The 57,671-nt window shown below is 70.8% G+C and carries 46 protein-coding genes and 1 pseudogene (2 of these 47 running past the window's edge); 17 read left to right on the top strand and 30 right to left on the bottom strand.

Going from position 1 to position 57,671, the window contains the following annotated elements; all coding sequences use genetic code 11:
- From OG199_RS40245 to OG199_RS40230, 4 genes are all read right to left on the bottom strand, one after another.
- On the bottom strand, window positions 1–1,018 hold the start of the coding sequence (locus OG199_RS40245; protein ID WP_405833832.1) for a LuxR C-terminal-related transcriptional regulator. It extends 1,202 nt beyond the left edge of the window; the window shows 1,018 of its 2,220 coding nt (coding positions 1–1,018); it begins with the start codon at window positions 1,016–1,018; the stop codon falls past the left edge of the window.
- A 163-nt stretch (window positions 1,019–1,181) separates the two neighbouring features.
- The gene (locus OG199_RS40240) at window positions 1,182–1,652 is read right to left on the bottom strand and encodes a flavin reductase family protein (RefSeq protein WP_356800392.1); all 471 of its coding nucleotides are present in this window, start codon (window positions 1,650–1,652) and stop codon (window positions 1,182–1,184) included.
- A 339-nt stretch (window positions 1,653–1,991) separates the two neighbouring features.
- Entirely contained in the window at window positions 1,992–2,861 is an 870-nt protein-coding gene (locus OG199_RS40235) for a dioxygenase (RefSeq protein WP_356800391.1), read from the bottom strand.
- On the bottom strand, window positions 2,854–3,987 hold the full coding sequence (locus tag OG199_RS40230) for a maleylacetate reductase (protein ID WP_405833830.1): 1,134 nt from the start codon (window positions 3,985–3,987) through the stop codon (window positions 2,854–2,856). Before OG199_RS40230 ends, OG199_RS40235 begins: the two co-directional genes overlap by 8 nt.
- 917 nt (window positions 3,988–4,904) lie before the next feature.
- On the opposite strand from OG199_RS40230, the gene OG199_RS40225 reads away from it, so the two are divergent.
- The 4 genes from OG199_RS40225 to OG199_RS40210 all read left to right on the top strand — a co-directional run bounded on the left by OG199_RS40225 (window position 4,905) and on the right by OG199_RS40210 (window position 9,804).
- The gene (locus tag OG199_RS40225) at window positions 4,905–7,139 is read left to right on the top strand and encodes a SpoIIE family protein phosphatase (RefSeq protein WP_401803450.1); all 2,235 of its coding nucleotides are present in this window, start codon (window positions 4,905–4,907) and stop codon (window positions 7,137–7,139) included.
- A 217-nt stretch (window positions 7,140–7,356) separates the two neighbouring features.
- On the top strand, window positions 7,357–7,977 hold the full coding sequence (locus tag OG199_RS40220; protein ID WP_405833827.1) for a TetR/AcrR family transcriptional regulator: 621 nt from the start codon (window positions 7,357–7,359) through the stop codon (window positions 7,975–7,977).
- A complete protein-coding gene (locus OG199_RS40215) occupies window positions 7,974–8,738 on the top strand; it encodes an SDR family oxidoreductase (protein WP_356800387.1) in 765 nt (254 codons plus the stop codon). Before OG199_RS40220 ends, OG199_RS40215 begins: the two co-directional genes overlap by 4 nt.
- Window positions 8,739–8,925: 187 nt before the next feature.
- Window positions 8,926–9,804: an ABC transporter substrate-binding protein gene (locus tag OG199_RS40210; RefSeq protein ID WP_401803456.1), complete on the top strand. Its 879-nt coding sequence runs from the start codon at window positions 8,926–8,928 to the stop codon at window positions 9,802–9,804.
- Between the two features lie 287 nt (window positions 9,805–10,091).
- On the opposite strand, the gene OG199_RS40205 is transcribed toward OG199_RS40210, so the two are convergent.
- From OG199_RS40205 to OG199_RS40180, 6 genes are all read right to left on the bottom strand, one after another.
- Window positions 10,092–17,102, bottom strand: coding sequence for a glycoside hydrolase domain-containing protein (locus OG199_RS40205; protein ID WP_405833825.1), 7,011 nt, complete (start codon window positions 17,100–17,102; stop codon window positions 10,092–10,094).
- 570 nt (window positions 17,103–17,672) lie between these two features.
- Window positions 17,673–18,371: a hypothetical protein gene (locus OG199_RS40200; RefSeq protein ID WP_405833823.1), complete on the bottom strand. Its 699-nt coding sequence runs from the start codon at window positions 18,369–18,371 to the stop codon at window positions 17,673–17,675.
- Between the two features lie 614 nt (window positions 18,372–18,985).
- Window positions 18,986–19,879, bottom strand: a complete 894-nt coding sequence (locus OG199_RS40195; protein ID WP_405833821.1) for an NAD-dependent protein deacetylase — start codon at window positions 19,877–19,879, stop codon at window positions 18,986–18,988.
- 143 nt (window positions 19,880–20,022) lie between these two features.
- Window positions 20,023–21,723 carry an alpha-amylase family protein gene (locus OG199_RS40190; protein WP_405833819.1) on the bottom strand — a complete coding sequence of 567 codons (1,701 nt, stop codon included), beginning with the start codon at window positions 21,721–21,723 and terminating at the stop codon, window positions 20,023–20,025.
- Window positions 21,714–22,718, bottom strand: a complete 1,005-nt coding sequence (locus OG199_RS40185) for a TIGR03885 family FMN-dependent LLM class oxidoreductase (protein ID WP_405833817.1) — start codon at window positions 22,716–22,718, stop codon at window positions 21,714–21,716. Before OG199_RS40185 ends, OG199_RS40190 begins: the two co-directional genes overlap by 10 nt.
- A gap of 243 nt (window positions 22,719–22,961) precedes the next feature.
- Complete coding sequence (locus OG199_RS40180; RefSeq protein ID WP_405833815.1) at window positions 22,962–23,465, bottom strand: MarR family winged helix-turn-helix transcriptional regulator; 504 nt, start codon at window positions 23,463–23,465, stop codon at window positions 22,962–22,964.
- Between the two features lie 140 nt (window positions 23,466–23,605).
- On the opposite strand from OG199_RS40180, the gene OG199_RS40175 reads away from it, so the two are divergent.
- Window positions 23,606–24,358, top strand: a complete 753-nt coding sequence (locus OG199_RS40175) for an SDR family NAD(P)-dependent oxidoreductase (RefSeq protein ID WP_405833813.1) — start codon at window positions 23,606–23,608, stop codon at window positions 24,356–24,358.
- A 395-nt stretch (window positions 24,359–24,753) separates the two neighbouring features.
- Here OG199_RS40175 and OG199_RS40170 read toward each other — a convergent pair whose 3' ends face one another.
- The 3 genes from OG199_RS40170 to OG199_RS40160 all read right to left on the bottom strand — a co-directional run bounded on the left by OG199_RS40170 (window position 24,754) and on the right by OG199_RS40160 (window position 26,947).
- Complete coding sequence (locus OG199_RS40170; protein ID WP_356800377.1) at window positions 24,754–25,185, bottom strand: universal stress protein; 432 nt, start codon at window positions 25,183–25,185, stop codon at window positions 24,754–24,756.
- A gap of 366 nt (window positions 25,186–25,551) precedes the next feature.
- Window positions 25,552–26,526, bottom strand: coding sequence for an alpha/beta hydrolase (locus OG199_RS40165; RefSeq protein WP_356800376.1), 975 nt, complete (start codon window positions 26,524–26,526; stop codon window positions 25,552–25,554).
- 103 nt (window positions 26,527–26,629) lie between these two features.
- A complete protein-coding gene (locus tag OG199_RS40160; protein ID WP_356800375.1) occupies window positions 26,630–26,947 on the bottom strand; it encodes an antibiotic biosynthesis monooxygenase in 318 nt (105 codons plus the stop codon).
- Window positions 26,948–27,138: 191 nt separating this feature from the next.
- Here OG199_RS40160 and OG199_RS40155 point away from each other — a divergent pair, with 191 nt between their 5' ends.
- Window positions 27,139–28,044, top strand: a complete 906-nt coding sequence (locus tag OG199_RS40155; RefSeq protein ID WP_401803482.1) for an AraC family transcriptional regulator N-terminal domain-containing protein — start codon at window positions 27,139–27,141, stop codon at window positions 28,042–28,044.
- A 91-nt stretch (window positions 28,045–28,135) separates the two neighbouring features.
- The gene (locus OG199_RS40150; RefSeq protein ID WP_405833809.1) at window positions 28,136–28,564 is read left to right on the top strand and encodes a DUF6086 family protein; all 429 of its coding nucleotides are present in this window, start codon (window positions 28,136–28,138) and stop codon (window positions 28,562–28,564) included.
- A 138-nt stretch (window positions 28,565–28,702) separates the two neighbouring features.
- Here OG199_RS40150 and OG199_RS40145 read toward each other — a convergent pair whose 3' ends face one another.
- The gene (locus OG199_RS40145) at window positions 28,703–29,290 is read right to left on the bottom strand and encodes a TetR/AcrR family transcriptional regulator (RefSeq protein WP_405833808.1); all 588 of its coding nucleotides are present in this window, start codon (window positions 29,288–29,290) and stop codon (window positions 28,703–28,705) included.
- Window positions 29,291–29,479: 189 nt separating this feature from the next.
- On the opposite strand from OG199_RS40145, the pseudogene OG199_RS40140 reads away from it, so the two are divergent.
- Window positions 29,480–30,378, top strand: a pseudogene (locus OG199_RS40140) (NAD(P)-dependent oxidoreductase).
- A gap of 91 nt (window positions 30,379–30,469) precedes the next feature.
- Here the strand turns inward: OG199_RS40140 and OG199_RS40135 are convergent.
- The 6 genes from OG199_RS40135 to OG199_RS40110 all read right to left on the bottom strand — a co-directional run bounded on the left by OG199_RS40135 (window position 30,470) and on the right by OG199_RS40110 (window position 36,206).
- On the bottom strand, window positions 30,470–31,714 hold the full coding sequence (locus OG199_RS40135) for a cytochrome P450 (RefSeq protein ID WP_405833806.1): 1,245 nt from the start codon (window positions 31,712–31,714) through the stop codon (window positions 30,470–30,472).
- Window positions 31,711–32,490, bottom strand: a complete 780-nt coding sequence (locus OG199_RS40130) for a ferredoxin (RefSeq protein ID WP_405833804.1) — start codon at window positions 32,488–32,490, stop codon at window positions 31,711–31,713. The genes OG199_RS40135 and OG199_RS40130 overlap by 4 nt, the downstream gene beginning before the upstream one ends.
- A 62-nt stretch (window positions 32,491–32,552) precedes the next feature.
- Entirely contained in the window at window positions 32,553–33,548 is a 996-nt protein-coding gene (locus tag OG199_RS40125) for a 3-oxoacyl-ACP synthase III family protein (RefSeq protein ID WP_405833802.1), read from the bottom strand.
- A gap of 41 nt (window positions 33,549–33,589) precedes the next feature.
- Window positions 33,590–34,822, bottom strand: a complete 1,233-nt coding sequence (locus OG199_RS40120; RefSeq protein WP_405833800.1) for a beta-ketoacyl-[acyl-carrier-protein] synthase family protein — start codon at window positions 34,820–34,822, stop codon at window positions 33,590–33,592.
- The gene (locus OG199_RS40115) at window positions 34,819–35,067 is read right to left on the bottom strand and encodes a phosphopantetheine-binding protein (protein WP_356800368.1); all 249 of its coding nucleotides are present in this window, start codon (window positions 35,065–35,067) and stop codon (window positions 34,819–34,821) included. The genes OG199_RS40120 and OG199_RS40115 overlap by 4 nt, the downstream gene beginning before the upstream one ends.
- Window positions 35,068–35,153: 86 nt before the next feature.
- Entirely contained in the window at window positions 35,154–36,206 is a 1,053-nt protein-coding gene (locus OG199_RS40110) for a beta-ketoacyl-ACP synthase 3 (RefSeq protein WP_405833798.1), read from the bottom strand.
- A 738-nt stretch (window positions 36,207–36,944) separates the two neighbouring features.
- Here OG199_RS40110 and OG199_RS40105 point away from each other — a divergent pair.
- The 5 genes from OG199_RS40105 to OG199_RS40085 all read left to right on the top strand — a co-directional run bounded on the left by OG199_RS40105 (window position 36,945) and on the right by OG199_RS40085 (window position 42,978).
- Complete coding sequence (locus tag OG199_RS40105; protein ID WP_356800366.1) at window positions 36,945–38,327, top strand: lectin; 1,383 nt, start codon at window positions 36,945–36,947, stop codon at window positions 38,325–38,327.
- 100 nt (window positions 38,328–38,427) lie between these two features.
- A complete protein-coding gene (locus OG199_RS40100) occupies window positions 38,428–40,578 on the top strand; it encodes an RICIN domain-containing protein (protein WP_405834823.1) in 2,151 nt (716 codons plus the stop codon).
- A gap of 26 nt (window positions 40,579–40,604) precedes the next feature.
- On the top strand, window positions 40,605–41,897 hold the full coding sequence (locus OG199_RS40095; RefSeq protein ID WP_405833796.1) for an RICIN domain-containing protein: 1,293 nt from the start codon (window positions 40,605–40,607) through the stop codon (window positions 41,895–41,897).
- A gap of 343 nt (window positions 41,898–42,240) precedes the next feature.
- Window positions 42,241–42,417, top strand: coding sequence for a CsbD family protein (locus OG199_RS40090; RefSeq protein ID WP_401803789.1), 177 nt, complete (start codon window positions 42,241–42,243; stop codon window positions 42,415–42,417).
- A gap of 192 nt (window positions 42,418–42,609) precedes the next feature.
- Window positions 42,610–42,978, top strand: a complete 369-nt coding sequence (locus tag OG199_RS40085) for a low affinity iron permease family protein (protein WP_401803791.1) — start codon at window positions 42,610–42,612, stop codon at window positions 42,976–42,978.
- Window positions 42,979–43,073: 95 nt separating this feature from the next.
- On the opposite strand, the gene OG199_RS40080 is transcribed toward OG199_RS40085, so the two are convergent.
- The 3 genes from OG199_RS40080 to OG199_RS40070 form a co-directional block, all read right to left on the bottom strand.
- Window positions 43,074–43,229: a DUF6131 family protein gene (locus OG199_RS40080; RefSeq protein WP_266696366.1), complete on the bottom strand. Its 156-nt coding sequence runs from the start codon at window positions 43,227–43,229 to the stop codon at window positions 43,074–43,076.
- 112 nt (window positions 43,230–43,341) lie between these two features.
- Complete coding sequence (locus OG199_RS40075) at window positions 43,342–44,448, bottom strand: histidine kinase (RefSeq protein WP_356804749.1); 1,107 nt, start codon at window positions 44,446–44,448, stop codon at window positions 43,342–43,344.
- Window positions 44,445–45,110: a response regulator transcription factor gene (locus OG199_RS40070; RefSeq protein ID WP_356804747.1), complete on the bottom strand. Its 666-nt coding sequence runs from the start codon at window positions 45,108–45,110 to the stop codon at window positions 44,445–44,447. The genes OG199_RS40075 and OG199_RS40070 overlap by 4 nt, the downstream gene beginning before the upstream one ends.
- A gap of 605 nt (window positions 45,111–45,715) precedes the next feature.
- Between OG199_RS40070 and OG199_RS40065 the strand changes: the two genes are divergently transcribed.
- On the top strand, window positions 45,716–46,582 hold the full coding sequence (locus OG199_RS40065) for a histidine phosphatase family protein (RefSeq protein ID WP_405833793.1): 867 nt from the start codon (window positions 45,716–45,718) through the stop codon (window positions 46,580–46,582).
- A gap of 19 nt (window positions 46,583–46,601) precedes the next feature.
- Here OG199_RS40065 and OG199_RS40060 read toward each other — a convergent pair whose 3' ends face one another.
- Complete coding sequence (locus tag OG199_RS40060; protein ID WP_356804743.1) at window positions 46,602–47,258, bottom strand: hypothetical protein; 657 nt, start codon at window positions 47,256–47,258, stop codon at window positions 46,602–46,604.
- A 301-nt stretch (window positions 47,259–47,559) separates the two neighbouring features.
- The gene (locus OG199_RS40055; RefSeq protein ID WP_356804741.1) at window positions 47,560–47,889 is read right to left on the bottom strand and encodes a hypothetical protein; all 330 of its coding nucleotides are present in this window, start codon (window positions 47,887–47,889) and stop codon (window positions 47,560–47,562) included.
- Window positions 47,890–48,247: 358 nt separating this feature from the next.
- Here OG199_RS40055 and OG199_RS40050 point away from each other — a divergent pair, with 358 nt between their 5' ends.
- The 3 genes from OG199_RS40050 to OG199_RS40040 all read left to right on the top strand — a co-directional run bounded on the left by OG199_RS40050 (window position 48,248) and on the right by OG199_RS40040 (window position 51,343).
- A complete protein-coding gene (locus tag OG199_RS40050) occupies window positions 48,248–48,916 on the top strand; it encodes a hypothetical protein (RefSeq protein ID WP_405833791.1) in 669 nt (222 codons plus the stop codon).
- 388 nt (window positions 48,917–49,304) lie between these two features.
- Complete coding sequence (locus tag OG199_RS40045) at window positions 49,305–49,739, top strand: DUF485 domain-containing protein (RefSeq protein WP_405833789.1); 435 nt, start codon at window positions 49,305–49,307, stop codon at window positions 49,737–49,739.
- Entirely contained in the window at window positions 49,736–51,343 is a 1,608-nt protein-coding gene (locus OG199_RS40040) for a cation acetate symporter (protein WP_405833787.1), read from the top strand. The genes OG199_RS40045 and OG199_RS40040 overlap by 4 nt, the downstream gene beginning before the upstream one ends.
- A gap of 73 nt (window positions 51,344–51,416) precedes the next feature.
- Here the strand turns inward: OG199_RS40040 and OG199_RS40035 are convergent, their stop codons facing one another.
- From OG199_RS40035 to OG199_RS40015, 5 genes are all read right to left on the bottom strand, one after another.
- Window positions 51,417–52,973 (bottom strand): hypothetical protein, encoded by a 1,557-nt coding sequence (locus OG199_RS40035; protein ID WP_405833785.1) that lies wholly within the window; start codon window positions 52,971–52,973, stop codon window positions 51,417–51,419.
- Window positions 52,974–53,118: 145 nt separating this feature from the next.
- Window positions 53,119–54,105, bottom strand: a complete 987-nt coding sequence (locus OG199_RS40030) for an alpha/beta fold hydrolase (RefSeq protein WP_405833783.1) — start codon at window positions 54,103–54,105, stop codon at window positions 53,119–53,121.
- Window positions 54,106–54,365: 260 nt separating this feature from the next.
- A complete protein-coding gene (locus OG199_RS40025; RefSeq protein WP_401803521.1) occupies window positions 54,366–54,911 on the bottom strand; it encodes a TetR family transcriptional regulator in 546 nt (181 codons plus the stop codon).
- Window positions 54,912–55,032: 121 nt separating this feature from the next.
- Window positions 55,033–57,006, bottom strand: coding sequence for a CASTOR/POLLUX-related putative ion channel (locus OG199_RS40020; RefSeq protein WP_405834820.1), 1,974 nt, complete (start codon window positions 57,004–57,006; stop codon window positions 55,033–55,035).
- Window positions 57,007–57,283: 277 nt separating this feature from the next.
- Window positions 57,284–57,671, bottom strand: the 3' portion of a protein-coding gene (locus tag OG199_RS40015; RefSeq protein ID WP_405833781.1) for a hypothetical protein. Its footprint extends 251 nt past the window's final position; only the last 388 of its 639 coding nucleotides appear in the window; the start codon falls outside the window, past its right edge — the gene reads right to left on this strand; it ends in the stop codon at window positions 57,284–57,286.

Genomic DNA, 57,671 nt, shown 5'->3' with positions numbered 1-57,671 from the left:
GGGCGTCGGACGCCTCGGATCCGAGGACGTCGGACAGCAGCGAGGACAGGGCTCGGTGATGCCGGTACGCCGACGGTCCGGCGGCGACCGGCACAAGCAGTTGCACGGTCCGCGCGAGCTCGCGCAGCAGTACGCCCGCCCGGTCCCCGGCGAGGGCCCGGCACGGTCCGGTGCTCAACTCGTCGAGCACACTGGTGCGCAGCAGGAACCGGCGCTCTTCGGCGGTGAGCCGATCGAGCACCTCGGTGGCCAGATATTCGGTGACGGCCTGGCCGCCGCGGACCAGATTCCCTTCCGTGTCGGCCTCGTTCGCCGAGCGGGCGAGGGTGCGCCCCATGATGCACAGTCCAGCCGCCCACCCCTCGGTGGCTCGATACAGCGCGCGCGAAGCGTCCTCGGTGGGGGCGGACCCGAGCAGACCGGTGAGCACGGCCTGTGCTTCCTCGGGGGTGAAGGCCAGGTCGTGCAGGGCGAGTTCGGCGATCAGCCCCCTGGCGCGCAGGGTCGGCAGGGGGCTTCCGGGCATGTGCCGGGTCGACAGAACCACGCGGAAGCCGGGGGGAAGCCTCGTCAGGAAGTCCGCCAGGCTGCGCACCGCGTCGGCGTCCGTGATGGATTCGAGTCCGTCGAGGATCAGGGTGAGCGGTGCCTCCCCGCCCAGTCCGGTCACCAGGCCCGGCAGGATCTCCTCGAGCCACGCGTCGAGCGTCCACCCGTCGCCGTCGAGGCGGCCGGGCAGGTTCGGGCGTGCGTGGTGCACCGCTCGCAGGATGCAGGACCACAGCCGGCCCGGGGCGTTGTCGTACGCGTCCAGGCTGAGCCAGGCGCACTCTCCCCGGGCCGCCAGGCCCTGCGCCCATTCGGTCAGGAGCACCGTTTTCCCCGCACCGGCCGGCGCGGAGAGCACCACGACGGGCTCGGTCGCCGCGTCAAGTCGGCGCAGCAGGCGCGGGCGTGTCAGCAGATGCGGGGGCTGGGCCGGGGGCTGCAGCTTGAATGTCGCGACGGAGCTGGTCATGGCACTTTCCGTGGAGTCGTCGGGACGGGCGAGCCCCCGATGTCCATGGCTCGCCTCGCAGGAGCCGGACGTCGGGGGCGGTGGTACCGGCGGGCCGGTCATGGGCCCGGCAGCGGCCCCCTTCGAACCGCTGCCGGCACTAGTGCGCGGCAGGCGGGACGCCTTAACGCGGAGCCCCGAGCGTGCCGAAGCCGCCTGCGAAGTGGAGCAGCGGTCGGCAGTCCACCTTGTGCACCCCATGGCGGACGTTGCCCACGAAGATGGTGTGGTCGCCGCCGGGGAGCGCCTCGGCGACGTCGCACACGACAGCCGCGATGGCGTCCTTCAACACCGGGACGCCGTGGTCGTCGAAGGTCTCGACGCCCGCGAACTTGTCCGCTTTGGAAGCGGCGAAGTTCCGTGCCAGGTGCTCGCTGTCCTCGCCGAGCACATTGACGGCGAAGCGGCCGTGCGCCGCGATCGCGGTCCGCGTGTACAGGTGGTTACCAATGCATACGAGCAGTTGGAGCGGGTCCAGGGAGAGGGCGGACACGGCGCTGGCCGTCATACCGATGGGCGTGCTTCCGGAGCATGTGGTGATCACGCTGACACCCGTGGCGAGCCGGCTCATCGTGGCTCGGAATTCGACTGTCATGTCGAGGGTTTCGGACATCGGAGGACCTCCGTGAAAGTCGGGGAGAGCGTCGGCCTGCTGCACAGGTCGGTGGGTGAACTCGCCACCCCACCGGGTGGGTTGGCGGGCATGTCGGAAGGGCGGAGCAGGAACGTGGGCGACTGCCCCGCGGCGTGCGCGGGATCGTCGCGCGCGGGGTGGACGGATCGCGCTTCGCCGATCTCCGGGCGGAGTCGCGGGCCGGGCCGGCAGGTGCCGGGGCCCGCGGTCCACCGGCTCATCGGCGCAGCCGGTCCGCCAGGCGTCGGAAGCCGGCGGGCGGCGGGCGGCGGGCGGCGGCACTCCGAGCTTGCTCGGTCCTCAGCGCGCGGCGCGGGGTTCGAGGACGAAGGTGTGGCGCAGCAGGGTGTAGGGCACGTCGGTCAGTCCGCGGCACGGGCCCGCGTCGGCCGCGTACGTGTCGTAGGACTCGAGCAGTGACTCCTTGACCCCGAACACCGGATCGGTGTCGAGGTACGGGTCGTCCGTGGGGAACAGCATGCTGGTCACGCGCTGGAATCCCGGAGCGTCGATCAGCAGGTGCACGTGGGCGGGACGCATGGGCGACCTGCTGGTCGCGCGCAGGAGTTCGCCGACCGGGCCGTCGGCGGGGATCGGGTAGCTGGACGGGCGGATGGAACGGAAGCCGAAGTGCCCCCGCTCGTCGGTCCGGAACAGCGCGCGCATGGCCGTGTCGACCTGCCCGGGCACATCCACGTCGTAGTGGCCGTCGGAGTCGCTGTGCCAGACATCCACCGCGGCGCCGGTGACCGGCGCTCCCTCCCGGTTCACGACCCGTCCCTCGAAGAACAGCGGGGTGCCCGGCAGGCCCGCGGAGATGTCGGCGGCGTCGGCGAGCTGCGGCCTGTCTTCCCTGAAGAAGGGGCCCAGGACGCTGTTCTGGGTGGCCTCGGCGGGGCGTCGGTTGCTCAGGGCGTCGACCAGCATGGTGACGCCCAACACGTCGGACAGCAGGATGAATTCCTGGCGCGTCGGTGTGCACATCTGCCCGGTGCGCGTCAGGAAGTCGACTCCCCGGGCCCACTCCTCCTCCGTCGGCTCGACGTCCCGGACGAAGTCGTGGAGGTGCCGTACCAGTGATTCCAGGATCTCCGCGAGACGGCTGTCCTTGGTGTCCCGCATGGTCGCGATGACCGCATCGGTGATGGTGTCGCTGGTCAGATCACGCATGGCGCGCTCCCGTGGTGATGGAGGGTTCGATGACGGAGTCGGGCCGGGGATGTTCGTCGCCCGCTGGAGTCGATGGCCTCTCCCCGGCCCAGGCGCGGGTCAGGAGGGCGCGGACGGCCGTCCGGTCCACCGGGCGCGGATTCCAGTAGCCGTCCCGCACGATGAGTTCGGTCGCCTGCTCGATCCCTGGTTCGGGCATGCCGAGGTCTCGCAGCGCCCTGGGGGCGCCGAGCCTTCCGGCGAAGTCGAAGAGGCCGCTCGCGGCGTCCTCCGCCGGGAGTGTCCGCGTGATGCGTGCCATGGCTTCGGGGGCCATGGGCCCGTTGTAGGCGACCACATGGGGCAGGACGACCGTGTGGGTTTCGGCGTGCGGGAGACCGAAGGCGCCGCCCAGCACATGGCACACCTTGTGGTGCAGGGCCATGCCCACCGGGCCGAGGCATGTGCCCGCAAGCCACGCCCCGTACAGCGCATCCGCCCGTGCCTCACGGTCGTCAGGACGGCGCGCGATGACCGGAAGGGATCGGCTGAGGGAGTCGAGCGCTTCACCGGCCATCAGGAAGGCGACCGGGTCCCGGTCCTGGGCGTAGAGGGCCTCCACCGCGTGCGCCATCGCGTTGACGCCGCTCACCACCGACGTCGCCGCCGGAAGGGTGAGCGTCACGTCGACGTCGTAGACGACCGTCTTCGGCAGCGCTTCCGCCAGCCGCCGCGTCGTCTTCCTGCGACCTTCGGTCTCTCCGACGATCGGCGACATCTCCGAGCCGGCGTAGGTGGTGGGCAGCGCCAGCTGCGGAAGGCCGGTCCGGACGGCGATCGCCTTGCCGAGGCCGATGGTCGATCCACCACCGATGGAAAGGACGCAGTCCGCTTCCACGGATCCGGCGTGAGCGACCGCCTTCCGCGTGACCTCGACAGGGGTGTGCGGGGCCGCTTCGGTGAAGGTTCCCACGGCTGCCGTACCCAGCAGGTCACGCATCTCCGCCGCCTGGTCCACTCGACCAGGTGTGCACAGGATGAGCACCCGACGGCATTCGAGCGCCTCGGCCTCTTCGGGGATACGGCTGCGCGTACCGCTGCCGAAGACCACCTTGGTGATCTGCCCCCGATGCACGAACGTCTTCATGTGAATTTCCTCGGTCCCGACGGTCCCGTCTTCATGGGGAAAGCGTCGGCAGTCGCATGATGCGCGTCAACGGAATCCGTGAGTGATAGCGGGAATCGGTGGGGGAATACCTTGTTCGCGCAACGTTCACCGGCCGGGCGGCCCGGGGATCACGGGCGATATCACTCATCTGCGGGATGCCGGCGGAGGCGAGGGCGCTGGACCTCGGGCGGGTGTGCCGGTCAGGTGAGATGCGACGGAGACGGACATGTACACGACGGATCCGATCCGCCGCTCCCGCGATGTCCGCGGGGCCCTCGGAAACTATTACAGATCCCGACCGAATTCCTGACATTGCGCGGAGACAGCGTCCGATGGCTCGACCTGGGCGGGGGCGGACGAGAAAGAATGGGGAATGCAGGGTTCGCCACGGCCTCGGAGCCGGTGTCGGACGTGCCGGAGGGTGCGTCGTCGGCGATGGACGGGTTCGGGGTGAACGGTGTGCCGAGCGGCGTGATCCAGCTGCTGCACGAGCAGCGGGTGTTGGGGCCGGCGACCGTCGCCGACCCGTGCGGGCGATGGAGTCGGGTCGGGCCTCGCTGCGCTGCCTGCCGGGGAGTTGGAGGCGGGGCTCACCCCGAGGGCACGCCCGCCGACTGGCGGCGGCACGCACGCCTCGTGAACTCCTCGCCCGTACACACCTGTTGGACCCATCGCGGATCTATGCCGCATGCCCTTGCAACGGCATGCGCAGGGGGCGTCAGCCGGATCGCGGGTGAGCAGGGGAAAGCCACGCCGAAGCCGGGACCGCCCCCCCCTGGTGCGGGGCGGGGCGGGGCGGAGCCGGTGAAAGGGATCACGAGCCCGGCGGCGGCCTCCCGGGCCACGCGGCCGCGTCTCCCGCGCGGGGCCGGCCGGTGCGGACGTAGGGTTCTGGTATGTGCGCCATACGGGAGGACGGCGCCGCGCACCCCTACGGGTCCCGCCCCCCTTCGCTCACCGAGTCGGAGCGCCGGTCGGAGCTGGACCGGCTGCTGGAACTCGCCATGCGCGACACGGGCGTGCACGCGGGAGCGGTCTTCCTGCTGACCTCCGACCGGCGGGCGCTGCGCCTGGAGGCGATCGCGGGCATCCCGGCGGAGTACCTCGCCCCCTGGTTCGGGATGGCGCTGTCCAGTCCCGTACCGGCGGCCGACGCGGTGCGCGAACGGAGGTTGGTCTGGCTCGGCGACCCCCAGGAGATCGCCCGTCGGTACCCGCGCGCGGCGATCGCCCTGCCGTACCACCATGCGGTGGCTGCGGCGCCGATCCTCACCGGGACCACGGCCTGGGGCGCGCTGCTGCTGTTCTGGCCCGGGTCGGACACCGACGGGCCCGCCGGTCCGAGCCACGAACGGGTCCGTGCCACCCGTCCGAGCCCCGAACGGGTCCGTGCCACCGGTCCGAGCCCCGAACGGGTACGGGCCGCCGCTCGGAGCCTGGGGCGGTTCCTGCGTGACGCCGCCGACACGGGCCACGCCGTCCTTCCCGGACCGGCGCCACGCACTCTGCCGCCGCCGCCCGCCCGCAGACGGGGGCCGGGCGAGGCGCTGGCCGCGGTGGACTTCGTCGAACGGCTGCCGGAGGGCAGCTGCTCCCTCGACCTCGAGGGCAGGTTCACCTATGTCAGCGCCACCGCCGCCGCCCTGCTCGGCAGCAGCGTCCCCGATCTGATCGGCAGGCGCCCCTGGCAGTCGTTGGCCTGGTGCGCCGACCCGGTCTTCGAGGACCACTACCGCGCCGCCGTGATCAGCCGGGAGCCCGGCTACTACACCGCCATGGCCCCACCGGACCGGTGGCTCGCGTTCGAGCTCTATCCCGACGGATCCGGGGTGAGCGTCCGCATCTCGCCGGCGGATCCGGACGGGGCCTCGCAGGGTGCGCCCGCCAGGACGGAGACGCCCCAGGGCGAGCCGATCCGGCTGGGCGAGGTCTACCGGGTACTGCACCTGGCCGCCGCCCTCTCCGAAGCCGTGGGCGTGTGCGACGTGGTCGATCTGATCACCGAAGAGATGCTGCCGGCCTTCGGGGCCCGGACCGTGGCCCTGCTCGCGGCCGAGGACGGCCGCATGCGGGTCATCGGCTGCCGCGGATACCAGACCCGGCTCCTCAAACAGTTCGACGGAGTGCCGCTGACCTTCCCGGCGCCCGCCGTCCGGGTCCTCGCCACCGGCGTGCCCAGTTTCTTCCCGACCTTCGAGGAGCTGTCCCGCGCCTACCCGGCCTTCCTCCCCCAGGACGGTCTGCACGCCTGGGCCTTCCTGCCGCTGATCGCCTCCGGGCGCCCGGTGGGTTCGTGCGTGTTCGCCTTCGACAGTCCCCGCTCGTTCCCCGCCCGGCAGCGGGTCGTGTTCACCGCACTCGCCGGTCTGATCGCGCAGGCGCTGGAAAGGGCCCGCCTGTACGACACCAGCATGGAGCTCGCGCAGACCCTGCAGGCGGCCCTGCTTCCCGACTCCCTGCCCGACCTGCCCGGACTGGACGCGGCCGCCCGCTATCTGCCCAGCGTCCGCGGCATGGACATAGGCGGCGACTTCTACGACCTGGTCCGGGTGGACGACACCACCGCGGCCGCGGTCATCGGTGACGTCCAGGGCCACAACGCCACGGCCGCCGCACTCGTGGGCCGCGTCCGCCCCGCCATCCGTTCCCAGGCCCTCGCCGGGGCCACCCCGGCCCATGCCCTCACGCAGGCCAACCGCCTGCTGGTCGACATGGACCCGGGCCGGTTCGTCAGCTGCCTGTACGCCCATCTCGACCTCGCACGCCACCGGGCCGTCCTGGCCACCGCCGGGCATCCCCCGCCGGTGGTGCGGCACCCGGACGGACACGCCGAGGTCCTCGACCTGCCGCCCGGACTGCTGCTCGGCATCGACCCCGACGCGGACTTTCCCTCCACCGAGATCCCGCTGCCGCCCGGCACCGTCCTCGCGCTGTACACCGACGGACTCGTCGAGACCGCCGGAGTCGACCTGGACGACGCCATGAGCGGGCTCGCCGCTCAACTCGCCCAGGCCGCACGGCCCCAGCCCATGGACCGACTCGCCACGGCCCTGATCGACCAGGCGCGACAGACCGCCACCCGGACGGACGACATCGCCCTGCTGCTCATCGGGCTCGCCACCGCCGCATAGGACTCCCGCGGGTCCGGCAGGCCCGCCGGCGATGTACGGAGGCCGGCACGTGCGGAGGGCACGCATCCCCGCCGCCCGCGTCCTTCTCCTCCGCCGTGGCCACGCGGGGCCGCAGATCCGGCATGCCTTGACACCGCAAGAACATGAAGCCAGCATGGAAACTATGGAAACTGAATCAGTTTCGCAATTCTCCAACGAACGTGGACAGCGTGCTGATGTGATCGTGGACGCGGCCGGCCGGCTGTTCCTCGCAGCGGGTTTCGCCGGGGTGAGCATGGACGATCTCGCCCGCGAACTGGGAATGAGCAAGAAGACGATCTACCGTCACTTCCCGGACAAACGCAGCCTGCTGACCGCGGTGCTGGACCGGCAGTTCGCGGCGGTGGAGGCCACGCTGGTGGCGGCTGCCGAGGAGGCGCGAGGCCAGCCGTTCGGTGTGCGGGTACAGCGCTTCCTGATCGCGGCGGGCAGTGAGCTCGGACGCATCGGCGCGGCCCAACTCGCCTCAGGACGAGGCGATGTGATGCTCCGTCAGTACGTGGAGCAGCGTGTGGACGCGGTGGTCTACGGGCGACTCGACGAACTGTTCCGGGAAGGGCACCGGCAAGGACTGCTGCCCGCGCCGCCCGAGTTGCTCAGCGAGATCACCCGCGGCGCGGTGGAGCGGCTGCTCGGCTCGGAGTTGCCGCGTGAACTCGACTGGACCGCGGCCGATCTGCTGCGGGCGACGGTCGACACCGTGCTCCACGGGGCGATACGCCCGGCACACCCCGACGACGAACGACGCGAGGCGGTCATTCCGACGGTCCGCGATGACGAGCAGGAGGTGAGCTCATGACCGGGGCGACCGGCAGGGTGGCATTGGTGACAGGAGCCGGCAGCGGAATCGGCGCGGCCACCGCGAGCCTTCTGGCCGCGCGAGGGATGCGCGTGGTGGTCAACTACCTCCGCAACACCGCGGCGGCCGAGGAGGTCGTGGCCGGTATCGAGGCCGCAGGCGGCCAGGCCATGGCCGTGCGGGCCGACGTGCGCGAGGCGGCGGCGATCGAGAGCATGGTCGAGCAGGTCCGGGCGGCATGGGGCGGCGTCGACGTGCTCGTGCACAACGCGCTGATCCCGTATGCGGTCAAGTCGTTCCAGGAGATGACGTGGGACGAACTGGGTGACAAGCTCGACGGGGAGATGCGGGCGGCGTTCGCGGTCACGAAAGCGGTCCTGCCCGCCATGGCCGAACAGAGCTGGGGACGCATCGTCTACATCAGTACCGGCCTCAGTCGTCGGCCGCGCGAGAACATGATCGCCCTGGGCACGGCCAAGGCCGCCCTGGAGCAGTTCGCCCGGTACCTCGCCCAGGAACTGGGCCCGCAGGGCATCACGGTCAACATCGTCGCGGCAGGCCCGGTGGAGGACACCCGCATGGCCCGTATGACCGATGTGTTCGACGACGCGCACAAGCAGCGGCAGATCGCGGCCACTCCCCTGGGCCGCCTGGCCCACCCGGACGACGTCGCCCAGGCGATCGCCTTCTACGCCACCGAGGACAACTCCTTCATGACCGGCACCACGGCCGCGGTCAACGGCGGGATGGCCATGTACTGACGGCCGGCCGTCCTGCGCGCACGGGACCATACCGTCCCCGTCCTTCGCGCACGAGGCCGTACGTCCGGATCCGTCATCCGGCCGCACCGCTTCCAGCACACCGTCACTCCAGCGCCATGGGCCACAGGGCCCTCCGCCTGCGGCACGCGCGGGCACAGGGCGGCTACACGATCAAGGAAAGGCGTTCATGCACACGATCGATCTCGCCTACGTCGGGCGGGGCCTGCACGAGGAACTGGCCGCCTACATCGCCGACCAGCAGGACTTCTACGCCGACGAGGGCGTCCACGTCGCACTGCGCGACGGCTGCACCTGGGACGACGAGCGGCTGCGCCGCGGCGCCACCATCGGGCTCGGCCGGGCCCTGCTGTCCCGCCTGACCGACGGCACCCCCTGGGTCGCGCTCAACGTCAACACCACCCGCCCGCTGTTCTGGTTCCTCGCCCGCCCCGGCCTGACCTCCCTGGCCGACCTGGCCGGCCGCAGACTGGCGGTCCACGCCCCGCACACCGCGCCCGGCTGCTTCACCCGGATCGTGCTGCGCCGGGCCGGTCTCGACCCGGACCGCGACATCCACACGGTCGTCCGGTCACCCGGGGACTACGGCATGGACCTGCGCCTGCTGCACGAGGGAAAGATCGACGCCGCCCTGGTCGGCAGCACCATGGCACCGGAGGCCGTGGCCGCCGAACACGGCTGGAACGTACTGGCGTGGGTCGGCGACCACTTCCGGATCCCCACCGTGGGCCTGGCCGTCGACCCCACCTACACGGACCCGGACGACCCCGCGGTCCAAGCCGTCCTACGGGCCCATCGGCGCGCCCTGCAAGTGATCCAGAAGGATCCCGACACCACGGTCCGGCACATGCAGACGTTCCTCGGCGGACACTCCGCGGACGAAGTCCGGGCCCACTACGACACGTTCATCGCCCCGCATTTCACCACCGACGGGCAGGCCGACCTCACCGTCGGCGACGCCGCGATCACCGCGGTCGCGGCCGAACTCGGCGTCCCCGCCTCCGTCACCGCGGCCGAGTTCTACCGCACGGCGGCCACCACACCCTAGAGGTTGTCCAGGTGGGAGCGGGCTCGGCCGGCACCGGATCCGGGGCCACACGGGCATCCCGAACCAGCGGATGCCGACATCGGCCCCTCCTCCTGTTCCCAGCCCGCGACCGACGACCGAACCCTCCGGGACCGGCGATCCGGGCGTGAACGGTGGTGTGGTCGACGACAACGGCCCCTCCGGACGAACCTCTGTGGTTCATCCGGAGGGGCCGGCCGCTGACGGCTGTGGCTCCCAAGGCCCGGCAGGAATCCGCCGAGGCCCGCGACTCACGGCTCGTCAGGCGGTCACGTCGTGCCCTTCGCCCCACGGATGTCCATGGGCCGCGCCCACTCCGCTGCCGGCGACCAGAGTCCGGTGCCGCCGATCAAGCCTGACCCGATGCCTCCCTGGTCCGACAGTCGGGAGAGGGACCACAGGCTCGGCCCTCCGGCGTCGCGGTACCCGCCGGTGCCACCGGCCGCGACCGGCCGGTCGTCACGGTCCGTGGGCTGGAACCCGACCGTGTAGGTCCGGGTGAACGAACCGTTGGCCGAGGTCACCTTGATGGTGCGGGTGGTGAACCGGTGGTCGGTCGACGAGAGGACCGTACTGCCGTCGGTGACCTTCACCCGTGCGCCGGACTGGGCCGGTACGGCGGAGACGGCCGGGATCCTCTTGCCCTTCGGCCAGTCGACGACGTACGTCGACCCGTTCGGATCGAACCCGTCGACCGCGACACCTCCGACGGTGATCGCCTTGGCGTCGGCGACACTGGCCTTGGTGGCGTCCGAGAAGTTCTTCACCGTGACCGAGCCGTCGGCGTTGACGACCACGTGCGCCGCCATCGCCGCCGCCAGGTTGATCCGCTCCCAGCTCGCGCCGCCGTCCGCGGTGAGGTCGAGCGGGTAGCCGGAGTCCGTCGCGGTCTGCTCCAGGATCTGCGTGCGCTGCTCGGTGGTGAGGTCCGGGAAGGCCGTGATGAGCAGGGCTGCCGCGTCGGACGGCGTCCTGAGAGCCTGCCCGGCCTTGCCCACCTGGGAGAACCCGTAGGTCAGGCGCCGCGTGTACAGGTCGACGTGCTGCGACGTGCTCAGCCCGCCGTAGGAGTCGCCCCCGCAGGCCGCGAGCGTGTCGCCGTACCCCTCCTTCTCGCACTGCGCGAGCAGCACGTTCTCCATCTCGGTGTGCGCCTGCATCAGCAGCTTCTCGAAGTCGGGGTCCGCCCACCGGTGCGCGACGGTGGCCTGTCCTGTGATGCGGCCGCCCATGACGTCGATCGGGTAGTGGAACCCGAGGACGATGCGGTTGTTCCCGTACTCCGAGGTGCGCGCGAGGATCGACGGTGCCAGCTCCGGCAGGAGCGTGGCGAGGACGGTCCCGGCCTCGTAGCCGCCGTAGGTGTGACCGCTCGGGTACGAGCCGCTGGTGGTGAGGCTGCCGTAGGAGCCGTCCTGCGACTCGTAGATGTCGCCGCCGTCACCGACGAACCCGAGCCGCACGTACGGGCGCAGGTAGCCGTAGTGGTTCTTCGCCGCGTCGACCTCGTCGAGGCCCTTCGTGACGCGGGAGAACAGGGCGCTGGTCTTCGGCAGTTGGCCGCCGTTCAGGGCGTCGGTGTAGATCCGGCCGAGCCGCGACCCGAGGCCGTCCGCCATCGTGACCGTGGCGCTGTTCGTCGCGTCGACCTCGGCCCGGTCCACCTCCTTCTGCGTCGCGGCGTTGTTGATGCTCACGGCGATCTTGTCGTTCTGAGCGGTGAGCGGGGTGCCGTTGGGCACCTTGGTGTTGGCTCCGAGGATGTCGGAGTGGAGGTCGTGGACACCGTCGAGCAGGTCCTCGAAGTAGTCGGTCCCGTCGCCGGTGCCGGGCCACTTGTCCGACGCGTAGGTCGCGTTCAGCGTGTCGTCCGGGAAGGGCGACGGCACGTACGTCGGATCGGAGGCGTCCGCCGCGGCGGACGCCGAGGTGGTCGCGGAGGAGTCGTCCGAGGTTCCGGCCAGGGTGACCGCGGTCACGGTGGCCGTGTGCGCCTTCGCCCTGCTCGCGGTCGTGAGCAGCGTCGTGCCCGTGGTGGCGGGAACGTGCGCGGTGGTTCCGTCGTCGAGGGCCACGGTGTAGCCGATGATCGGGAACCCGCCGTCGCCGGCCGCCCGCCAGGTCACGCGGACCTGCTTGCCGTCGGTGATCACTCCCGTCACGCCCGGCGTCTGCGGCTTGCCGCCGCCGGTCACCACGGGTGCTGTGGCGGCGCTCGGGTGCGAGGCGCCGAACGTGTTCACCGCCTGGACGCGCGCCGTGTACGACCTTCCGGCCCGCAGCCAGGTGAACGTCGTGCTCCGGCTGTTCTGATCGTCGATCTCGACCTGGTGGCCGTCGCTGAGGGTGACCTTGTAACCGGTGACCGGTGAGCCGCCGGTGTCCTTGGGGGCGGACCAGGCGACGGTCACGCTCGTGCCGGACGAGGTCGCCGACACGGCGTCAGGAGCGGCCGGCGCCGTCCTGGGCTTCGTGGTGAGCGCGGACTGCGCATGGCGAAGGGCGTCGTAGCGGGAGGTGAGGGACGCGTCCGACGACGTGTCGCTCGCGAGCGCGGTCCTCGCCGCCGCGAGTGCGTCGGTGAACGCCTTCCACGACGCGTCCGTGTAGCGGGTGTTGTCGAGGGCCGAGGCGGTCGCGACCAGGTCCTCCAGCCTCAGTCTCGGGAGCGGGATCAGCTGGCCCGCGGCGAGGGTGAGACTGCGGGTCTGGGTGTCGACCTCGAGCTGGGTCGCGCCGTCGGCGTCGACGAGGGTGCGTGCGGAGGCGAGTTCACGCCGGTACACACCGAAGTCGATCGTGTCGTAGCGTGCCGCGTCGGCGGAGAGCCCCTCGTACTGCTCGATCGCCTTCCGCAGGGCGGACTTGTCGGTGACGGCCGGCGTGTCGACGTGGGTGAAGGTGATCCGGCCCAGGTTCGCCACGTACGGGTGCGAGGAGTCCGGGTTCGTCGTCAGCCGCAGGTGGACGGTGTGCGTGCCGGTGATCGCCTTGGGCAGCGTCAGGCTCGTCGTGCCTCCGGACGACCACGCGGCTCCGGTGACCGGGAGCGGCACCGTCGCGTACGGCGTGCCGGGGTTGGCCGCGTCGAAGGAGTCCAGGTAGAGCTGGGCGGCGGAACCGGTGCCACAGCGAGCGGAGTTGTTGACGTAGGTGATCGTGACGGTGCTCTTGGACGAGCTGCCGAAGTCGATGTCCCCGTAGTCGAGCCAGGCTCCGTTGTAGGTGCCGCCGAGGTCGGTGGCGGAACCCGCGCCGGTCCAGCCGACCGGCTCGCTCTTGAGCCCGCCGCCGCTGTTCGAGCGGAACGCGGTGGCGTCGAAGCCGACGGGGGCGTCGGTGTCCTGCGTCAGGGTCAGCGAGTACACGTTGCCCACGTAGGGCTGGGACGCGGACTGCGTGCTGGAGACGAAGTCGGCGTACACGTCCTGGACGCCGGTGAAGACGCTCGGGTCGAGGTGCACGCTCGTGGTGGCGATGGTTCCCCAGCCCGATCCGCTGTAGTCGAGGGGGATGTCCACGGTCTTCGGGCCGTCCGTCGAACCGAGGTGCAGTTCGATGTGCGAGTCCGAGGCGGCCCGCGACTGGGGCTTGTCATAGCGGACGGTGACGGTGTCGGCGCCGTCGCGGAGGTTCGTGTCCTTCCATTCGGCCCACGCGCCGTTCGTCACGTTCTCGAAGATGCCGTTCGAGACGTTGAGCGGGGCCGAGCCGCCGCCGGTCGTGGTGCTGTTCACCGCGGTCAGCGTGGCGAGCGTGGTCGAGGGGGACGAGGACACCTCGTACGGCGAGAACTGGTACCGGTCGAAGTTCGACACCCACTGCTGGCCGGACGGGGCGTGGAACACGAACGTCGCGCTCTTCGCGCCCAGCAGGGCGTCCGGGTCGGTGACGGCCGCCTGCACCGTGTTGTAGTACTGCCAGCCGCCGGTTCCGGGAAGCGGGACGGTGGCGACGACCGGGCCGTCCGCGGCGCCGGCGTGGATGTCGACACTGCTCGGCTTCGCGTTCGTCGCCTGCGAGTTGGCGTAGCGGACCGAGATGCTCCGCGGGGCGACCCCGCCGAAGTCCAGCTTGGCGTACCGCTCCCACGCACCCTCGGTGACGCCGCCGAGGTCGCCGTCCGAGTAGTACGCCTCCTTCACGAGGCTGGGACCCTCCATCTGGTCGGGGGCCTCGGCCTGCAGGACGGCGTAGCCGCCCTCGTCGATGGTGAGCGCGTCGACGGCGGTCTGCAGCGCGTCCTGCGCGGCCATGATCGTGCCCGTCGCCGAGGTGGCGTCCGCGAGGACGGTCCGCGCGCGTTCGAGCGCCGACCGGAACAGACTCCAGGAGCCTTCGGAGTAGTTGCCGGTGCGCACCAGGGACGCCTGGTCGACGAGTGCGCCGAGGGCCTTGCGATGCACCGCCGCGGCCGAGATGACGAGCGGGTCGGTCGCGGATATCCCGGTGCCGCTCACGGTCGAGGCCCGCACGCCGTGGGCGAAGGCCGCGTCACGGAACGTGATGCCGAAGCGTGCGTCGACCTTCGTGGTGCCGGTGAGCGACAGCGTCGCCGTGCGCGAGCCGCTGACGCGGAGGTCCGCCGTGACACCGCCCGGCAGGCCGGTCACGCTCGCCGCCCCCGTCTTGGTGAGGCTGGTTCCCTTGCGGGCGGCGAAGGACGCCGGTCCGGACAGGGTGAGCTTCACACTGTCGTCGACGGTGCCGTCCGCGGTGGTGTTCACGGTGCCCGGCTGGGCGGAGACGACGGTGTCGCCCTTGCCCGTTCCCGGGCCGCCGTCACCCCCGCTGCCCTTGTCGGTGTTCAGCGAGTACGCGGGCTTCGTGTGGGCGCCCCACTGGGAGGGCTTGGAACCCATGGTGAAGTCCAGGGTGCCGCCGGAGATGATCTGCGAGTAGTCGAGCCATGTGTTGTCGAAACGCTTGCCGTCGAGGGTCGCGCTCTGCACGTAGTAGTTGCTCGGCGAGACGCCGTCGGCCTTCACCGTGAACCGGGAGCCGTTGGCGTAGCTGATCGTCGTGGAGTCGAAGAACGGGCTGCCGATCTGGAACTGGCTGGAGCCGGCGGTCACCGGGAACAGGCCCAGGGCGGCACCGACGAACATGGTCGACATGGTGCCGGCGTCGTTGTCCATGGTCGGCAGGAAGCCGTTCGGCGACAGCTTGTAGACCTGGGTCTTCACCGGCGGGGTGAACTGGCCGCCCGAGCTGGGGGCTTCGTTGGTGGAGCCCGTCGCGATGTAGCGGTTCCAGGTCGTGCCGGTGTAGATGGCGCGCACCCACTTCTGCGTCAGGCTCGGCTCACCGACGTAGTTGAAGAGGTACGGGGCCTGAAGGTCGATCTCGTTCGCGTTGGAGTGCAGCATGGTCGAGCCGTCGTCGACGCTGGAGTCCTCGCCGAACATGTGCTTGACCGCGGCCTCGCCGGCCTTGTCTCCGCCCATGGCCTTGATGAGGCCGCCCATGTCGTAGGCGTCGTACCAGTGGTACTGCCAGAGGGTGCCCTGGTAGAGGCCGGCCGCCTCGAACTTCTCGTAGTCCGCGCTCTGCCAGTCGCCGCCGGACGCGCGCGGGGTGAGCAGACCGACCTTGGTGCCGTCGGAGGCGGTCCAGGCGTCGGACTTCACGAGGTTGTCGATCGCCATGGTCGACTGGGTACGCAGCTTCTTCGCGTCCGCGTCCTTGCCGAGCGCGTCGGCGATGATGGACAGCGCCCACTGGTCGTAGCCGCGCTGGACGGTCGTACCGGGATCCCCGGTGACGTAGCCCTGTCGCAGCTGCGCCCCCGTGTAGTACCCGGAGTACGACAGCAGCGCCGGGTAGGCCTCGTCGAGCCGGTCGAAGTTCTTGAAGCCCTTCGACAGCGCGTCGGCGACCAGCACGGCCGAACGCTCCCAGCGCACGGTCGGAACCGAGTGGGTGAGGCTGCTGAGGCTCTTGCCCGAGGCGCGCGCGTCGGCGAAGAGTTCGATGAGCGACTGCACCATGTCCCGGTAGGTCGCCGGGTCGATGTACGCCTCGACGGAGTACTTGCGGAAGTCGTCCCAGGTGGACCAACCATCGTAGTACGTGAAGCCGTTCGTCTTGTGCACCGCTCCGTCGACACCGCGGTACGTTCCGCTGGTGCTGGTGGCGTTCACCGGCAGCGCGTACATGCGGTACAGGTGCGTGTAGAACTCCTTGGTCAGCGTCGACCCGGGGTCGGACTTCGCGGAGGCGCGCACGTCGACGGCCCCGAGCGCGTGGTTCCAGTCCGCCTTCGCCTGTGCGCGCGCCTGGTCGAAGGTGAGGTGGCCCACCTCGTTGCGCTGGTCGGTCGCGGCCTGTTCGGCGCTGATCGGCGACAGCGTGACGCGCAGTTCGATGTCCTGACCTGCGGACTTGTCGAACCCGAGGACGGCGCCGGTGTCGGCGCCGTCCTGCGAGTTCGCGTCGCTCAGCTTGCCGTCGCTGCCCCAGCTCTTCAGGGAGGTCACGGGTACGTTCGTGGTGGCGTCGTAATACAGCTGGTACGAGGCGCCGTTGAACGACCCCGCGATGAGCCCCGTGATCGAGGTGGTCCCGTCCGGGAGCGTCGTCGCCTTCATGGTCGAGCGGGTGCGGCTCGTGTAGTTGTTCGCCAGGTCGAGGACCAGCTCGGGATCCGACCCGGAGGGGAAGCTGTACCGTTCGAGCGCCGTGCGCGTCGTCGCGGTCATCTCGGCCTTGATGCTGCCGGAGTCCTGCGTCACCGACCCCGCGGTGCCGGAGACGGACCCGAGCCCCACCTGGTAGTAGCCGGGCGTCGCGGTCTCGTCGTCGTGGCTGTACGTGTGTGCGTACGTGCTCGGGGCGGGGCGCTTGTCGTACCGCACGGACGTCGGGACGACCAGCAGGTCGCCGCCGCCTCCCGAGCCGCCGACGCCGTCGAGGTTCGTCGCGGTGAACCCGGCGATCTGGTCCTCGTTGTAGTCGTACCCGGTGTGATTGCGGTTCGGCGTGGTCATCGGGTTGACCTTGGCCAGGCTGTGGGGCGCCTGGGCGCCGGGCAGGTCGTTGCCGTCGTCGCCGGCGGTCGACACGAAGGGGTCGACGAGTTTCGTGTAGTCCGTGCCGCCGGAACTCCCCGCGGACGGGGTCGCGGCGGGCAGTGCCGCGGCCGCGCCGCCACCCGCCAGCGCGGCGACGCCGAGCGCCCCGGTGAGCAGCGCGGCGACCGCCGCGCGCAGTGGCCGGCGATGCCGGCCGGGTCTCGGAAGGACGGTGCGGGGCAAGGGTGGTTGGGATCTGATGGGCACGTAACCTCTCCAGCGTCGTCATACGCACGCACGGCTCGGGCCCACTCGAAGACAACGTTGTCAGCCCGGGACACCGGGCGCGCAACCCAGGGTGAGACGGAAGTGGACACATAGGATCGCACCCTCACACCGGATTGCGCCCCACCGCGTTCACGACCGTCCGCCATGACACACGGAGAAGGCGTACAGCGGGCGAACAATATTCGTACAGCATGCGCGTACCGGACGCCGTGCTGACGACGCGCAGGGGGCGCGGCCACAGAACGGCAAGGATGAAGCACCGTCAGCGGGCGCTTCTCCTGCGCGTCGTACGTCCGGGTACCTCGGCACAGGACAGGTCCGGCGTCGGGAACCGGCCGACCTGGTGGGACTGCACACGGCCGCAGGATCGACCGGCAACTCGGCCCGCACTCCGGCTTCCTCCGACAGTCCCCGGTCAGGGTAGGGATCACTCCGCCCAGCAGCGCTTCGCCAGAGTGAGCCGAGGAACGAGACCACTGCACTCGACATCAGGTCTCTGACAGGAGGAGCGAGCGCCGCCGGCGTCCAGAGAACTGACGGCCATCTTGGTCAGTTGGGGTGCTGAGCAACTGTCCGGAGGAATTCGAGGAGGAAGGGGTCGTCGAGACGTGCGTCGGTGACGCGGTCGCGTACATCACTGAGAAGCCAGCCCAGCAGCTCGGCGGTGGCACGGTACTCACCGTAGAAGCCCATGCGCAGGTCGGTGATCTCGAACTCGAACATCACGTCGTCGACCAGGTCCGCCAGGTGCGTGTCGGCGGCCGGGGTACGAGTCGTGGTCCATCCGTCCAGCCAAGGACGGAGGCTGTTGGTGGCGACGGCGATGAAGCTGAGGGCTTCCCTGACGGGCACGGGGCTGGGGTAAGTGTGCAGGGTGCACTGCCACCAGGCGGACCAGACGTCGCGAAGAGCCTCGCTCAGAGATGCGTCCCAGGTGGTCCAGCACGCCTGAACCAGGCGCGAGGCGATGAGTTCCTCGTCGACGTGAAGCCGACCGGTGACGAGGGGGCGGACGATGCGCGGGACGAGACGACGATAGAGACGCGGGAAGTCGTCCCAATGATCGGGTACTTTAGCGGCGACCGAGAACACCAGATCCTCGGGTATGAGGTGCAGTGGCCCGGAGAGCTCGGCGAGGTCCTGCTCGCCGTAGCAGTACGTGCACCCCGTGACGAGAAAGGGCTCTTCTGAGGCGAAAGCCCGGTCCAGGGCGTCGAGAACTGTCATGAGCTGCTCGGAACAAGACATGACGACCTGTCGAGGGACTCCGTCCGGGCCACCGGCGAAGAGCGCAGGCTATCAGGCCACGCCCTCTCGCACGTCGAGGTCCTGATGGTCCGAGCCGAGCACCCGAGCGGCCGGTTCAGTGCTCAGCCTCAGACAGTTGACCGGGGCGACGGCATGGAGGGAGCGCTGGACCTGACGGCCGGCCACCAACCATGCACGGCAGGTGATTTGATGGGCGCGTGAAAGAGGCGCGGTCCTCAGGTGCGGGATTGCTCACCTTCAGCACACGGGGTCACTGTCCAGGATGTCCTCGACAGCCAGCGCGCCTTCGGTGGTTGCGTTCAGCCACTGTGCCAAGTTGATGCCCTGGGGCCAGCGTCGGCCATCATGCGTGCACCACATCGGGCCGGCGGAGTCCCGGCCTCTGCCTCCCCGACCGCCTCCGGTGTCGCCGGCGCAGACAGACCGGCCGGTCCAGCGCCAGCGCGGACAGCCTCGGCGATCGCTCCAATCGTCACGTCGGCAGCCTCGCAGGCCCGGCCGTGGCCGGTAGCTCCGGGGCGTTGAAACGGTGTGCCGGTCAGACGCTAGGGTGGCGAATCCGGCGTACCACGCACTGCGCACACCGGCAGCGTCTAAGAGACAGGCCCCAGAGGGATGTCCAGTCGGCCGGCCACGGTCGTGAGGGCTGTTCCCAGGGGGACCGCGACCCGGGTGAGGGCGTGCTGGTCGCCCCGGGTCGGGTCCCGGTTGACGATCAGCACCGGCTTCCCGGCCTGAGCCGCCTCGCGGACGAATCGGAACCCGGACATCACCGTCAGCGACGAGCCCAGTACCAGAAGTGAAGTCGCCTCGCGGACGAGCTGGCGACAGTGCTCGACCCGCGTTGGCGGAACGGTCTCACCGAAGAACACCACGTCCGGCTTGAGGATGCCGCCGCACACCGTGCAGGGCACCACCTGGAAGTCTCCGACCTGTGCGTCGGCGAGGTCGGCGTCACCGTCCGGGTTGATCGCGGCGGCCACCGGCTCGAAGCCCGGATTGGCGCTCTCCAGCCGCAGGGCGAGTTCACGGCGCGAGCTCGAGTCGCGGCAGGAGAGGCAGACCACCCGGTCCAGGCTTCCGTGGAGCTCCACGACGCCGTCGCTGCCGGCGAACTGGTGCAGTCCGTCGACGTTCTGTGTGATCACTCCCGTGAGCAGGCCGTGCCTCCCGAACGCGGCGACGGCTCGGTGCCCGTCGTTGGGGCGGGCACGGCCGAAGGTCCGCCAACCGAGGTGACTGCGTGCCCAGTACCGCCGCCGCGCCTGGGCACTGGCGGTGAAGTCCTGGTAGGTCATCGGGGTGTGCCGACTCAGGCTGCCGTTCTCGCCCCGGTAGTCGGGGATGCCCGACTCCGTGGAGATGCCGGCCCCGCTGAGCACCAGCACACCCCCCGTGGACAGCATGTCCGTGATCGGCTCCAGATCCGTGGTGCCGGGTGGCAGGTCCTCCGTAGGGGTCCAGCTCAGAGTGGGGCGCATGCGCATGCTGCAAGGGTACGGGTCCGAGGAAACGGTGCACGGGCCGGCACGATCGTCTCCCCCGTTGGGGCTCCTCGCGGGTGCCGGCCCGTCATTGCGTGCCGCCGGGTCCTAGATCACTCCGCAGGCTTCTCCCGGCGGGCACCGTGTCAGTCGGACGCGACCCTGTCGGGGTCGTCGGCCGGGGTACCGACCCGCAGCCACCGGTACCCGTAGGCGGGCAGTTCGACGCGGAGCAGGCCGTCGTCGGGCACCGTGAGCCCGGCATGTCCTTCGTCGAGCAGATCCGTCAGCCTTCCGCCGGGTCCGGCCTCGGGCAGTCGCAGCCGTGCGGTGACCGGCCGGTCCGCGAAGTTGTGGACGGCCAGGATCTTCCCGTCGGCGGTGCAGCCGATGTGTGCCAGCACGGCACGCTCCCCCGCCTCGACCACGCGGTACTCGCCCCAGGCCAGCTCCGGAGCCTCTCGGTAGCGCTCGACGAACAACCGGACGCGGCTCAGCAGCGAGCCGGGGTCGCGGCTCTGCTCGTACACGTTGACCTTCTGGGGTGCGAACGCACCGTCCACCAGCGGGTTGGGGAAGGTTTCCGGTTCGGCGGTGGAGAAGCCGGCCCCCGCCTCCGGCGTCCACTGCATGGGGGTGCGTACGGCCTGACGGCCCTCGGCGGCCAGGTTCTCTCCCATGCCGATCTCCTCACCGTAGAAGAGGACGGGGGTGCCGGGCAGGGTGAAGAGGAGGCTGTAGGCGAGTTCGACGCGGCGTCGGTCTCCGTCGACCATGGGGGGCAGCCTGCGGCGCAGCCCTCGGTCGTACAGCTGCATGTCCTTGTCCGGGCCGAAGGCCGCGAAGACCTCGGCGCGTTCGTCGTCGCTCAGTTTGTCGAGGGTGAGCTCGTCGTGGTTGCGTACGAACGTCGCCCAGTGGGCGTCGCGCGGGGCGGCCGGTCGGTCCCTCAGCGCGGCGGCCAGCGGCCCCGCGTCCTCGCGCGCCATCGACAGGTACATCTGCTGCATGCCGATGAAGTCGAAGCACATGGTGAGTTCGTCGCCGCGGTCCGAGTCGGGGTCTCCGAAGAACCGGGCGAGGCCGTCGTAGGGCAGGTTGACCTCGCCGAGCAGCATCGACTCGCCGTTGCGGCGGCCGAGGAAGGCACGCAGGTCGGCAAGGTACTCGTGCGGGTCCGGCAGTGCGCCGGCGTCGTCCTGCCCGGCCGTCTCCAGCAGGAAGGGCACGGCGTCGACCCGGAAACCGGACAGCCCGAGCTGCGTCCAGAAGCCCATGACGCGGGCTATCTCGTCCCGTACTTCGGGGTTGGCGACGTTGAGGTCGGGCTGCTGCTTGTAGAAGCGGTGCAGGTAGTACTGGCCACTGCCCTCGTCGTACTCCCACAGACTGTCCTCCGCGTCGGGGAAGACCACTCCCTCGGGGCCGTCCTCGGGGGGTTCGTCCTGCCAGACGTACCAGTCGCGGTGGGCGGAGTCCCGGCCGGAGCGGGCGTCCTGGAACCACGGGTGGTCCTCGGAGGTGTGGTTGACGACGAGGTCGGCGATCACGCGGATGCCGCGGTCCTTGGCGGTGCGGACGAACTCGGTGAAGTCGCCGAGGGTGCCCAGGCGGGGGTCGACGCCGTAGAAGTCCGTGATGTCGTATCCGTCGTCGCGTTCGCGTGTCGGGTAGAAGGGCATCAGCCACAGACAGGTCACGCCGAGGCGCACCAGATGGTCGATGCGCTGCGTGAGGCCCGCGAAGTCGCCGATCCCGTCGCCGTTGCCGTCCTGGTACGTCTCGACGTCCAGGCAGTACACCACCGCGTTCTTCCACCACAGGTCGGACGTGCGGGTCAGACGCATCGGTACTCCTTGGCCGTGGCGGGAAGCGGGCGGGTGACGTCGAGGCGGGGCAGTACCTCGGCCCCGAACGCCTCGATGAACGGGCCCTGTTCACGGCCCACGTGGTGCAGCATCACCGCGTCGAAGCCGAGCGCCGCGTACTCCTGGAGCCAGGCGGTGTGCCGGCCGAGGTCGGACGAGACGTTGACCGTCCCGGCCACGTGCTCGGGAGTGACGTGTTCGCTGACGAGGTCGAACAGTTCCGCGGTGTCCAGGTCCCAACTGGCCGGGGGCGAGTGCACGTTGGTGCGCCACTGGTCGTGCGCCAGCGCCAGGGCCTCGTTCTCGTCGGGTGCCCAGCTCAGGTGCACCTGAAGATGCAGGGGGCCCTGGCCGCCCGCGTCCCGGTACGCGTCGGCGATCTCGCGCAGCCGTTCGCGCGGGGCGTTGACCGTGATGAGGCCGTCCGCCCACTCGGCACACCAGGCGGCCGTGGCCGTACTGCACGCGGCTCCGATGAGTGGCGGCACGGCGGTCGGCAGCGTCCACAGCCTGGCCCGGTCCACGGTCACCAGTCCGTCGTGGCTGACCTCCTCCCCTTGCAGCAGCGCACGGATGACGTCGACGCACTCCCGCAGCCGCGCGTTGCGCAGGTCCTTGCGGGGCCAACGGGCCCCGGTGATGTGCTCGTTGGAGGCCTCGCCGCTGCCGAGCGCGACCCAGAACCTGCCGGGGTACATGGACGCGAGGCTGGCGACCGCCTGGGCGATGATCGCGGGATGGTAGCGCTGGCCCGGTGCGTTCACCACGCCGAACGGCATCTGGTCCGTGGCCTGGAGCGCGGCGCCGAGCCACGACCAGGCGAATCCGGACTCCCCCTGGCGGACGCTCCACGGGGAGAAGTGGTCCGAGCACATGGCGGCGGCGAATCCCGCGCGTTCCGCCTGCACCACGGCGTCGAGCAGATCGGCGGGCGGGATCTGCTCGTGCGAGGCATGTAATCCGTAGACAGTCATGCCGGGGCGGGTACCCTCCCGGCCGCTCCTCAGCGGAGACCTTGCCGGAAAAATCCCGAAACCCGTTGCACTCCGGCGGAGTTGCCGCGCCGACGGGCGCTCCGGCCGGCGGACCGGCGCACACCTCCGAGAGGCCGGTCGCAGGAACCGCGCGGCGACACACAGACCGACGAGGAGTGAAGTTCTCCGAGCGCGGGGGTACTTCACCGCACCGCGGCACCGAACGGGAAACGGGCCGACGCGTCAGCAGTCCGCTTCTTCGGGAGCGATCGCCTCCCGCTGAGCGGTCCGCGCGACTCGGGAGAGCAGGGTGCGCAACTGCTCGGCGTCCTGGTCGTCGAGGTCGGTGAGGAGGCGTGCCTCGGCGGCGGCGAGGCTGCGCCGTACCTGGTTGAGCCGGGTGCGTCCGGTGTCGGTGATGAGGACCTGGCGTGCGCGCCGGTCACGCGGGTCGGGCCTGCGGGCGACCAGCTCGTGCGCTTCGAGGTCGTCGAGCAGGTAGGTCAACACGGTGCGGTCCAGGCTGACCTCTTTGGCCAGGGCGAGCTGCGAGGGCGGCTCGCCGCCGGCGAGGGCTACCAGGACGAGGTAGCCGCGCGCACCTCCGGGCAGGTCGGCGACGGATTCGGTGGCCACGCGGCGGAACGCGGTGGAGACCATGCGGATCGCCCAGCCCAGGTCGGTGTCCAGCGCCAGGTCCTCGGCCTCACCGCGCGGCTTCTTGTTCTCGGACGTGGATGCGCTCACCGTCGCACTCTAGCATTATGCGCTCCCCGGCAGATGTTCTTGCGAACAGAACATCTGCGCCGCATAGTGGATTGGGCAAGGACGTCGTGCGTGTGATCCACGCCGCGCGACATGACCACCACCAGCAGGGAGGGCGGACGATGAGCGCCAGCACCGCTTTGCGGGGCCGCACCGCACTCGTGACCGGGGCGACGTCGGGTATCGGCAAGGCCGTCGCGCGGAGCCTGGCCGGGCAGGGAGCCACGATCGTGCTGCACGGACGGGACCGGGATCGGGGCGGGACCCTGGTGAAGGAGATGGCGGCCGAGGGCGGCACCGCCCGTTTCCTTTCCGCTGATCTCACCGACGCCGAGGACACGCTGCGCCTGGCCGCCGAGGCCGGCGACGTGGACATCCTGGTGAGCAGCGCGGGTCTGTACGAGTTCGCCCCGACGTCCGCCACCGACGCCGCGGGCTTCGACAGGCAGGTCGCAGTCAACACCCGCGCCCCGTTCCTCCTGGTCGGCGCACTGGCGCCGGGCATGGTCCGGCGCGGACACGGGTCGATCGTGCTGATCGGGTCCAGCGCGGCGCGCCGTCCCGCTCCGGTCGGAGCGGCCTACGGGGCCTCCAAGGCCGGGGCGGAGATCCTCACCCGCTACTGGGCGACCGAGTTCGGCCCGTCCGGCGTGCGGGTCAACACCGTCTCACCGGGCCCCGTACACACCGAGGGCACAGCGGCGATGCTCGGCGAGCACACCGCGCTCCTGGAAAGGACCAACGCACGCGGCCGGGCGGGCGACCCCACCGAGATCGCCGACATCGTCTCGTTCCTGGTCAGTCCGGCCAGCAGCTACGTGAACGGCAGCATTCTGTTCGCCGACGGCGGCGAGCTCAGCACGCTGCCCGCCTGAGGAGACCCGCCCGCCACAGCTCAAGTCCGCCGCTGTGCCACCGTCGTGTCGGCCGCCGTGGCGAAGCCGCCGGCCCGGGGGCTCGGTTCCGTCGCCCAGGTGGGTCCACCGGTCCGCCGTCGCCAACGGGACCCGTCTCCCGGTGGCCGTCGCGGCAGCGGACCGGCCCTGGTCCCACTCGGGTGGCCGCGGACCTCGTGTGCAGGGGCCCATGGCATGCGGGGCAGAGGTCGAAGGTCTCCCGTCCGTCGACACGGCGCACGGTCCGTGACCGACGTCGGCCCGCCCCGGACATCGGTTCCGGGGCGGGCCGTGGAATGACATCGGTTGCGGGGCGGGCCGTGGCATCGCGGCCGGTGTCCGCCGCCTGACGGCGGCGTGGTCCTCGGTGGGGATCAGGCCTCGGTGCCGTCCTCCGGAGCCAGCAGGACGGCGGTACGGCTCGCGTGCGCGACGGCGTCGCTGATCCGGGGGTTGAACAACGCCTCGACGGATCCGCGATGGTGGGGGCTCACCACGATGAGGTCGGCGTCGAACTCCGCCGCCGCCTCGGAGATGGCCGTGGCGATCTGGGTGGTGAGGCCGTGGAACAGGGTCGCGTCGGCCTTGACGCCCTTGTCGCGCAGGGCGGCCAGGGCCTCGTCGACGACTGCCTTCGCCTGGGCGTCGTCCTCGAGCGGGACGACGGCCGCGAGGGTCGCGGAGGAGGCGACGACGTGCACGACCCGGACCTGGGCGTCCGTCAGCCGGGCCAGGTCCCCGGCCAGGCGTACTGCGGAGAGCCGGGTGGGGCTGGGGTCGACGGCGACCAGGATGCGCTGGAACATGGAATCTTCTTTCCCGTTCTGGAAGATACGGAGGATCTTCGCGGTGCTCAGTGACGCCGGAGGACCGGCGCCACTGGGATCAACGTCCGGCGCGGCGCGAGCCTTCCCGATTTCGGTCCCTTGATCGTCCCGTGTTGTGATCATCCGATGGGTGTCAGGGACTGCGGTGCTGTCCCGCACGGTGAGGCGGTCTCGGGTCTCGCACCGATCGAACGCCCGCACCGGCACGAAGCGCATCACGACGTCGTGACGGACCGTGCCGGTCGGGCGTCGGGCTCGGGGCTTCGGGCGTCGGGGCTCGGGGCTTCGGACGTCGGGTGGCGGGCGGCGGGCGTCAGCCGCCGGAGGCGGTGATCCGGTCGATCGTCACGCCGCGGTCCTTTCGACCGGCGACAGAACGCGAGCCAGCCAGTCGTTGCGTGTCCGGCGGGCGCCGGCCGAGAGGCGAGCCCGCGGGTACAGCGCGTCGAATCCATGGAACCCGCCCGCCCAGATGTGCAGTTCCGCCTGGCCGCCGGCCGCCCAGATCCGGGTGGCGTAGGCGACGTCCTCGTCGCGGAAGACCTCGGCCGAGCCGGCGTCGATGTACGTGGTCGGCAGCCCGGAGAGGTCCTCGGCCACCGCGGGTGAGACATGGCCGGGCACCTGATCGTCGCGGAGGTCGCCGAGAACCGAGCGCCAGCCGAACTCGTTCATCTCCCGGGTCCAGACACCGGGACCGCCGGAGTACTGCCGACTCGACGTGGTGACGTTGCGATGGTCGAGCATGGGACAGACGAGCATCTGCGCCGCGATCGTCGGGGTGCCCCGGTCGCGTGCCATCAGCGTGACTCCCGCGGCGAGGCCACCGCCCGCGCTGACTCCCGCCACGACGATACGGGCGGGATCGACGCCCAGTTCGTCGGCGTGCTCCTCGACCCAGAGGAGACTGCGGTAACAGTCGTCGACCGGTGTCGTGCCGCCTGCTTCCGGCGCCAGCCGGTAGTCCACAGAGATGATCACGGCACCGAACAGGTCGAGCCACTCCAGCGGTATGTCGATCTGGGAGAAGCGATCCCCCATGACCATCCCACCGCCGTGCATCCACAGGACGCACGGCGCCCCGGTGACGCGGGTGGCACCGGACGGACTGAAGACCGACAGCGGAATCCGCGCACCGTCCTCACCGGGCACGCCGACCTCGCGATGGTCGACCTTGCGGCCTTCGAGGAGGGAGTCGACGGGCACCGACGGCAACCGGCGCAGCTGGGCGAGTACTTCGGGGTCGAGCCGCGTCATGAGCGGCATGTCGGCGAGCAGAAGACGCAGTTCGGGGTCCAAGGCGGGTCGTACGGTCGTCACCGGGGGTGCCTTTCGTCGGGTTGTGCCGGATGGTCGGGAGCAACGGGCAGGGGGGTCGGACCGGGGCGAATGCGGGCCGGCCCGAGGATCGTGCGGCGGGCTCTCAGAAGGCGGCCTTGCCGCGGACCGGTACGTAGTCGGTGTACTCGGGCTCCTTCGCCAGCATCCCGTCGATCTGCCGCACGATGGCCTGCGCGGCGTCACCGGCGAAGATCCGGTGGTGGTCGTCCTCGCTGGTCCAGCCCTCGGTGACATGAACGACGTCGGGGTCGGACGCCGAACGGCAGACCAGGTAGACGACGCAGTACTCGCTCGCGCCGGGGTTGCCGTCGCTCAGGCCGGTCAGCAGGAGGTCCGTCAGCCGCGCACCGTTTCCGGGCTTTGCGGTCAGGGTGGCGTTGAATCCGTAGGGGGCGGTCATGACTGCCTTCTTCCGTGGGCGAGGGTTGGCGGGCTGTTGTCCCGGACTGGTGGGAGTCCGCCTTCGCCGGGATTCCAGTGATTCCATTGAAGCCGCTTGAGCTGGGAAAACGGTAGAACGATGCTGGCCGATGCTTGCACGATCCTCTCTCGCACGGGAACGAGGAGAACGGCGTGTGGTGCAATGAGGGCATGTACCTCGAAGAGCTCCGAACCCTGCTGGACCGGCATGTGCGGCCCGACTGGACCACGGCCATCGACGGTGTCCTCATCTCGAAGGTCGAGCGGTCCGACCCGCCGGCACCCTCGATGTCCGGCACGGTGCTGGCGGTCATCGCCCAGGGCGCCAAACGCCTCGCGCTGGGCGACCGGATGTTCGAGTACCGGGCCGGGCAGTACCTCGTCGCGTCGGTCGACCTTCCGGTGACCGGCCAGTTCGTCGGAGCCTGCCCGGAGCGTCCGGCGCTGGGTTTCGGTCTGACGCTGGAACCGTCCGCCGTCGCCGAACTGCTGCTGCAGGCAGGGTCCGCGGACGCTCCCCGCACCGGCGGGAGCGCCCTGCCGGGCATCGCCGTCAGCGACGCTCCGGACCAGCTGCTCGACGCCGTGGTCCGGCTGCTGCGTCTGCTCGACGAACCGCGTGACCGGACGGTGCTCGCTCCGTTGGTCAAACGCGAGATCCTGTGGCGGCTGATCACCGGTGAGCAGGGCGGCATCGTGCGCCAACTCGGCCTCGCCGACAGCAGTCTCAGCCACGTCGCGCGGGCCGTGCGCTGGATCCGCGAGCACTACGCGCAGCCGTTCCGGGTCGAGGACGTCGCACAGCTGTCGGGCATGAGCGTCTCCGCCTTCTACCGCAACTTCCAGGCGGTGACCGCGATGAGCCCCATCCGGTTCCAGAAGCAGATCCGGCTGCAGGAGGCCCGGCTGCTGCTCGCCGTCCATCCCCATGACGTCACCGGGGTCGGCCATCGCGTCGGGTACGACAGCCCGTCCCAGTTCAGCCGGGAGTACCGCCGCCAGTTCGGCGCGCCTCCCAGCCAGGACGCCGCCCGCCTGCGTCACACCGCGGGGTCCACCGCGGGTGTTCTTCCCTGACTGCCGCCACCGCCCGGTCTCTTCACGGTGCCCGCGGCGCCCGCCGTCCGGATGACTACGCTGTCCCCGTGACGATCGGAGAGACGCACCGGTGAGCCAGTACTACGCCCTGGGCGGTCAGACGCTGTGGAATCCGTCCAACGGCGCGTCGCGACTGTTTCTGCGCCAAGTGGCCCTCTTCGAAGCCGAATTGGGACTGCCGTCAGGCATCGGGCCCATGGAGTCCGACGAGTGCCGGATCGCACCCGTCGCGTTCAAGGCGTTCGCCGACGCGCTGCTGGCGCGGCACCGCCGAACCACTCATGCCGTCATGATCGCCCTGTCCGAGGGGTTCGTCTCCACGGTGCTGGTTCTCGCGCGGAGGGCGGACATCGAGCTCGCCTGGAACGCGACCGGGAGCGCCGCGGGCGATCAGCTCACGGACCTCCAGGTCCCGGCGCCTCCGGCTCCTGATCAGGAGACATGGGCAGCCGCCCTGCGCCAGAGGTCGCTGGATCTCGGCCGCTTCATGGCCCGCTGAGCCACAAGCTCCCGCCGACAGGGCCCAGGACACGCGCTGCCGCACGAGGCCGCACACGCAATACGAGGACGACCCTCCGCCTTGCGATGCACCGCATCTGACGCCGCACGCTGATCACCGGGGATCACGGGACGGCCCTCAGCTCACCGCGGCATCGAGAAGAGGGCCGAGTTCCTGGCACACGGTCGTCAGAGCGCGGACGTCCCGTTCGGCTCGGGCCATGAGGATCGCCCCCTCGAGGGCGCTGATCATGAGCGTGGCGAGAGCGTCGGCCCGCTCCTCGGGCACGCCCATGTCCGCCAGGGCCCGGGACACCGCGCCGGTCCACGTGGCGAAGGCGCCGGACGCGGCCTCCCGGGTGGAGGCGGTGGACTGCGCGCGGTCCACCGTGGCGGCGGCCACCGGGCAGCCCCCCGCGAAGCCGGCGGTCCGGTACTCCTCGGTCCACTGGCGGACCATCTCGGCGAAGAGACCGCTGGGCGTCGGCTCGGGCAGCGCGGCGAGGAAGCGGGCGACTCGGTTGCCCGCGTATCGGCCGGCCCAGCCCACGGCCTCGTTGACGAGCTGTTCCTTGCCACCGGGGAAGTAGTGCTGGAGCGAACCGCGCGGCGCCCGGGCGTGCGCGGCGACCTCGCGCATCCCCGCCGCGGCAACCCCGTCGCGCCGGATGAGCTGGGCCGCACTGAAGACCATCCGCTCCCGTGGCCCTCGTTCGGACACCGCCATCGTCGACCTCCACCTCCCGTTCCGCGAGCTGTCCGGAGTCCACCCTATGACCGCCGTCATAGAACCGACTACTATGACCGCTGTCATAGTCGCTGATGACGACGGCCCGCCTACGCCCTCACCGGAGGACACCGGCGACGGCTCGGTGTCCTCGGCGACCTCGGCGTGGAACAGGAACGGTGGTGCGGGGTGTACGTGGGTTTCGTCGGTCTCGGGGTCATGGGACAGCCCATGGCGCTCAACTCGCTCGCGCGGGAACCCCCCTCGTCGTCTGGAACCGCACCCCGGCCAGGTGCGATCCCCTGCGCTCCGCCGGAGCCGACGTCGCGGCGAACCCGGCTGAGGTGTTCGACCGGGCGGAGACCGTCATCCTCATGCCGGCTGACGAGACCGCCGTCGACACCGTCCTGGGGCGGGGGACGCCGGACTTCGCCGCCCGCGTCGCCGGACACACCGTCGTCCACATGGGCACGGTCTCGCCGGAGTATTCCGTCGGCCTGCGGGACGACATCGGTTCCGTGGGCGGAAGCTACGTCGAGGCGCCGGTCTCCGGTTCCCGAGTCCAGGCGGAGCAGGGGCAGTTGGTGGCGATGCTGGCCGGTGACGCCGAGGCCGTGAAGGCCGTACGCCCGCTGCTCGCTCCGCTGTGCCGTGCGGAGTTCGACTGCGGTCCCGTCCCTCGCGCGCTGCTGATGAAGTTCTCGGTGAACCTGTTCCTGATCACGCTGGTCACCGGTCTGACCGAGGCTTTCCACTTCGCCGAGCGGCACGGGCTGGACCAGCGCCTGCTCCAGAACGTCCTGGACGCGGGTCCGATGGCCAGTGCCGTGTCCCGCGTGAAGGCGCCGAAACTGCTCGCGCGCGACTTCGCCGTCCAGGCGGCGACCACGGACGTCCTCAAGAACAACCGGCTGATCGCGGAAGCCGCCCGAAAGGCCGGCCTGGCCTCCCCGCTCCTCGACATCTGCCACACGCTCTTCGACGAGACGGTGGCCCAGGGGCACGGCGGCGAGGACATGGTGGCCGTCCTGCACGCACTGGAGGCCCGGACCGGCGGTGCGCGCCGCGTCGGCTCGCCGGACACCTGACGCGGACGGGATGCCGCACCCCGGGCGACGCGAGCGGCGCGGACGAACCGGGCGCCGGGCAGGGTTCCTTGCCCGGCACGGTCGCCCTCGGCTACCAGGTCACCGGCAAGGCGCGAAGGCCGTAGACGATGGCGTCCTGGTTGTAGACGAGGTGGTCCGGCGGTGTCGCCAGGCGCAGTCCGGGCAGGCGTCGCAGCAGGGTGGCGAGGATGATCTGAAGCTCGACCCTGGCCAGGGTCTGGCCCAGGCACTGGTGGGTTCCGTAGCCGAAGGCCACATGGCGCCGCGCGTCCCGGGTGACGTCGAGTTCGGAGGGGCAGGTGCCGCCCTCCGTCGCGAACACCGCCGGGTCACGGTTGGCGGTGGACAGCATGCAGATCACGCCGTCGCCCGCCGGGATGGTGACCCCGCCGACCTCGACGGAGCGCGTCGCCGCACGGCCCAGGCCGAGGTGGATGATGGTGAGGTGGCGCAGGAGCTCCTCGACGGCTCCGCGGACGAGCCCGGGATCGTCGCGCAGGAGTGCCGTCCGACCGGGGTCGCGCAGCAGCGCGAGCACGCTGATGGCCGCCATGTTCGCGGTGCTCTCGTGACCGGTGACCAGCAGCAGGAATCCGAGGGACGCCGTCTCCTGGGGAGTGAGGTCGTCGCGTGCCACCAGACGGCTGAGGATGTCGTCCGCCGGGTGCTGACGCTTGTGGTCGGCCAACTCGGCGAGATAGTCCATGAGTTGAGCATGCGCTTGCTCGGCCCGCTTACGGGTCGTCCGGTTGTCGAGCAGGGTGCGGCTGAGCGACTCGAACAGGTCGTGGTCCTCGTAGGGCACTCCTAGCATCAGACAGATGACCAGCGACGGGATGGGCAGGGCGAAGTCGGCCACGAGGTCGGCCGAGGTGCGTCCGTCCGTCATACGGTCCACGGCCCCGTCGACGATGTCCTGGATGCCGGGGCGCAGTTCCTCGATGCGCTTGACCAGGAAGTCCTTGGTGACCATGCGGCGCAGACGGGCGTGTTCGGGGTCGTCCATGCGGATGAAGCTGGGCTTCGCGGTCGCCAGTTCCCGCTGCCCCGCGGAGAGGAACGGGAAGCCGGGGGTGCGGGCGTCGGCGCTGAAGCGGGGGTCGGCCAGTACGGCGCGTACCTCCTCGTAGCCGGTGACGAGCCAGCACGCGGTGCCGTCCGGCAGCGCGGCACGGGTGACGGCGGCGTCATGAGCGGCGGCCGTGTAGGCGGGGGGCGGGTCGAAGGGACGACTGCCGTAGGGGGCGGGGAGGTCGAGCGGGGGAGCGGGCGCGGTCGCGGTCATCAGCCGGGCTGTCTCCTGGTGGGGGGTCATGTGGCGTCCATGAGGGTGATGGCTCCGCTGGGGCACAGGTCCGTGGCCACGCGCACATCGTCGGTGTACTTCGGATCGGGCTCCGGTACGAGCAGGGTGACGCGTCCGTCCGTGTCGCTCTGCTCGAACACCTGCGGCGCGGCGCCGGCGCACTGCCCCGTGCCGCAGCAGCGTTCCCTGTCCAGGCGCACGGTGAGGTGCGGGCGTCCGGCCCCCGCGTCGTCGGAGGGGGTGCGCAGGACGCCGAGGGTGGTGGCCATGGCGGCGGTCTGGCCGGCCAGGACCAGCAGTTCGATCAGTTGCTCCGAGCTCAGGAAGCGCGCGAGGTGGTGCCAAAGTACGTCCGGCACCGTGGAGTTGTCGGCGAGCAGGTCGCAGGTCGCCAGAAGGGCGCGCTCCTCGTCCGTCCAGGGGTGGGCGTCCGGGGCCGCTGCCGTGGCCAGGATCTCCTCCGGTGTCAGTCCGGCCTCGGTCGCCGGCGTGCGGTGGCGCTCGTGGACGAAGGTCCCGCCGAGCCGGTGGGCGGTGCGCAGGACGACCAGTTCGCGTCGGCGGTCACCGAGCGTTCCTTCGTGGGTGAGCACACGGGCGAGGGAGAGCCAGGCGTGGGCCAGGGCGGGGTGATGCGCGAGGGTGCCGAAGAGGTTGACCCGGCCGGCACCGTCCTTCTGGGAGTCCGCCAGGAGGGACCGCAGCGACGCGGGCCACTCGGACGGCGGGAGGGGCGGAATGCGGGGAGGGCCGGACACCCGGACGGTCGCGGGTGAGGAGGTCATGAGGGTGCCTTTCGGATGCGTACGGATGCGGACGAGGCAGCGCGTCCCGGGGTGTCGGGGGCTCACCACCTGCAGACGACGACTCCCGCGCTGGCCCCGCTCGCGAAGCCGAACATGCCCACCAGGTCCCCGCGTCGCAGGCGGCCGCTCTCCAGGGCGGTGGCCAGCTGGAGCGGGATGGTGTTGGTCGCCACGTTGCCGTGGGCCGGGAAGGTGGCCAGGATCCGTCCAGGGTCCACACCCACCCAGTCGCAGACGACCCGGGTGAACGGCACCGACGGCTGGTGCACGCAGACGAGGTCCAGGTCGTCGCTCTCGACGCCGAACTCCTTCAGCGCTCCACGCACCTTGCCGGGCAGCCCCTCGAACGAGTCCACCAACCGCGCCGAGTCGATGCGGAGATGGCCGAGCCTTCGGTGCTGCGCGTAGGGGTTCGGCAGCGTCGCCGCCCGCCAGCCCCACGAGTTGGCGAAGAAGCGCGAGCCGACGATGCCGATCCGTCCGCTCGCCTCCACCAGCAGGGCGGAGCCCATGTCGCCGGTGCTGAGGCTGGGCAGCGCGGTCAGGATGTCCGCCGGGTCCTCCACCTCCCAGCGGCTTTCGCGGGTGCTGACCTCGGCGGTGGTCACCAGCACCCTGCGGTACCGGCCGCCCCGGATGAACGCGTCGGCGACCTCCAGGGCGTTGAGGACGCCGTTGCAGGCGTTCTTCAGGTCGAGCACGGGACACCCGAGGCCCAGTTTGTCGGCGACGACATGGGCCGTGGCGGGCTCCTCCATGTCGGCGAGGATGCCCGCGTAGAGAAGCAGGTCGACGCCGGCCGGATCGGTGTCCGTGTCCGCGAACAGGCGTCGAGCCGCGTGAACGGCCAGGTCGGAGGGCTGATCGTGGTCGGCGGCCACGGTGCGCTCGGCCAGCCCGTACATGCGCTGGAGCACCCCGCGGGACAACCGCGCGGCGGGGCTGCCCGCGCGGAAGCGGTCTTCCACCGCGGCCACGCTCTGTCGCCCCTCGGGGATGTGGACCGTGGCGTGAACGATGCTGCTGTGAAGGGTCATTGACTCAGTCCTCGGATCGGTCCTCGGTGAAGAGCGGCACGTCAGTCCTCGGTGAGGAGCAGCACGACGTTGTGCCCGCCGAACCCGAAGGAGTGGCTCACGGCGGCACGGACGCGCTGGGTGCGCGGCAGGTCCGTCACACAGTCCAGGTCGAACGGGAGGTCGTCGGCCGTGAGGTTGGCGATCGGAGGCACGGTGGACCGATGGATGGTCAGGGCCGTGAGCGCCGCCTCGATCGCGCCCGCGGCACCGAGGCTGTGCCCGAGCACGCCCTTGGGTGCGGTCACGCTGGGCCGGTGCGGGAGCACGCGGCCGATCAGTTCGGCCTCGGTCAGGTCGTTGAGCGGCGTGGAGGTGCCGTGCGCGTTGACGTGATCGACGTCGGCCGCGTGCAGGCCGGCTTCGGCGAGCGCCGCCCGCAGTGCCACCTCGGCGTGAACTCCGCCGGGAGCCGGGGCGGTTGGATGGTGGGCGTCGGAGGAGAGGCCGACCCCCGCGAGCCGCGCGTAGGCGCGCCTGCCGCGGGCCCTCGCGTCCGCCTCCCGTTCCAGTACGAGTACGGCTGCGCCCTCGGCGATCACGAAGCCGTCCCGGTCCGCCGCGAAGGGCCGCGAAGCCGCTCCGGGGTTGCCGGTACGGGCCGACAGCGCACCCATCCGCTGGAAGCCCGACGTGACCACGGGAGTGACCGCCGCCTCCGCGCCACCCGCCACCGCGATGTCGCACAGGCCGGCCAGAAGCAGCTGGCGCGCCGTGGCCAGCGCGCTGGCGCCGGACGCGCACGCCGTCTCCGTGGCCAGGGAGGGCCCGTGGGCACCGAGGTCCAACAGCACTTCCCCGGCAGCCATGTTGGGGATCAGCATGGGCACCAGCGCGGGAGAGACCAGCTCGGGACCGCCTTGGTGGTGGCGGAGGGTCTGTTCCTCCAGATGCGCCGCTCCGGCGAGTCCGGAACCGATCACGACGGCGACGCGGGCACCGTCCCACCGCGCGGGGTCGAGGCCGGCGTCGGCGACCGCCTCGCGCGCGGCGAGCACGGCGAGCCGGCTGAAGTGGCCCATGCGCCAGGCCTTGCCGCCGCCGATGCGGGCCTGCTCAGGCGTCATGGCCGGGATGCGGCAGGAGAAGTCGACTGGGCAGCCCTTGAGTTCGGGGTCCGTCACAGCGGCGGAACGACCGCGCAGGATGCCTTCCCAGGTCGGCTCCCGGCCGACACCGGCCGGGGTGATCAACCCCAGGCCGGTGATCGACACGATGGTCTGACGGGATGTCACGAGGACCCCCGCTGGGCCCGCTTGGCGTTCAGCGCGGCGACGAGCCCGCCCACGGTGCTGTGCTTGGCCGCCTCGTCCTCCGCCACGGGGACACCCAGTTGCTCCTGGAGCGCCAGGGCGAGTTCGGCGAGCGCGAGCGAGTCGAGGTCGAGGCTCTCCAGGGTGGCTTCGGGACGGATGCTCTCGGGGCTGACCTCGAACTTCTCGGTCAGTACGGTGGTGACGGCGGACTGGACGGGGGACATGGACGTTCCTTTCGACACAACGGACGGCAGCGACAGGGAAGTGACGCGGGGGACTGTGGACGGAGGACCTCGGGGAGGGCCGAGGGTCAGGCGGTCGGAGCGGCGGGGACCGCCACGGGCGGCACGAAACCGTCGAGCGGCGGCACGGGCGGGAGATCCGGCCACAGCAGCGCGGCCGAGCCCCAGGTCAGTCCGGCTCCGAAGGCGGTCAGCAACACGCGCTGCCCGCTGTGTAGTTCACCCCGGGCCGCGGCGTCGGCCAGGGCCAGCGGAAGGGAAGCGGCGCCCGTGTTGCCGACCCGCTCGATGTTGGTGACCTGCCGATGACTCGGTACGGGGATGCGGGCTCCGACGGCGGACAGGATGCGGGCGTTGGCCTGATGGGCGCAGAACCGGTCCACGTCCTCGGCCGACCAGCCCGCGTGTTTGAGCACGGTCTGGGCGGACTGTGTCATCCGGGTCACCGCGTGCTGGAACACCTCACGTCCGCGCATGCGGAAGTAACGGTCGTCCGGCCGGTAGGCGTCGGGGCGGGCACGCTCCAGCGCTCCGCCGCCGGGCACCTGGATCAGGGTGTCCTGCGAGCCGTCGCTGCCGAGGTCGAACGCCACGACGCTGCCCGGCTCGCCCCTGCCGCCCTTCCGCAGGACGGCCGCCGCGGCACCGTCCGCGAACACGATTCCGGCGGAGCGGTCCTGCGGGTCGATCAGGGTCGAGTACACGTCGGCAGCCACCAGGAGCACCCGGTCGGCGCACCCGGACGCCAGGACACCGGAGGCCGTCGCGAGACCGTAGACGAATCCGCTGCACGCGGCGGACACGTCCCACGCGGCCGCCCCGCCCAGCCCGAGCCGGGTGGCCAGCCGGGGCGCCATGGCCGGCAGGGGCCGGTCCGGGGTCGACGTGGCGACGATGACGGTGTCGACCAGCGGATGGCCCGCTACGGTCAGCGCCTTGCGGGCGGCCTCCAGGGCGAGATGGCCCGTGGCGACACCGGGCGCGACCCAACGTCGCTCACCGACGCCACTGCGCCGGCGCACCCAGGCGTCGTCGACACACCACGCGACGGGCAGCTCGCCGTTGGCCACCGCACGCGGTGGAACGAACCCGGCGATGCCCTCGAGGACGGCCGTCGTCACCGGGCGGCCTCGCGGTGTCGGGCCGACAGCGGGATCGCCAAAGGGGCTTCACTACAAGGAGATTGGTGAGTCACACACGCCTCGATGGGGAGTGATCTTGAACGAGCGGCATGACTGTAGATCGGATCAAGATCACCTCGCCACGCGACATGATGCGAACAAAAGAGCCATTGATCCCGGATGGCCATAAAAGTCCAGCTCAGCGCCTGGAGCGCAGAATCGTTACGGCCGTTGAGCCAGTCGCGCGCCACCCGAAAGGCGGCAAAAGGGGACGGCCGTTCGAGAGCACATATGAACAGCGTGCAGGCGCTCCCACCGCACCCCGCCGGACCCGCTCGCCGGTGTCCCGCCCCTCCGTGCGAGCGCCCGACCCGCCACCGGCGCGCGCTGCCGGCCCCCCTGCCTCCGTGGTCACGGCTTCCCGGACGAAGGGTCAGGAGGGCAAGGCGTCACTTCCAGCTCCGAACACATGGACGATCGACTGACGTTCGGAAACATGACCCCATAGGGGCACCGCGCAGCCGGGGCATCGCCTCCTCGCCACCGCCACCCGGCCGCGTCACGTTCAACTCCTTGTGCGTTGAGCCCAATTCACAGACTCCCTTGCTTCATCTCTTGACGACTTTGGTTCAGACCTTTAAGTTCCCGATCACCACGGCTCCATGAATGCACCCATCGTTCATGAACGTGAACACTCCCCCACCATCAGCCTCCCATGAAGGGCTGTGATCCCCCCTGATGACCAGCCAATCCCTGACGCGCTCAACGGTGTTGCGCGCCGCGCTCACCACCTCGCTGCTCGCGCTCTCGGCCGGTGCCCTGACGGCGGCGCCCGCCTCCGCCGCCACCGGTACGATCACGGGCCTCGCGGGCAAGTGCCTCGACGTGGCCGGCGCGAGCTCCGCGAACGGCACGGCCGTACAGCTCTACGACTGCAACGGGACCTCCGCCCAGCAGTGGACGGTCGGCTCCGACGGGACGATACGGGCCCTCGGCAAGTGTCTTGACGTCACCGGCAACGCGACCGCGGACGGTGCCAAGCTCCAGCTGTGGGACTGCTCGGGCGGCGCGAACCAGAGGTGGACGGTCTCCGCGGCCCACGACATCGTCAATCCGCAGGCCAACAAGTGCGCCGACGTCACGGGCAACACCTCGGCGAACGGCGCCCCGATACAGATCTGGACCTGCACGGGCGGCGCCAACCAGAAGTGGACCGCGCCGGCCGCGGGCGGCGGCGGCACGAATCCCTCCGCGCCGATGGCCGTCGCCCCGTACCTCTACAACGGCTGGGGCAGCCCGCCGAACCCCACCACGGTCATGAACGCCACCGGCGTCAAATGGTTCACGCTGGCCTTCGTGCTCAGCAACGGCTACTGCAACCCGCAGTGGGACGGCAGCCGCGCACTGACCGGCGGCGTCGACCAGCAGACGGTCAACACCGTGCGGGCAGGCGGCGGTGACGTCATCCCGTCGTTCGGCGGCTACAGCGGCAACAAGCTGGAGAGCTCCTGCTCGAGTGCCGGAGAGCTCGCGGGCGCGTACCAGAAGGTCATCAACGCCTACGGGCTCAAGGCCATCGACATCGACATCGAGGCCGACGCCTACAGCAACACGACGGTCCAACAGCGCACCGTGGACGCGCTCAAGACCATCAAGGCCAACAACCCGGGCATCAAGGTGTACGTCACCATCGGAACCGGGCAGAGCGGCCCCGACACGGGACTCATCAACCGCGCCGCGTCCTCCGGCCTGACCGTGGACAGCTGGACGATCATGCCGTTCGACTTCGGCGGCGCCGGCCAGAACATGGGCACGCTCACCCAGCGGGCCGCCGAGGGCCTCAAGACGGCGCTCAAGAACGCCTACGGCTACAGCGACGACCAGGCGTACCGGGACCTGGGCATCTCCTCCATGAACGGGATCACCGACCAGAACGAGACGGTCACCGTCGCCGACTTCCAGGCCATCCTCGGCTACGCCCAGCAGCACCACCTGGCGCGACTGACCTTCTGGTCGGTCAACCGCGACCGCCCCTGCACGAGCGGCGTCGCCGACAGCTGCTCCGGAGTGGGCCAGCAGGACTGGGACTACACGCGCGTCCTCGCGAAGTACACCGGCTGACCTTCCCCACCCCCCACCAGCGCAGGAGAGCCCCGTGTTCAGATCAACAAGTCATTCCGGCCGCCGCCGGATACCGCAAACGCTCACCGCGGTCGCCCTCGTGGCGACCACGATCTCGGGCCTGTCGGTCGCCACACAGGACAAGGCGACAGCCGCGGCCGCCGCGGTGCCCACCGGCTGGGCCACGGTCGTCAACGCCGCCAGCGGCAAGTGCGTCGACGCGCGCGCCGCCGCGACGGCGAACGGCACCGCGGTCCAGCAGTACGCGTGCAACAGCAGCCAGGCCCAGCAGTGGCAGTTCGCGGCCACGTCCGGCGGTTACTCCCAGGTCGACAACCGAGCCGACGCCACCAAGGCGTGGGACGTCACCGATGTCTCGACGGCGGACAACGCGCTGGTGCAGCTGTGGACGTACAGCGGCGGCAACAACCAGCAGTGGCAGGCCGTTGCGGACTCCGGCGGCTCCTACCACTTCGTCAACCGCAACAGCGGCAAGTGCCTGGACGTGCCCAGCGCGTCCACCGCGGACAGCGTGCAGCTCCAGCAGTACACGTGCAACGGCACCGCGGCCCAGTCGTTCTTCGTCAATCCCGTCGACACGACGCCGCCGCCCGGGACCCCGGACCTCGGCCCGAACGTCACCGTCTTCGATCCGTCGACGCCCGCCGCGACGATCCAGAGCAGCCTCAACTCGGCCTTCTCGCAGCAGGAGACCAACCAGTTCGGCACCGCCCGCAAGGCCTTCCTCTTCAAGCCGGGCACCTACGACGCCAACGCCAACGTCGGCTTCTACACACAGGTCGCCGGCCTCGGTCTCTCCCCCGACGACGTCAACATCCGCGGCTCGGTGCACGCCGAGGCCGACTGGTTCCAGGGCAACGCCACCCAGAACTTCTGGCGGTCGGCGGAGAACCTGTCGGTGACCCCGACCAACGGCTCGGACCGCTGGGCGGTGTCGCAGGCGGCTCCGTACCGGCGGATGCATCTGCGCGGCAACCTCGCCCTGGACGACGGCGGTTGGTCCAGTGGCGGCTACATGGCCGACACGAAGATCGACGGCCAGGTCAACTCAGGTTCGCAGCAGCAGTGGCTCTCGCGGAACACCGAATGGGGCAGCTGGACCGGCTCCAACTGGAACATGGTCTTCGTCGGCTCCAGGAACGCCCCCGCCAACAGCTTCCCCAACCCGCCGTACACCACGGTCGCCCAGGCACCGGTCACCCGTGAGAAGCCCTTCCTCTACGTCGACTCCGCGGGCGCCTGGAAGGTGTTCGTGCCCTCCGCACGCACCAACACCAGCGGCACCACGTGGAGTGCGGGTACCCCGGCGGGCGCGTCCCTGCCCCTCTCCGACTTCTTCATCGTGAAGCCGGGCGCGACGGCCGCCCAGATGAACGACGCGCTCGCCCAGGGCAAGAACCTGCTGGTGACGCCCGGGGTCTACCACCTCGACCAGACGCTGAAGGTGACCCGGCCCGACACCGTCGTCCTGGGCCTCGGCCTGGCCACGCTCATCCCCGACAACGGCATCACGGCGATGCAGGTCGCGGACGTGGACGGGATCCAGCTCGCCGGCCTGCTGATCGACGCCGGGACCACCAACTCCGCCCAGCTCGTGGAGATGGGACCGAGCGGCTCCTCCGCCGACCACAGCGCCGACCCCAGTTCCCTGCACGACGTCTTCTTCCGCATCGGCGGCGCGGGCGTCGGAAAGGCCACCACCAGCCTGACCATCAACAGTGACGACGTCATCGGTGACCACCTGTGGCTGTGGCGCGCCGACCACGGCAGCGGGGTGGGCTGGACGAGCAACACCGCCGACACCGGCCTCGTCGTCAACGGCGACGACGTGACGATGTACGGCCTGTTCGTCGAGCACTACCAGAAGTACCAGACCATCTGGAACGGCAACGGTGGCCGCACGTACTTCTACCAGAACGAGATGCCGTACGACCCGCCCAACCAGGGCGCCTGGATGAACGGCTCCACACAGGGCTACGCCGCCTACAAGGTGGCGAACTCGGTGACGAGTCACCAGGTGTACGGATTCGGCAGCTACTGCTACTTCAACGTCAACTCGTCCGTCGCGGCCGAGCACGCCATCGAGGCGCCGAACAACGCGAACGTGAAGTTCAAGGACATGGTGACGGTCTCCCTGGGCGGTACGGGCACGATCCGGCATGTCATCAACGACCGTGGCGGGCCGTCCAACTCCGGCACGAACGTCGCCAACCTCGTCAGCTACCCGTGACCCGCTCAGAGGGGACTGATCAGCCGATGCACACCACCGGATCCGGACCGACGCGCGTGGTCCTGCGGGTACTTCTGCTGCTGGCGACCCTGCTCGCCGTGGCGGCTCCGCCCGCCGCGCAGGCGAGCACGACGGCGACCCCGTTCAAGGTCCTGGCGCTCTACAGCGGCACCTGGGACGCGGCCCACATCGACTTCGAGAAGGAGGCGAACGACTGGTTCCCGAAGCAGGCCGCGGCCAACGGCTTCACCTACACGTCCAGCACCAACTGGGACCTGCTCAGCAACGGCGGCGTCAACGCGTATCAGGTCGTCTTGTTCCTCGACGACCTGCCGCAGACGGCGGCCCAACGGAGCGGCTTCGAGCAGTACATGCGCAACGGCGGCGCCTGGATGGGCTTCCATGTCTCGGCTTTCACGACCAGTGCCTCGGACTGGCCGTGGTACCACAACCAGTTCCTCGGCAGCGGGAACTTCCAGTCGAACACCTGGGGCCCGACCACAGCGGTCCTGAAGGTCGAGGACCGTACGCACCCGGCCACCAAGAACCTGCCCGCCACGTTCACCTCGGCGGTCAGCGAGTGGTACAGCTGGTCCAACGACCTGCGGCAGAACCCGGACATCAAGATCCTCGCGTCCGTCGACCCCAGCAGCTTCCCGCTGGGCACGGATCCCAACCAGAGCTGGTACAGCGGCTACTACCCGATTCTGTGGACCAACACCAAGTACAAGATGCTGTACGCGAACTTCGGTCACAACGCGATGGACTACTCGACCAACACCCGTCTGTCGTCGACGTTCGCGAGTGAGACACAGAACCGGTTCGTGCTGGACGGCCTGAAGTGGCTGGGCGGAGCCGACAACACGACTCCGCCGGCGGACTCGATCTCCGAGACCGCCTGGTACTCGCTGACCAACGCCGGGAACGGCACGTGTGTGGACGCACGCGCGGCCGCCACGGCGAACGGGACCGCAATCCAGCAGTACGCCTGCAACGGCACGCAGGCACAGCAGTTCCAGTTCCGCTCGACCGACGGCGGCTACCGGCAGGCCGGCATCCGCGGCAACCCGCAGCAGGTCATCGACGTGACCGGCGTCTCGACCGCCGACAACGCGCCACTGCAGCTGTGGAGTTACGGGGGCGGGCAGAACCAACAATGGCTGCCCGTCAAGGAGAGCACCGGGCGCTACCACTTCAGCGCCCGGCACAGCGGCAAGTGCCTGACGGCGGCGAGCGCGGCGACGAACAGCGTGCAACTCACCCAGCGCACCTGCGACGGCTCGTCCGCGCAGAGCTTCACGCTCACCTCGCAACCCTGACCGACCGGCACAAGGGTGCCCCTGTTCCACCGCGCGCGGCGGCGGGACAGGGGCACCGCCATGTGCGTCGGGGGGGGCGGCCCCGCGGAATGGACGGCGAGTGCCGGGGCACACGGCCAGAGGAGCCTCGTCGCCCCCATCCCCGTGGCGGCGAGGTTCCGCACCGAGGACGCGGCGACCGGGGAAGCGTGGTACGCATCGGCGAAGCCCCGGACCCCGCGGGCCACCGAACCGCTCGCGCGGCGCCGGTTTGCGTCACCCGCCCAGCGGCCACACGGTGAAGAAAGGTGCGTCGCCCCTACGGCAACGCACTCGTCGGCGATTCGGGAAGAAGGCGGTCGTGATGTTCAAGGGAAACGCCAGGACGCAACAGATCACGGGCAGGATGCGGGAGACCCTGGGAAAGGCCCTGGGAGACAAATCCATGCAGCGCAAGGGCCGCAACGAACAGTTGCGGGGCAAGGCCCATGAACTGACCGGAAAGGCCGCGGACCGCATGCGCAAGCGGACCAAGCACTGAATGGAAGCCGAGCCGGCGGCCGGTGAAGCCACCGCCTCGTCCGGCGGGCGTCAGGGCGTCGTCCGGGACCGCGCACGACGCCCCGCCCCCGCCGAGGACATGACGCGCCGCCCTGAGGGGGTCGGTCGCCGGGGGGACCCGGGGCGGATCCCGGACGGATCGAAACCCCGCGACGGAGAGCACAGAGGGATGATGACCATCGAGCACCCCGCGGACCGCGGCGGCGACGAACGCGGAAGATTCGAACGGTTCGCCGAGTCCGCGTCGAAGTTCACCAGCTCACCGGTCTTCTTCGTGTTCTGCCTCGCGCTGGTCTCCCTCACCGTCGCGCTCCACGTCGCCGGTGTCGAGGTGACATGGCTCCTCTTCGCCGGCGAATCCATGACGGCGGTGACCCTCATGCTCCTCGCCCTGCTGAAGAACTCGGAACTCCGGGCGGACCGAGCGATCCAGCGCAAGCTGGACGCCATCGCCGCCGCCCTGCTCGAGGCGCAGGAGGGCACCCCCGGCAAGGCCCACGAAAAGCTCAAGGACGTCATTCGGCTGGAGGACGAGATCTGAGAGGCGCGCCCGCGCCTCTCAGACCTCTCATCGCTCTCTCCGTTCTCACCAGGGGCGTCGAGCCGCTTGGTGACACGCCGCGCAGGTGCGCGACGTCACCAGTAGTGCCGTCGGCCGCCGACCGCGTGTCCGATGCCTCCCAGAATCCACAGAACGACTCCGATGATCACCAGGATGACCCCGATGGTCCAGAGAATGCTGATGCCTGCCACGAGGCCGATGACGAGCAGAATAACTCCGAGGATGATCATCTTTTCCTCCGGTCGGGGAGCTTGACCCCCTAAGCGCCGAGTCCCCGCAAATATTCGGCCGCAAACACGCACGGGATCCGGTCGGCACGAGCCGCCGGACACCTGCGGTCCGTCACGGCCGGCGGTCCTCGGCCGGGAGCTCGAGGCGCAGTTCGTAGCCGCCGTCCGCGGTGGGGCCGGCGGTGACGGTGCCGCCCAGGAGTGCCGCGCGCTGACGCAGGCCGACCAGTCCGTGGTGCGCGCTGGGAAGCGGGAGCGGGGGGTGGGTCGGTGCGGTGTTGGTGACCGTGGCCCGTACGGCGCCGTCGTGGTGGCGGATGTGAACCGTCGCGGTGGTTCCGGGTGCGTGCTTGCGTGCGTTGGTCAGCGCTTCCTGGACGGTGCGGTAGATGGCCCGCTGCACGGTGGGCGGCAGGTCGTCGGGCACGTCGGTCCGCAGCTCGGCCTCGATACCGCTGTTGTCGACCAGCCGCTCGAGGTCTGCCAGGGACGGCTGAGGTGTCAGCTCCGTGGGACGCCCTCCGGAGGCACGCAGAACGCTGACCATGTGCCGCAGCTCGTCCAGTGTCTGGACGCTCAGCCGCCGGATCGTGGCGGCGGCCTCCTTGACCTCGGCGTCCTGGGTACCGACCTGGAGTGCTCCCGCCCGCACCGCGATCAGGCTGACCTGGTGGGAGACCACGTCGTGCATCTCCCGCGCGAGCTGTGCGCGTTCCTTGGCCAGCACGCTCTGCGCGGTCAGCAGCCGCTTGTGGTCGCGCGCCTCGGAGATCTCGGCGAGTTGCCGCGACAGGTCGCGCCGGGCCTGGACGAGTTGGCCGAGGAAGACGGGAGCGGCTGCCGTCGCCGCGGTGTAACCCAGAGTGATCACGGTGGCCGTCTTCGCGAAGTCGTAGCTCAGTGACGGCCATTTGGTCATGTCACAGATCGTGAACGCCGTGACACAGAAGGCGAGCATGGTGCGGTGACGGGTGAACGAGGCGAGTGTGTAGAGCGCGGCCAGCGCGGCGAAGACGGCGTCGGAGACCAGGACCGCGGGCAGGGTGAGCAGAAAGGTGAGCAGCGGCCGGCGACGTCTCAGGAAGAGGGAGAAGGCGGCGACCAGGGCGCAGGACAGCCGGAGCGGCTCGTCGATGTGGACCTTGACCCAGACGTCGAGGAGCGAGGCGGCGACGAGGGCGGCGTCCAACAGCGGTGCGCGCAGCCGGCCGAGGTTCATCCCCGCTCCTCGCCCCGCGGCTCCTTGAGGAGGCCGGCCCGCTCGGCGAGCAGGGCGGCCTGGACACGGCCGTCCACCTCGAGCTTGCCGAGGATCGCGCTCACGTGGTCCTTGACCGTGCCGGTACTGAGGTGCATGCGCGTGCCGATGTCGGCGTTGGACAGCCCCTCGGCGATGAGGACGAGCACGTCCCGTTCGCGGTCGGTCAGCCGGGCGAGGCTGTGGGCCGCGGTTTCCCGGGGGCCCGCGTTCAGGTAGCCGTCCACGACCGTCCGGGTGACCTTGGACGACAGGACGGTGCCGCCGTCGGCCAGTGTCCGCACCAGGAAGGGGAGCTCCTCGGGGTCGGTGTCCTTGAGCAGGAAACCGGCCGCGCCCGAGCGGAGCGCCGTCGCCACGTATTCGTCCATGTCGAACGTGGTGAGCATGGCCACCACCGGGGGGTGGGGCAGCCGACGGAGGCCGGCGAGGACGGTGAGGCCGTCGACGTCGGGCATCCGGATGTCGAGAAGCACCACGTCAGGGCGTATGTCCTGGGCCGTCTGCAGGGCCTGTCCGCCGGGGACCGCGGCCGCGACCTCGATGTCCTGTGCCGCGTCGAGGATGTGCTGAAAACCCGTTCGGATCATGGCCTCGTCGTCGACCACCAATACCCGGATCACAGGTGCTCCACTCGCCGTCGGACCACTGTCCGATTCGTACCACGCCGCGCACGCGCTGCGGCTGTCCGACACCGGCTCCGGCCGGGCGGCGGGGAGTGCGCCAGCCAGTCGGCGGGGCGGTTCCGGACACCTGCCGGATGTCCGCCGCGGGCAGCGTCTTCGACTCTGGAGCGTATGACGCACGACGTGGCGGAGGTCGCACCGCCCGGGGCGGCGCCCGCTGCGTGGGCATCCGCCTCTCCCTCTCGTGCGTCGTCGCCGTACCCCTTCGGCCCACCGTCGCCGTATCCGCTCGGCCCGCCTTCGCCGTCCCGCCGCGGGCCGCCGTCGCCGTCCCCCGTTCGGTCGGTCCTGGACAGTCGGCCAGTCCTGGACAGGGGGACGGCTGATCGGCCTGGCCCCGGCCCGCGGCCTGGCGGTGTCTTCGGACGGGGGCCACTGGAACGCCCGCCGCGCACCGCCACGACGCCCGCCCGCCGGATCGGCCGGCCGCCCGTGGACGGCCGGAACCCCGCCGACGCGGCACGACCTCCCGACGGCACCCGCGGTGTTCGACGAACTCACACCATCCGGCGCCCACGCCGGGCCAGTTAGGAGGTACGCCGATGTCGGTCCGCCTGACCTTCATGTGCGCGACAGCAGGGGACACCACCAGGAGCGCGGTCTTCGGTGACGGCCCCCTGAGCGAGCACGGCCTGTGTGAGGCGCGTGCCGTCGGCGCGAAGCTCCCTCCGTACTCCCCCGTCGTCCGGGCGCCGTCGGTCCGCTGCGCGCTGACGGCCGAGGCGCTCGGACTCGACGCCACGCCCGAGCCCGCGCTGCGCGACTTCGACTACGGCAGCTGGCGCGGCCGCACCGTCCGTGAGGTCGTCGAGGTCGACCCGTACGGCTACGCGAGCCGGCTCACGGACCCGGACGCGACGCCGCACGGGGGCGAGTCCGTACGAGAGCTCTGCCGCCGTGTCGCGCACTGGCTGAGCAGCGTGCCGTCGTTCATGGACCAGGCTCTGGTCATCACCGAGCCGGCCGTCGTCCGGGCCTCGCTCGTCCACGCGCTGTCCGCACCGGCGACCGCTTTCTGGCACTTCGAGGTGCCACCGCTGTCCACGGTGTCCCTGACCCTGCGCGAGGGCCGCTGGAACGTCCGGCCCGGTCGGCTCGGTCCCGAACGGGCCGGGACCAGTCGCACCGTGCCCATGCCGTGCGACACCCCGCACGAGCGCACGGCCCCGCTGTGGGGCGACGCGGTGAGCGACGAGTGGTACGACCTCGTCGCTCGGGTGACGCCCTCCGAACGCATCGGTGGCACCATGAGGCCGAGCAGGCCGCATGTCGCGGAGAACAGGGCCGGCGTGGGGCCGGTGGGCCGGGCCATGGCCGCTCGGGGGCGGGAGCCGCTGAGCACGGGTGCCCACCGGGTGTGCGGGCGATGCCGGGTCCGCCTGCACCCGCGTACCGAACCGGAGCGATGAGGCTCCGGCTCGCTCTCTCTCAGCCCGGGAACCCGCCCTGGTCCCGTCGGCCCTGTCGCGGCTGCGGGCGACCGCGGCCGCCCGAGCGGCGACGCGACGGAGCGGGCGGAGCGTCCGCGCTGTTGAAGCCCGGTCCGGTGGGGGCGCTGAACCCTCCGGGCACCGCTGGTGCCGTCGCCGGCGCCGCGTGCGCCGGCGCGGCGGCCGGCTCGGACGCCTCGCGTGTGCGCGGCAGTGCGCGGCCGACGACGCGGGAGTGCGTCATCAGCGGGGCGCACGCGGTGCAGACCTCGAGCAGGGTCCAGACCTGGCCGACCGCGGGGTCGTGACGCAGCACCAGGACCACGCCCCCCGCGCAGTGCGTCTGAGTGCCCTCGTGGGCCGCGCACTGTGTCTGGCGGCAGGCGCAGGCGGCGTCGGGATGCACGGTGGCGGCGCGGGCGTGTGCCGCCGCGTGGGCTTCGGCGAAACGGCGAAGCGCCGTCAGGTCGCGGGAGCGGGGCGGCATGCCGCACGACGACGAGCACGACACGGAGGCGGTACGGTCGCTGTGGCCGGAGACCCGGATGATCCACGTCCGTCCCGGGCGGCGTGCAGCGGGTGTTTCGGGGTACGCGAGGTCCAAGACCGGCAGTCCTTCGGTAGGGGAGGCGGGGTGCACGTCGGTGCTGGGCACCACGTATACCTGTACCCCGTTCTCCGGCTGGTCATTTACCAGTTGCGCCCAGGTCCTCGGGAGACGACTCCCCGCACAGCGCATCGACTTCTGGCAAAAGCGACTGTGATCATGCCATGGGTGCACACGGACGACGAAGACGCGGCACCCGTGCCGGACGTCCGCGGCGGTCACCGGCGCCCCGCGCGGTGCGCGGGACGCCCGGGCAACCTCCTTGGCCCTCGGAGGAGATGGGGGTGGGACGCGGTGCGGTGAACGCGACCGGCGGTGCCCGGTGACCGCCCTCCCGGGCACCCGTTCCTCAGAGTTCGCGGTCGATACCGGTGTCGATGCCGGTCACGACCGCCGGCCCCAGCATCGCGTCGTCCTCGGCGAGCCCGCTGTCGCGCAGCGCCCCGGACACCAGCCGTACGGCCTCGTGCTCGGCGCTGGACCGGTCCGCGGCCTCGACCTCGACCCGGGCGGCGAACCTCCCGTCCTCCTCCACCGTGAGCAGGCTCAACTCCTCGTTCTCGCCCAGATCGGTGTTCTTCGGGTCCTGGGGCCGAAGCCTGCGCTCGATGTCGGAGCGGGCGCCGTCGGACATGCCGTGGACGAAGGTGCCGGGGACAGTGATGACGTATGTGGTCACGGGAACTCCTTACGAGAACGACCGGGGCGACCCTCGCCCGCCGAATCACCGGCATCATGGGGCTTCCCGAGTTGCATGCGGTGCGTCTTCCCCGCCCTGGCCCGAGAACACCGGTCACCGCACGACCGGCCCCCGTGAGCTCACCCGTCCGGCTTACCGGCACCGTGGGGCCGAGTTGACGACGTACGCCCCGGCACCTTGGGCACCCACGGTCCGTCCTGGCCCACGGATGGCGCGCGGCGAAAGACTTCGGCCGGATTCGTGGCCGGATCCCGCCCTCGGTACGACCGGCCCGTCCCAGCTGGGTAGCCATACCGCCGGCACATCGGTGCACGCGGGGTGGGAGGAGCCGACCCGGGTGGCATGGAGGGGACCAGGGCCCGAGAAGATTCCGTCACGCCGTACGCGGCGGCGACTCGCGATCCGTGCACTGCGCGACGAGGGGCGCTACGGGCCCGGCCTCGGTGAGGTGCTGCCCGCCTTCGTGGTGGTCGTGCTGGTCGTGTGCGGGGTGGTGGCGGGCGTCGCCGTGGCCTTCCGCGCCCTCGGTGCCGGGGTGCTCGTCGGGACGCTGGCGCTCCTCGCCGTCGCGACCCCGGTCGCGGTCCGGCATCACCGTCCGCTGGCCCGTCGGCGTCTGGGGCACTACACGCCCGAGGAACTCGCCGAACTGGACACGGAGGGGCTCGCCCTGGCCGTGTCCAGGATGCTGCGCCGGGACGGCTGGTTCGTACTCCCGCCGTCCGAGGTGCAGGACCGGCCTCGCGTGCGCGCGCGCAACGGTGAGGGACACCGCATCGAGGTGGCGTTCCGTCCCGTGGCCGAGCCCCTGCCCGACGAGGACGCGCCCGCGCGGTTCGGGCGCCGGGCGAGCACCCCCCTGCGACTCGTGGTGCACCGCGGGACCTTCAGCCACCGTGACGTCCAATGGGCGCGGCGGCAGGGCGACATCCACCTCATCGACGGCCCGCGCCTCAGGAGCTGGGCGCACGGCACACCGCTGCACCGGCTGACCGATGCCTCCTGAGCGGCCGATGCCTCACGAGACCGCGCGACGGGTCGCGCCGACCGGTACCGCGCGTGCCACGACCTGCCCCTTCCGTACCGCCAAAACCGCCGGAACCGCCGAGCGCCGTCCCGTACTGGACACCGCAGCGACCGGTACGACCGACCGTTCCACGGACCGGAAATCCGTCGAACACATGTGCCTCACACGAAGCCCCCGCCCCGCCCGTCACAGCCATGTCAGCAGCAACACAGGAGGTCAGAGACCTGGACGGGGTCCGACCAGGTACTTGAGGAAAAACCCTTTGCACTGCCCGGCCTGCCGAATAGCGTGCGAGGACCCGAGCAACTCCCCCCACCTCTTCGCGCGGTCCATGTCCGTCGGTACCGAACCCGCCAGGAGACCCGGAATGTCCTACGACAGCTCCGCTTCGAACTCCGCCCGACCCCACCACGGACAGCACTCCTCCCCCGCCCCCGCGCTCCCGGCTCCCTCCGGGGAACCGTTACGCGGCGGGACCCCGCCACGCCCCTGGACCGGACACCACCGCGACCTACGGATCCTCCGCCGCGCCTACCGCCGGCAGCGATGGCTCACCACACTGGCGGCGCTCGGCTACTTCTCCCTCTTCCTCGCTCTCTCCGTCGGCCGCCCCGACATCATGGCGAGGCCCGTGACAGGCGGTCTGTCGACGGGCCTGGTCCTCGCCCTCAGCCAACTCCCCGTCACCTGGCTGGCCGTGGCGCTGTACGAGCGCACCGCCCGCCGCCACGTGGACCCGCTGGCGCGCCGGGTGAACCGGCAGGCGCCCTGGGCCGGCGGCGAACAGGAGCGGGAGCGATGACGGCCTTCAGCGACTCCGCACGGTCCTGGTCCCTCGTCGCCTTCTGCATCGCCGTCTCCGTGACCCTCCTGCTGTGCGTACTGACCGGCCCCGACAGTGACGACCTCGAGGAGTTCTACACCGGGTACCGATCGCTGTCCCCCGTCCGCAACGGCCTCGCCATCGCCGGCGACTACATCTCGGCCGCGACCGTGTTCACCATCGGCGGGGTCATCGCACTGTGCGGATACGACGGCGTCGTCCTGGCCCTCAGCACCCTGCTCTCGCTCCTGTTGTTGATGTTCCTGCTGGCCGAACCCCTGCGGAACACGGGCAAGTTCACGATGGGCGACGCCCTCGCCCGGCGTATGCCCGGGCGCGCGGTGCGCATCACGGCGTGCGCGGTCACCATCGTGGCGCTGGTACCGATGATGCTCGTGCAACTCGCCAGCACCGGGCAGCTCCTGGCCTTCATCCTCGGCTTCTCCGACAGCACCATGAAGACCGGCTGCATCGTCGGGGTGGGCGCTCTGATGATCACCTACGCGGCCATCGGCGGGATGCGGGGAACCGCGTTGATCCAGACCCTGAAGATGGTCGTGCTGCTCGGTTCCGGAGTCACCGTCGCGGTACTGATCCTCAGGACCTTTCACTGGAACCCGGGGACACTGTTCGGCGCGGCCGCCGACCACAGTGGTGCGCGGGACCAGTTCCTGCACGGCGGGCTGGAGTTCGCCGGCGGCCCGCATCCGCACCTCGACATGCTCAGCACCCAGTTGGCCATCGTGCTGGGCGGCGCCTGCCTCCCTCACGTGACGATGCGCATGTACACCGCGAAGAGCGCACGTCAGGTGCGGCGTTCGATGTCGTGGGCGGTGTCGTCGGTGGCCCTGTTCGTCGCGGTGGCGACGGTGATCGGTATCGGCGCGACGGCGCTGATCGGCCGGGCGGGCATCGCGAAAGCCGATCCGTGGGGACACACCGCCTACCTGCTCAGCTCCCGGGCGGCGTTCGGTACGGACATGTCGCGGGCGGAGACCCTCATCTTCACCACGGTCACCACGGCGATCTTCCTGACGCTGCTCGCCTCGGTGGCCGGTATGACACTGGCCTGCGCCAACTCCCTCGCCCACGACGTGTTCGCCACCCGGGGCTCCGGCATGGCGCCGCACCACGAGACGATGCTGGCCCGCGTCTGCGCCGTGGTCGTCGGGACGCCGATCGTCGTACTCGCCGCCCTGGTCCAGCACCGCAGCCTCCAGCCGCTCGCGACCCTCTCCTTCTGTCTGGGCGCCTCGGCGATCGCACCGGCCCTGATCTACGGCCTCTTCTGGCGCAACTTCACGCGCGCCGGCCTGTTGAGCACGCTCATCGGGGGCACCCTCTCGGTCCTCGTGCTGATGCCGGGCACCAGACTCGTGTCCGGCTCACCGACGTCCGCGTTTCCCCACGCGGACTTCAACTGGTTCCCGTTCACCACCACGGGGCTGGTGTCCGTCCCCCTGGGATTCGCCTTCGGATGGCTCGGCAGCGTGCTCTCCGGACGCCGCAGAGCAGCCCGCGAACGCAGTCGTTACGAGGCCATCGAAAGTCTGATCCTGGCGGGGCCGAGACCAAAACGGTGACGGTGACAGGTGGGGGCGCGCGGAGAGCCGCCGGTCCCCTGGGCGCCGCCCGCGTGCGAGCGGCCCCCCGTTGTCAGTAGCCGAGGCTCGTCATGTAGGCGCACTCGGTGTAGAGGTAGCCGGGCCTCAGTTTGGCGGTGTCCGACGCGGGGGACTTCCCCGTGCCGGTCTGGGACTTGTGGACGAAGTACGTGGTGCCGACCGGCAGTCGGATGGTCCGCTGCGGGTAGTTCTTTCCGCTGTCGTGGCAGGGCGTGAACCCTGCCAGCAGCGTGCTGGTGAGGGAGTAGGTGGTGCAACTCCCGCAGGCCTTGAGGGAGAAGCTGCCGGTCACGGGCCCCGTGTACATCACCGTGATGTCGTCGGGACTGTCGTTCTTGACGGTGACGGCGATGCTGCCGCCGGACGCCGTCGTAGGCAGCCGCGCGCCCGCCGCGGGCACGGTCCCGGCGATCTCCGCGGCGATGGCGATCTTCTGTGCGCGGGCCCGGTACTTGGCGTGCCGGTTGTTCTTGACGAACTCGTTCATGGTGGTGACGGCCTCGTCGAACCGCTTGTCCTTGTACTGGCTCACACCGCAGGCGTACATCCCCGAGTCCGCGTTGGTCTCCGCTCGGTCGGCGTCCTTGCCGAGGGCCGCGGCCACACCCGCCCGCTCACCCGGGAGTGCGGTGACCTGGGTGCCGAGGCTCCTGAGGTGTTCGACGGCCGTACAGGGGTCGCTTCCGCCCACATGCCGCACGGCCCTGTCGACCTCCGCGCTCACCGCGGGCTCCACCTTCCCGGCCGGCGCGGACCGCGGGAAGGTCGACAGGAGGTCGCCGAAGTGCGTCGTCCAGTCCGCGTCCCCGTGGCCGAGTGCCTGTGACGCGCACTCGTAGAGCGAGGTGGCCAGCCGGTCGTCGGGCCAGGTGGACAGCGCCCCGAGTTCCTTCCTGCCCATGGTTCCCGGGACCGTACGGAGGTACTTCAAGGGCGCTATGGCATCGCAGTAGTTCTTCTGGGCGTAGGGCGAACCGACCGTGGCGTAGAAGGTCTTGAGCCGGTCGGGCACACGGTCGGCGGCCTTCGAGCCGGGATGGTCGCCGCGCAGAGCCCGGTAGGCGGCCAGTGCCCTGCGGTAGTCGGACTCCGCCGTGGTGAACGACTGCTTCCCGGAGGCCCGGACGAGCTTGTCCGCCCGCTCCAGCCGGTCCATGAGCATCGCCTCGGTCGCCCTGTCCCGCGCGTTTCCGTACAGGGCGACGCCTCCCGCCGGTACGGCCAGGAGGACGACCCCGAGCACGATCGCGAGCCACGCGCGCGGCGGCCACACGAGACGGGTGCGCAGGCCCAGGACCGCTCCGTGGACACCCGCGAGGCCGAGCAGCACCAGGTAGAGGACGACGGCGCCGCCGGGGACGCCGTCCGGGTCCGCGGGCAGGGCCACCACGAGCAGGATCGCGGTCGCGACCCAGCACACGGCCATCAGGCCCCAGCGGCGCAACAGCGCGTAACCCAGGCCCAGCCCGCACAGGTTCAGCAGCGCGACCGCGACCGCTCGCGAGGCGTCCGCCGGAGCGGGTGGCGGTGCGGTGGGCATCGGCGGCACGACGAACGTGCCAGGCATGTCGTTGTGATCCCAGGACATGACGGCTCCCCCGGTCAATCACGCCCGAAGTTCTATGACTTGTCAGTGTACGTTCAGTCACACAGGGGCGACAGGGGGTGAGGCCCGGTACTTGATGGATCGTCGAGCGTGGCTCGATCGTCGGGCTCCGCGGCCGGCCGCGGGGTCAGTGCGTGCGGCGTCCCAGCCGTCGGCTCAGGAACACGGCGGCCGTACCGGAGATCAGCGACGCGCCGGCGATCCCGCCGAGGCCGGTCAACTCCCGGTCGTGCCCGGCGGAACCGGAGCTCGCCAGTGCGGGGCGGCCCGGCTGGGCGGCGGTGGCGGCGGCGGCGCCGGCCGCCTGGACGATCAGGTCGGCCACCGCGTCGGGGTGCGCGATCAGGGACACGTGACAGGAGTTGATCTCCACGGTGTGGGAGTGGGCACGCTCGGCCTCGAAGCGTTCCTGTTCCGGGTTGATCGTCATGTCCTGCCGCCCGACGAGGGCCCAGGACGGAATGGTCTTCCAGGCGGCCACCTTGGCCGTCTCCGAGAACGCGGTGGTGGCCGCGGGTCGCTGGGTGACGCCCAGCAGGTTCGCCTGGCTCTCCGGCAGGCAGGCGGCGAACACCGGGTGCACCTTGTCGCGCTTGAGGTACAGGTCGGTCCCGCTGCCGCCGTCGCCGGCCGAGTACGGCACGGACTCGGTGGCGCTCCCCAGGGCGCTGGGGAACCGGGCGCCCAGCGACATGCCGCTCTCCCCCACGTCCGGCATCAGCGCCGAGATGTACACCAGGGACTTGACCTGGGAGTTGCCCTCCGCGGCAGTACTGATCACGGCACCGCCGTAGGAGTGTCCGGCCAGCACGATCGGGCCCTTGATGCTCTTCAGTACGGAGGCGATGTAGGTGGAGTCGCTGTACAGCCCGCGCAGGGGGTTGGCCGGAGCCATGACGGTGTACCCACGGCTCTCGAGCCGTTCGATCACTCCGTTCCAGCTGGAGCCGTCCGCGAAGGCACCGTGCACCAGCACGATGGTGGGCTTCGCGCCGCCGTCCGCGACGGCCGGGGCCACCCCGGCCGTGCACAGGGCGGCGACGGCGCACCCGGCCGCCGCTGTGCGGGAGCGCCGTATTCGGCGTCGCGAGCCAGATACCGCAGATGTCCGCATGCCGTTCTCGCTTTCTCTTGATGCCTACGGCACCAGATCGTTCACGCGTCCGTTCCGCCGAGCCCGGCCACGCGGTCCAACCGGGTGAGATGTGCGCGGCATCGGGGTGACAACGGGCTCATGGCCGTGGTCGGGGACGATCGCGGCGAACAGGAAACCGGCGGACACGGCCATTCGTGTCCGTACGCGGGATATCGGCCGTGGATCCTCGGGAGCGCTTCCGGACTCCCGGGCTCCCGCGTGCGCGGACCGGTGCGAGGTCAGGGCCTGCCGAGGCCGTTGAGGAACAGGTCCACGACCAGGTCCGCCGCCTGCGGAGGCTCGACGTCGGGGAATCGGTGAGCGGCGCTGTCCACCAGGTCGTCGAGGACGCCCCTCGCCCACGCCCCCGGGATGTCGGTGCGCAGAAAGCCCTCGTCGGCCGCGCGCTGGAGGAAGGCGTCCAGTCGCCGGCTCTGTTCCTCACGCGGGCCGCGGGCCTTCGGGTCCGCCTGCATCATGCGGCGCGTGTCGACGGGCCACTCCCGGCTGACCGGGATGATCCCCTCGACGTAGCGGTGCAGGGCGACGGCCACCGGCGCCTCCATCAGCCGGGCCTCGTCGAGAACCCGTGCGGCGGAGTCGAGCTTCGCCTGGAACACGGCGTCGAGCAGGGCCTCACGGGTGGCGAAGCGGCGGTGGACGGTGGTGCGGTCCACGCCCGCCGCGGCGGCGATGGCCGAGATCGAGGTGCTCGGGTCGTCGGCGAGAAGTCGGGCCCCGGTGCGCAGGACCGCGGCCAGGTTGCGTGCGGCGTCGGCTCTCATGACTCGCGAGCATATCAACCAGTCGTAATTAGCCCGCGTTCATCTACATCCATAAGGCAACAGTCTCCTCTGGTGCCATACGGCTGCTGCACTTAGGTCGCCCCCGTGAAGTCGCCTCTCGTCACTGTCGATACGGCGTGGCGTCACCCCGCTCGGCCTGGAGTTCGTCCGTCTCCGGTCCGGAAGAGCCGGCGGCGTCACTCGGTTCGGACGCCACGACGACCACCTGGTCCTCGGCGCTCCACGCGCGCCGCTCCCCCTTGTGGGGGTTGAGCCGGACCCCGAGGTCCGGAAGCGTGGCGCGCCGGTCGTGACGGCGGTATCCGATGGCGCACTCACCGCGGTCGCGCGCCGCGGCCACCACGGTGGCGAAGCTCGCCTCGCTGCCCGGGCGGACGTAGTGCACGGCGGGCCGCAGGCAGATGGTGCTGCCGTCGGCGGAGAACAACTCGTCGAACACGGCCGCGAGATGGCGGTTCTGTGCGATCTGCGCCATGAGCAGTCCGGTCAGCTCGCCGCTGACGATGACGTCGGAACCCGGGTTGAGGGGTGCCAGCGGCCGGTTGCGGTCGTCGATGAGTTCGGTGACGACCCGCATCTCCCGTCCGGTCCGGTCCTCCAGCAGCCGCACGGCCAGCAGGGTGACCAGGGTCCGGTCGTCGGGGCGGTCGGGCCCGTCCCCCGGATCCGGGCCGAGGACGACCATCCCGTCGTACGGGGCGAGGTCGAGCCCGAGCAGGGTCTCGGGCCGCGACAGGTCGGCGGACTGGAACCGCACCGTCAGCCGGGCGGCGGCCGCGGTCTCCGGTTCCCGCGCCGGTCCCGGTACGGCCCGGTCCGTGATCACGTGCAGCACCGAACCCGGGCGGGCCGTGCGCCGTAACTGGTCCACGACGAGAGGCGCCCGCCGGTTCCAGCCGAGCAGCAGCAAGTGGGCGGCGTCCTCCGGGGGTGGCGGATCGGTGACGATCGCCGCCCGGTCGACGAGGTGCCGGCAGTCCTCGGGCCGTGTCGTGTCGTCGTCTCGAGTGAGGACGATCAGGCGGCTTCCCGGCGCGACGACGGTGCCGGCGGACGGATTCAGCAGCGTACGTCCCTCGGGGGTGAGCAGCCCGACCACGCAGGAGGTGGCGTGGCCCAGCAGGACCGTACCGAAGGGGCTCCCGTGGAACGCGGAGCTGTCGGCGAGGTGGAACTCGTCGCCGGCGAAGTCCAGCAGGTCACGCAGGACCACGGAGAGCCCGGGGCGGCCGACGCACTGCGCGATCAGCCTCGCCGTGACGGTGTCGGTCTCCAGGACCGTGCCCCGTGCGCCGGCGGCCAGTCGGGCCGGTGCGCGGTAGCGGTCGTCCCGCACGGCGGCCAGCACCGGCGGCCCTCCCGTCCCGTCGCCCAGGACCGCTCGCAGGGCCAGCAGGACGCGCAGGACCTCGGCGTCGGCCGCCGGCTCCCCGGACGGCAGGACCAGCACGGTGCTCGCCGTGCGCGGGCTGACCAGCGCGAGTACGTCGGGGTCGCTCGCCGGGCCGCTGCGGCAGATGATCCGGACACGGCCCGGCGTCCCGGTCCGGAGGGCCAGCGCACGCTCCATCTCGGTCTTGTCCCGGTCGGCGAGCAGGACGATGGCCCGTGGCCGGTGCGCGGCCTGGGCGGCGACCAGTTCGCCGACCACCGTGGCCACCTGGTCCGACCAGCCGAGGACGACGGCGTGGCCCTCCTCGATCACCGTCGACCTGCCGCGGCTCAGCTCCGCCAGCCGGTCGGCCAGACCCGTGGTGATGACCCCGACGAGAGTCGACACGCACAGCAGCGCGACCAGCCCGAGCAGGGCCGCGAGCAGCATCCGCAACGGGGTGCCCGTCACCGCGCCGAGGCGCAGCGTCTCCGCGCTGGTCCGCCACACCGCCGTCAGCCGCCCCGGCAGCGAGCGCGGGGAACCGGGGTCCGTCCACACCAGCAGCGCGCTCACCGGGACCACGACGGCCAGGCAAGTGATCACCAGCCAGCCCATCAGGGTGCCCGTACTGCGGGCCAGCGTACGGTCGAACCGGTAGCGCGCCCGCTCCTGCAACGTGACCGGCCGCGGCTCCTCCAGCCGTTCCAATCCCACCCCACCCCTAGTCCTCGTACCGTGTCACCGCGGCGACGGCCCGTGCCGGACGCACGTCCGCCGTGCCGCGCCGGCGGCACGGCGCTGCCGGGCCGCCGCCTCACAGTGAGGTCTCCGGCTCCGGGACACGCGGGAATCGGGAGGCGATTCATTCTTTCGGGCAGACGCCGCGTCGAGGCGGCGGACCTGGTGGCGGGTGCCTCGGAGTGCGCCCTCGCCCGGTGATCGTCCGGATCCGCACCGGGCCGCGATCCGCGGCCGGTCAGGTGGCGGCCGTCCAGCGTGGTGCCGTGCCGGCCCAGGCCGTGTCCCACGCGGCCAGGTTGTGTCGCCGCAGTACGAGGTCGGTGATGCCGTACGCGACGCCCCCGAGGAAGGTGACGGCCAGGGCGGCGGTGATCGCCCAGCCCATGCAGCGGCTGCGGATCTGGTCGGTGGTCAGCGGCGGCCCGGTGAGCCGTCCTTGGGTGTCGGACCAGATCCGGACGGTGCTGCCCTCGGTCAGACCTGGCCGCACCCCGGTCTTCGCGGTGCGTGTGTGCCCGGTGGGGTCGGTGAAGCGGACGCGGACCGGGTAGCGGCTCTCCTTCTCCTCCGTCGACCCCGGCTCGGGGTGGCGTGGGGCGTCTTGGACGAGGACCGCGCGGGCC

Origin of the sequence: Streptomyces sp. NBC_01176, assembly GCF_045039825.1 — a bacterium.
Taxonomy (GTDB): Bacteria; Actinomycetota; Actinomycetes; order Streptomycetales; family Streptomycetaceae; genus Streptomyces.
The sequence above is the reverse complement of the archived record's forward strand: the minus strand, read 5'-3'. Positions and strand labels throughout refer to the sequence as shown.

Excerpts from the sequence above, each read along its gene's own strand:
- OG199_RS40240 (WP_356800392.1), bottom strand. The coding sequence starts at position 1,652 with ATGACAGTCGAATTCCGAGCCACGATGAGCCGGCTCGCCACGGGTGTC.
- OG199_RS40235 (WP_356800391.1), bottom strand. The coding sequence starts at position 2,861 with ATGCGTGATCTGACCAGCGACACCATCACCGATGCGGTCATCGCGACC.
- OG199_RS40230 (WP_405833830.1), bottom strand. The coding sequence starts at position 3,987 with ATGAAGACGTTCGTGCATCGGGGGCAGATCACCAAGGTGGTCTTCGGC.
- OG199_RS40225 (WP_401803450.1), top strand. The coding sequence starts at position 4,905 with ATGTGCGCCATACGGGAGGACGGCGCCGCGCACCCCTACGGGTCCCGC.
- OG199_RS40215 (WP_356800387.1), top strand. The coding sequence starts at position 7,974 with ATGACCGGGGCGACCGGCAGGGTGGCATTGGTGACAGGAGCCGGCAGC.
- OG199_RS40210 (WP_401803456.1), top strand. The coding sequence starts at position 8,926 with ATGCACACGATCGATCTCGCCTACGTCGGGCGGGGCCTGCACGAGGAA.
- OG199_RS40200 (WP_405833823.1), bottom strand. The coding sequence starts at position 18,371 with ATGTCTTGTTCCGAGCAGCTCATGACAGTTCTCGACGCCCTGGACCGG.
- OG199_RS40195 (WP_405833821.1), bottom strand. The coding sequence starts at position 19,879 with ATGCGCATGCGCCCCACTCTGAGCTGGACCCCTACGGAGGACCTGCCA.
- OG199_RS40190 (WP_405833819.1), bottom strand. The coding sequence starts at position 21,723 with ATGCGTCTGACCCGCACGTCCGACCTGTGGTGGAAGAACGCGGTGGTG.
- OG199_RS40185 (WP_405833817.1), bottom strand. The coding sequence starts at position 22,718 with ATGACTGTCTACGGATTACATGCCTCGCACGAGCAGATCCCGCCCGCC.
- OG199_RS40175 (WP_405833813.1), top strand. The coding sequence starts at position 23,606 with ATGAGCGCCAGCACCGCTTTGCGGGGCCGCACCGCACTCGTGACCGGG.
- OG199_RS40170 (WP_356800377.1), bottom strand. The coding sequence starts at position 25,185 with ATGTTCCAGCGCATCCTGGTCGCCGTCGACCCCAGCCCCACCCGGCTC.
- OG199_RS40160 (WP_356800375.1), bottom strand. The coding sequence starts at position 26,947 with ATGACCGCCCCCTACGGATTCAACGCCACCCTGACCGCAAAGCCCGGA.
- OG199_RS40155 (WP_401803482.1), top strand. The coding sequence starts at position 27,139 with ATGTACCTCGAAGAGCTCCGAACCCTGCTGGACCGGCATGTGCGGCCC.
- OG199_RS40145 (WP_405833808.1), bottom strand. The coding sequence starts at position 29,290 with ATGGCGGTGTCCGAACGAGGGCCACGGGAGCGGATGGTCTTCAGTGCG.
- OG199_RS40135 (WP_405833806.1), bottom strand. The coding sequence starts at position 31,714 with ATGACCCCCCACCAGGAGACAGCCCGGCTGATGACCGCGACCGCGCCC.
- OG199_RS40130 (WP_405833804.1), bottom strand. The coding sequence starts at position 32,490 with ATGACCTCCTCACCCGCGACCGTCCGGGTGTCCGGCCCTCCCCGCATT.
- OG199_RS40125 (WP_405833802.1), bottom strand. The coding sequence starts at position 33,548 with ATGACCCTTCACAGCAGCATCGTTCACGCCACGGTCCACATCCCCGAG.
- OG199_RS40115 (WP_356800368.1), bottom strand. The coding sequence starts at position 35,067 with ATGTCCCCCGTCCAGTCCGCCGTCACCACCGTACTGACCGAGAAGTTC.
- OG199_RS40105 (WP_356800366.1), top strand. The coding sequence starts at position 36,945 with ATGACCAGCCAATCCCTGACGCGCTCAACGGTGTTGCGCGCCGCGCTC.
- OG199_RS40095 (WP_405833796.1), top strand. The coding sequence starts at position 40,605 with ATGCACACCACCGGATCCGGACCGACGCGCGTGGTCCTGCGGGTACTT.
- OG199_RS40090 (WP_401803789.1), top strand. The coding sequence starts at position 42,241 with ATGTTCAAGGGAAACGCCAGGACGCAACAGATCACGGGCAGGATGCGG.
- OG199_RS40085 (WP_401803791.1), top strand. The coding sequence starts at position 42,610 with ATGACCATCGAGCACCCCGCGGACCGCGGCGGCGACGAACGCGGAAGA.
- OG199_RS40080 (WP_266696366.1), bottom strand. The coding sequence starts at position 43,229 with ATGATCATCCTCGGAGTTATTCTGCTCGTCATCGGCCTCGTGGCAGGC.
- OG199_RS40075 (WP_356804749.1), bottom strand. The coding sequence starts at position 44,448 with ATGAACCTCGGCCGGCTGCGCGCACCGCTGTTGGACGCCGCCCTCGTC.
- OG199_RS40065 (WP_405833793.1), top strand. The coding sequence starts at position 45,716 with ATGTCGGTCCGCCTGACCTTCATGTGCGCGACAGCAGGGGACACCACC.
- OG199_RS40045 (WP_405833789.1), top strand. The coding sequence starts at position 49,305 with ATGTCCTACGACAGCTCCGCTTCGAACTCCGCCCGACCCCACCACGGA.
- OG199_RS40040 (WP_405833787.1), top strand. The coding sequence starts at position 49,736 with ATGACGGCCTTCAGCGACTCCGCACGGTCCTGGTCCCTCGTCGCCTTC.
- OG199_RS40035 (WP_405833785.1), bottom strand. The coding sequence starts at position 52,973 with ATGTCCTGGGATCACAACGACATGCCTGGCACGTTCGTCGTGCCGCCG.
- OG199_RS40030 (WP_405833783.1), bottom strand. The coding sequence starts at position 54,105 with ATGCGGACATCTGCGGTATCTGGCTCGCGACGCCGAATACGGCGCTCC.
- OG199_RS40025 (WP_401803521.1), bottom strand. The coding sequence starts at position 54,911 with ATGAGAGCCGACGCCGCACGCAACCTGGCCGCGGTCCTGCGCACCGGG.